Source organism: Pedobacter cryotolerans, from assembly GCF_005116475.1.
GTDB classification, from domain to species: Bacteria; Bacteroidota; Bacteroidia; order Sphingobacteriales; family Sphingobacteriaceae; genus Pedobacter; species Pedobacter cryotolerans.
In genome coordinates, this window is sequence record NZ_SWBO01000007.1 from 1 (window position 1) to 57,671 (window position 57,671).

General features: G+C 34.6%; 59 protein-coding genes and 1 pseudogene. 28 read left to right on the forward strand and 32 right to left on the reverse strand.

Annotated features, from left to right (window positions below):
• Nucleotides 1-174: ATP-binding protein (locus tag FA045_RS12405; RefSeq protein ID WP_169305030.1), on the forward strand; the 174-nt coding region annotated here is incomplete at its 5' end.
• Between the two features lie 502 nt (nucleotides 175-676).
• Here the strand turns inward: FA045_RS12405 and FA045_RS12410 are convergent.
• From FA045_RS12410 to FA045_RS12455, 11 genes are all read right to left on the reverse strand, one after another.
• Complete coding sequence (locus FA045_RS12410; RefSeq protein ID WP_169305059.1) at nucleotides 677-2,032, reverse strand: TolC family protein; 1,356 nt, start codon at nucleotides 2,030-2,032, stop codon at nucleotides 677-679.
• Between the two features lie 31 nt (nucleotides 2,033-2,063).
• Nucleotides 2,064-3,311 (reverse strand): HlyD family secretion protein, encoded by a 1,248-nt coding sequence (locus FA045_RS12415; RefSeq protein ID WP_205943149.1) that lies wholly within the window; start codon nucleotides 3,309-3,311, stop codon nucleotides 2,064-2,066.
• A 72-nt stretch (nucleotides 3,312-3,383) separates the two neighbouring features.
• The gene (locus FA045_RS12420) at nucleotides 3,384-4,802 is read right to left on the reverse strand and encodes an ATP-binding cassette domain-containing protein (RefSeq protein ID WP_205943150.1); all 1,419 of its coding nucleotides are present in this window, start codon (nucleotides 4,800-4,802) and stop codon (nucleotides 3,384-3,386) included.
• A 23-nt stretch (nucleotides 4,803-4,825) separates the two neighbouring features.
• Nucleotides 4,826-5,050 (reverse strand): hypothetical protein, encoded by a 225-nt coding sequence (locus FA045_RS18970; protein ID WP_205943151.1) that lies wholly within the window; start codon nucleotides 5,048-5,050, stop codon nucleotides 4,826-4,828.
• 949 nt (nucleotides 5,051-5,999) lie between these two features.
• The gene (locus FA045_RS12425) at nucleotides 6,000-6,962 is read right to left on the reverse strand and encodes a sodium-dependent bicarbonate transport family permease (RefSeq protein ID WP_136877409.1); all 963 of its coding nucleotides are present in this window, start codon (nucleotides 6,960-6,962) and stop codon (nucleotides 6,000-6,002) included.
• Nucleotides 6,963-6,991: 29 nt separating this feature from the next.
• A complete protein-coding gene (locus FA045_RS12430; protein WP_136877410.1) occupies nucleotides 6,992-7,453 on the reverse strand; it encodes a hypothetical protein in 462 nt (153 codons plus the stop codon).
• A 22-nt stretch (nucleotides 7,454-7,475) separates the two neighbouring features.
• Nucleotides 7,476-8,450: an L-threonylcarbamoyladenylate synthase gene (locus FA045_RS12435; RefSeq protein ID WP_136877411.1), complete on the reverse strand. Its 975-nt coding sequence runs from the start codon at nucleotides 8,448-8,450 to the stop codon at nucleotides 7,476-7,478.
• Between the two features lie 2 nt (nucleotides 8,451-8,452).
• Nucleotides 8,453-9,289, reverse strand: a complete 837-nt coding sequence (locus FA045_RS12440; protein WP_136877412.1) for a DUF6671 family protein — start codon at nucleotides 9,287-9,289, stop codon at nucleotides 8,453-8,455.
• A gap of 3 nt (nucleotides 9,290-9,292) precedes the next feature.
• A complete protein-coding gene (locus FA045_RS12445) occupies nucleotides 9,293-9,568 on the reverse strand; it encodes a hypothetical protein (protein WP_136877413.1) in 276 nt (91 codons plus the stop codon).
• Between the two features lie 191 nt (nucleotides 9,569-9,759).
• Nucleotides 9,760-10,071: a hypothetical protein gene (locus tag FA045_RS12450; protein WP_136877414.1), complete on the reverse strand. Its 312-nt coding sequence runs from the start codon at nucleotides 10,069-10,071 to the stop codon at nucleotides 9,760-9,762.
• A gap of 15 nt (nucleotides 10,072-10,086) precedes the next feature.
• Nucleotides 10,087-11,523, reverse strand: coding sequence for an NADP-dependent isocitrate dehydrogenase (locus FA045_RS12455; protein ID WP_136877415.1), 1,437 nt, complete (start codon nucleotides 11,521-11,523; stop codon nucleotides 10,087-10,089).
• 91 nt (nucleotides 11,524-11,614) lie between these two features.
• Between FA045_RS12455 and FA045_RS12460 the strand changes: the two genes are divergently transcribed.
• Complete coding sequence (locus FA045_RS12460) at nucleotides 11,615-12,538, forward strand: LysR family transcriptional regulator (protein WP_136877416.1); 924 nt, start codon at nucleotides 11,615-11,617, stop codon at nucleotides 12,536-12,538.
• Nucleotides 12,539-12,565: 27 nt separating this feature from the next.
• A complete protein-coding gene (locus FA045_RS18890; protein ID WP_169305060.1) occupies nucleotides 12,566-12,724 on the forward strand; it encodes a hypothetical protein in 159 nt (52 codons plus the stop codon).
• A gap of 706 nt (nucleotides 12,725-13,430) precedes the next feature.
• Here the strand turns inward: FA045_RS18890 and FA045_RS12465 are convergent.
• Nucleotides 13,431-14,180 carry a carbonic anhydrase family protein gene (locus FA045_RS12465; protein ID WP_136877417.1) on the reverse strand — a complete coding sequence of 250 codons (750 nt, stop codon included), beginning with the start codon at nucleotides 14,178-14,180 and terminating at the stop codon, nucleotides 13,431-13,433.
• Between the two features lie 574 nt (nucleotides 14,181-14,754).
• Between FA045_RS12465 and FA045_RS12470 the strand changes: the two genes are divergently transcribed.
• From FA045_RS12470 to FA045_RS12480, 4 genes are all read left to right on the forward strand, one after another.
• Entirely contained in the window at nucleotides 14,755-15,102 is a 348-nt protein-coding gene (locus FA045_RS12470) for a GNAT family N-acetyltransferase (RefSeq protein ID WP_136877418.1), read from the forward strand.
• Between the two features lie 197 nt (nucleotides 15,103-15,299).
• Nucleotides 15,300-15,410, forward strand: coding sequence for a helix-turn-helix domain-containing protein (locus tag FA045_RS19200; protein ID WP_136877419.1), 111 nt, complete (start codon nucleotides 15,300-15,302; stop codon nucleotides 15,408-15,410).
• Nucleotides 15,394-15,636 (forward strand): hypothetical protein, encoded by a 243-nt coding sequence (locus FA045_RS18895; RefSeq protein WP_169305058.1) that lies wholly within the window; start codon nucleotides 15,394-15,396, stop codon nucleotides 15,634-15,636. The genes FA045_RS19200 and FA045_RS18895 overlap by 17 nt, the downstream gene beginning before the upstream one ends.
• A 408-nt stretch (nucleotides 15,637-16,044) precedes the next feature.
• Nucleotides 16,045-17,355, forward strand: a complete 1,311-nt coding sequence (locus FA045_RS12480; protein ID WP_136877420.1) for a sensor histidine kinase — start codon at nucleotides 16,045-16,047, stop codon at nucleotides 17,353-17,355.
• A gap of 154 nt (nucleotides 17,356-17,509) precedes the next feature.
• On the opposite strand, the gene FA045_RS12485 is transcribed toward FA045_RS12480, so the two are convergent.
• The 14 genes from FA045_RS12485 to FA045_RS12550 form a co-directional block, all read right to left on the reverse strand.
• On the reverse strand, nucleotides 17,510-17,806 hold the full coding sequence (locus tag FA045_RS12485) for a DUF3817 domain-containing protein (protein ID WP_136877421.1): 297 nt from the start codon (nucleotides 17,804-17,806) through the stop codon (nucleotides 17,510-17,512).
• A gap of 77 nt (nucleotides 17,807-17,883) precedes the next feature.
• Nucleotides 17,884-18,411: a Fe-S protein assembly co-chaperone HscB gene (gene hscB, locus FA045_RS12490; RefSeq protein ID WP_136877422.1), complete on the reverse strand. Its 528-nt coding sequence runs from the start codon at nucleotides 18,409-18,411 to the stop codon at nucleotides 17,884-17,886.
• A gap of 37 nt (nucleotides 18,412-18,448) precedes the next feature.
• The gene (gene rseP / locus FA045_RS12495) at nucleotides 18,449-19,831 is read right to left on the reverse strand and encodes an RIP metalloprotease RseP (protein WP_136877423.1); all 1,383 of its coding nucleotides are present in this window, start codon (nucleotides 19,829-19,831) and stop codon (nucleotides 18,449-18,451) included.
• 19 nt (nucleotides 19,832-19,850) lie between these two features.
• The gene (locus FA045_RS12500; RefSeq protein WP_136877424.1) at nucleotides 19,851-21,017 is read right to left on the reverse strand and encodes a 1-deoxy-D-xylulose-5-phosphate reductoisomerase; all 1,167 of its coding nucleotides are present in this window, start codon (nucleotides 21,015-21,017) and stop codon (nucleotides 19,851-19,853) included.
• 84 nt (nucleotides 21,018-21,101) lie between these two features.
• A complete protein-coding gene (locus FA045_RS12505; RefSeq protein WP_136877425.1) occupies nucleotides 21,102-22,601 on the reverse strand; it encodes a GH3 auxin-responsive promoter family protein in 1,500 nt (499 codons plus the stop codon).
• A 13-nt stretch (nucleotides 22,602-22,614) separates the two neighbouring features.
• Nucleotides 22,615-23,229, reverse strand: a complete 615-nt coding sequence (locus FA045_RS12510) for a zeta toxin family protein (protein WP_136877426.1) — start codon at nucleotides 23,227-23,229, stop codon at nucleotides 22,615-22,617.
• Entirely contained in the window at nucleotides 23,230-23,463 is a 234-nt protein-coding gene (locus FA045_RS12515; RefSeq protein WP_136877427.1) for a hypothetical protein, read from the reverse strand.
• A gap of 5 nt (nucleotides 23,464-23,468) precedes the next feature.
• Complete coding sequence (locus FA045_RS12520) at nucleotides 23,469-24,347, reverse strand: hypothetical protein (RefSeq protein ID WP_136877428.1); 879 nt, start codon at nucleotides 24,345-24,347, stop codon at nucleotides 23,469-23,471.
• Nucleotides 24,344-25,312, reverse strand: coding sequence for a glycosyltransferase (locus FA045_RS12525; protein WP_136877429.1), 969 nt, complete (start codon nucleotides 25,310-25,312; stop codon nucleotides 24,344-24,346). Before FA045_RS12525 ends, FA045_RS12520 begins: the two co-directional genes overlap by 4 nt.
• Before the next feature lie 68 nt (nucleotides 25,313-25,380).
• The gene (locus FA045_RS12530; protein WP_136877430.1) at nucleotides 25,381-26,331 is read right to left on the reverse strand and encodes a glycosyltransferase family 2 protein; all 951 of its coding nucleotides are present in this window, start codon (nucleotides 26,329-26,331) and stop codon (nucleotides 25,381-25,383) included.
• A gap of 118 nt (nucleotides 26,332-26,449) precedes the next feature.
• Nucleotides 26,450-27,037, reverse strand: a complete 588-nt coding sequence (locus FA045_RS12535; protein WP_136877431.1) for a DUF4199 domain-containing protein — start codon at nucleotides 27,035-27,037, stop codon at nucleotides 26,450-26,452.
• 19 nt (nucleotides 27,038-27,056) lie between these two features.
• The gene (locus FA045_RS12540; protein ID WP_136877432.1) at nucleotides 27,057-27,731 is read right to left on the reverse strand and encodes a hypothetical protein; all 675 of its coding nucleotides are present in this window, start codon (nucleotides 27,729-27,731) and stop codon (nucleotides 27,057-27,059) included.
• Nucleotides 27,721-28,986 carry a dihydroorotase gene (locus FA045_RS12545; protein ID WP_136877433.1) on the reverse strand — a complete coding sequence of 422 codons (1,266 nt, stop codon included), beginning with the start codon at nucleotides 28,984-28,986 and terminating at the stop codon, nucleotides 27,721-27,723. The genes FA045_RS12540 and FA045_RS12545 overlap by 11 nt, the downstream gene beginning before the upstream one ends.
• Nucleotides 28,983-31,025, reverse strand: a complete 2,043-nt coding sequence (locus FA045_RS12550; RefSeq protein ID WP_136877434.1) for a BatA domain-containing protein — start codon at nucleotides 31,023-31,025, stop codon at nucleotides 28,983-28,985. The genes FA045_RS12545 and FA045_RS12550 overlap by 4 nt, the downstream gene beginning before the upstream one ends.
• A 300-nt stretch (nucleotides 31,026-31,325) precedes the next feature.
• Here FA045_RS12550 and FA045_RS12555 point away from each other — a divergent pair, with 300 nt between their 5' ends.
• Nucleotides 31,326-32,093 (forward strand): murein L,D-transpeptidase catalytic domain family protein, encoded by a 768-nt coding sequence (locus tag FA045_RS12555; RefSeq protein ID WP_136877435.1) that lies wholly within the window; start codon nucleotides 31,326-31,328, stop codon nucleotides 32,091-32,093.
• 74 nt (nucleotides 32,094-32,167) lie between these two features.
• Here FA045_RS12555 and FA045_RS12560 read toward each other — a convergent pair whose 3' ends face one another.
• From FA045_RS12560 to FA045_RS12570, 3 genes are all read right to left on the reverse strand, one after another.
• Complete coding sequence (locus tag FA045_RS12560) at nucleotides 32,168-33,703, reverse strand: L,D-transpeptidase scaffold domain-containing protein (RefSeq protein ID WP_136877436.1); 1,536 nt, start codon at nucleotides 33,701-33,703, stop codon at nucleotides 32,168-32,170.
• Between the two features lie 134 nt (nucleotides 33,704-33,837).
• Nucleotides 33,838-34,680 (reverse strand): hypothetical protein, encoded by an 843-nt coding sequence (locus tag FA045_RS12565; RefSeq protein ID WP_136877437.1) that lies wholly within the window; start codon nucleotides 34,678-34,680, stop codon nucleotides 33,838-33,840.
• Nucleotides 34,681-34,692: 12 nt separating this feature from the next.
• A complete protein-coding gene (locus tag FA045_RS12570) occupies nucleotides 34,693-36,273 on the reverse strand; it encodes a L,D-transpeptidase family protein (protein ID WP_136877438.1) in 1,581 nt (526 codons plus the stop codon).
• 270 nt (nucleotides 36,274-36,543) lie between these two features.
• Here FA045_RS12570 and hisG point away from each other — a divergent pair, with 270 nt between their 5' ends.
• The 11 genes and pseudogenes from hisG to FA045_RS12620 all read left to right on the forward strand — a co-directional run bounded on the left by hisG (nucleotide 36,544) and on the right by FA045_RS12620 (nucleotide 46,616).
• The gene (gene hisG / locus FA045_RS12575) at nucleotides 36,544-37,395 is read left to right on the forward strand and encodes an ATP phosphoribosyltransferase (RefSeq protein ID WP_136877439.1); all 852 of its coding nucleotides are present in this window, start codon (nucleotides 36,544-36,546) and stop codon (nucleotides 37,393-37,395) included.
• A gap of 69 nt (nucleotides 37,396-37,464) precedes the next feature.
• A complete protein-coding gene (gene hisD, locus FA045_RS12580) occupies nucleotides 37,465-38,748 on the forward strand; it encodes a histidinol dehydrogenase (protein ID WP_205943152.1) in 1,284 nt (427 codons plus the stop codon).
• 81 nt (nucleotides 38,749-38,829) lie between these two features.
• Nucleotides 38,830-39,900 carry a histidinol-phosphate transaminase gene (gene hisC / locus FA045_RS12585; RefSeq protein ID WP_136877441.1) on the forward strand — a complete coding sequence of 357 codons (1,071 nt, stop codon included), beginning with the start codon at nucleotides 38,830-38,832 and terminating at the stop codon, nucleotides 39,898-39,900.
• Between the two features lie 4 nt (nucleotides 39,901-39,904).
• The gene (gene hisB, locus FA045_RS12590; RefSeq protein ID WP_136877442.1) at nucleotides 39,905-41,089 is read left to right on the forward strand and encodes a bifunctional histidinol-phosphatase/imidazoleglycerol-phosphate dehydratase HisB; all 1,185 of its coding nucleotides are present in this window, start codon (nucleotides 39,905-39,907) and stop codon (nucleotides 41,087-41,089) included.
• Nucleotides 41,090-41,279: 190 nt separating this feature from the next.
• The gene (gene hisH / locus FA045_RS12595; RefSeq protein WP_136877443.1) at nucleotides 41,280-41,918 is read left to right on the forward strand and encodes an imidazole glycerol phosphate synthase subunit HisH; all 639 of its coding nucleotides are present in this window, start codon (nucleotides 41,280-41,282) and stop codon (nucleotides 41,916-41,918) included.
• A 1-nt stretch (nucleotide 41,919) separates the two neighbouring features.
• Nucleotides 41,920-42,669 (forward strand): 1-(5-phosphoribosyl)-5-[(5-phosphoribosylamino)methylideneamino]imidazole-4-carboxamide isomerase, encoded by a 750-nt coding sequence (hisA, locus tag FA045_RS12600; protein ID WP_136877444.1) that lies wholly within the window; start codon nucleotides 41,920-41,922, stop codon nucleotides 42,667-42,669.
• A 111-nt stretch (nucleotides 42,670-42,780) separates the two neighbouring features.
• Nucleotides 42,781-43,113: pseudogene (locus tag FA045_RS19085) on the forward strand (endonuclease domain-containing protein); the annotation flags it as partial.
• 21 nt (nucleotides 43,114-43,134) lie between these two features.
• Complete coding sequence (hisF, locus tag FA045_RS12605) at nucleotides 43,135-43,923, forward strand: imidazole glycerol phosphate synthase subunit HisF (protein ID WP_225871342.1); 789 nt, start codon at nucleotides 43,135-43,137, stop codon at nucleotides 43,921-43,923.
• A gap of 61 nt (nucleotides 43,924-43,984) precedes the next feature.
• Nucleotides 43,985-44,608: a bifunctional phosphoribosyl-AMP cyclohydrolase/phosphoribosyl-ATP diphosphatase HisIE gene (gene hisIE / locus FA045_RS12610; protein WP_225871336.1), complete on the forward strand. Its 624-nt coding sequence runs from the start codon at nucleotides 43,985-43,987 to the stop codon at nucleotides 44,606-44,608.
• A 468-nt stretch (nucleotides 44,609-45,076) separates the two neighbouring features.
• Entirely contained in the window at nucleotides 45,077-45,976 is a 900-nt protein-coding gene (locus tag FA045_RS12615) for a WD40 repeat domain-containing protein (RefSeq protein ID WP_136877445.1), read from the forward strand.
• 37 nt (nucleotides 45,977-46,013) lie between these two features.
• Nucleotides 46,014-46,616, forward strand: a complete 603-nt coding sequence (locus FA045_RS12620) for a YceH family protein (RefSeq protein WP_136877446.1) — start codon at nucleotides 46,014-46,016, stop codon at nucleotides 46,614-46,616.
• Between the two features lie 96 nt (nucleotides 46,617-46,712).
• Here the strand turns inward: FA045_RS12620 and FA045_RS12625 are convergent, their stop codons facing one another.
• Both FA045_RS12625 and FA045_RS12630 read right to left on the reverse strand, forming a co-directional pair.
• Nucleotides 46,713-47,117 carry a GxxExxY protein gene (locus FA045_RS12625; protein WP_136877447.1) on the reverse strand — a complete coding sequence of 135 codons (405 nt, stop codon included), beginning with the start codon at nucleotides 47,115-47,117 and terminating at the stop codon, nucleotides 46,713-46,715.
• Between the two features lie 187 nt (nucleotides 47,118-47,304).
• A complete protein-coding gene (locus tag FA045_RS12630) occupies nucleotides 47,305-48,084 on the reverse strand; it encodes a C40 family peptidase (protein WP_136877448.1) in 780 nt (259 codons plus the stop codon).
• Between the two features lie 96 nt (nucleotides 48,085-48,180).
• Here FA045_RS12630 and FA045_RS12635 point away from each other — a divergent pair, with 96 nt between their 5' ends.
• Nucleotides 48,181-48,624 (forward strand): universal stress protein, encoded by a 444-nt coding sequence (locus tag FA045_RS12635; RefSeq protein WP_136877449.1) that lies wholly within the window; start codon nucleotides 48,181-48,183, stop codon nucleotides 48,622-48,624.
• 119 nt (nucleotides 48,625-48,743) lie between these two features.
• On the opposite strand, the gene FA045_RS12640 is transcribed toward FA045_RS12635, so the two are convergent.
• Nucleotides 48,744-49,094, reverse strand: a complete 351-nt coding sequence (locus tag FA045_RS12640; RefSeq protein WP_136877450.1) for a 4Fe-4S dicluster domain-containing protein — start codon at nucleotides 49,092-49,094, stop codon at nucleotides 48,744-48,746.
• A 140-nt stretch (nucleotides 49,095-49,234) separates the two neighbouring features.
• Between FA045_RS12640 and FA045_RS12645 the strand changes: the two genes are divergently transcribed.
• The 8 genes from FA045_RS12645 (at nucleotide 49,235) to FA045_RS12680 (ending at nucleotide 57,605) form a co-directional block, all read left to right on the forward strand.
• Complete coding sequence (locus tag FA045_RS12645; protein WP_225871337.1) at nucleotides 49,235-50,197, forward strand: acyl-CoA reductase; 963 nt, start codon at nucleotides 49,235-49,237, stop codon at nucleotides 50,195-50,197.
• 81 nt (nucleotides 50,198-50,278) lie between these two features.
• Nucleotides 50,279-52,198, forward strand: a complete 1,920-nt coding sequence (locus tag FA045_RS12650; protein ID WP_136877452.1) for a gliding motility-associated C-terminal domain-containing protein — start codon at nucleotides 50,279-50,281, stop codon at nucleotides 52,196-52,198.
• A gap of 49 nt (nucleotides 52,199-52,247) precedes the next feature.
• Nucleotides 52,248-52,451 carry a fructose-6-phosphate aldolase gene (locus tag FA045_RS12655; RefSeq protein ID WP_136877453.1) on the forward strand — a complete coding sequence of 68 codons (204 nt, stop codon included), beginning with the start codon at nucleotides 52,248-52,250 and terminating at the stop codon, nucleotides 52,449-52,451.
• 1 nt (nucleotide 52,452) lies between these two features.
• Nucleotides 52,453-53,136, forward strand: coding sequence for a cell division ATP-binding protein FtsE (locus FA045_RS12660; RefSeq protein WP_136877454.1), 684 nt, complete (start codon nucleotides 52,453-52,455; stop codon nucleotides 53,134-53,136).
• 128 nt (nucleotides 53,137-53,264) lie between these two features.
• Entirely contained in the window at nucleotides 53,265-53,849 is a 585-nt protein-coding gene (locus tag FA045_RS12665) for a nucleotide exchange factor GrpE (protein ID WP_136877455.1), read from the forward strand.
• Between the two features lie 90 nt (nucleotides 53,850-53,939).
• Entirely contained in the window at nucleotides 53,940-55,103 is a 1,164-nt protein-coding gene (gene dnaJ / locus FA045_RS12670) for a molecular chaperone DnaJ (RefSeq protein ID WP_136877456.1), read from the forward strand.
• A 263-nt stretch (nucleotides 55,104-55,366) separates the two neighbouring features.
• On the forward strand, nucleotides 55,367-56,278 hold the full coding sequence (locus FA045_RS12675) for an ABC transporter ATP-binding protein (protein WP_136877457.1): 912 nt from the start codon (nucleotides 55,367-55,369) through the stop codon (nucleotides 56,276-56,278).
• Complete coding sequence (locus FA045_RS12680; protein WP_136877458.1) at nucleotides 56,271-57,605, forward strand: ABC transporter permease; 1,335 nt, start codon at nucleotides 56,271-56,273, stop codon at nucleotides 57,603-57,605. Before FA045_RS12675 ends, FA045_RS12680 begins: the two co-directional genes overlap by 8 nt.
• Nucleotides 57,606-57,671 lie beyond the last annotated feature (66 nt).

Here is a 57,671-nt window from a genome sequence, read left to right on the forward strand (position 1 = left end):
TCACTTATCATTACCTCACAGCTGCCAGTAAGCAAATGGCATGAAGTGATTGGTGAAAAAACCATTGCCGACGCAATATTGGATAGGATTGTTCATGATGCCAACCGTATTGAACTCAAGGGAGAATCAATGCGGAAGAAAAGGGTGCCTGTGCAAGAAAATAGCTTCCAATAAAAAACAACTTTAAATAACTACTTTTGTTAACGCTTCTATAGCATTTGCAACGTTCGTTCGCCAGCAAATTAGGTGGTCAGTTTGCCACGGAATCACATGGTCAGTTTCTCCGAAATATACAAGCTAGGGAAATATCCGCCAAAATCTTTTAAACTCCCTTTTCCCATTTTAGGCATAAGATCCAAATATATCATCAATACCGTCAACGGTCTTTTGTTTACGCCTTCTTGTTTCATATAATTGAATTTCACTATAACCTTTTTGGTTAATTCATAAATATTTACAATTCTTTTAAAACTTACCCCTATCGGATATCTTTTTTAGATCGGAGGGAATGTTCGTAAATATTTCTTTCTCTCTAAGACACTTTTTACTTAGTATTTTTAAAGTATTGTACTGTGCTTCATTTATCATTTACATTTATTTTACACAAATTGATAGGATTAATGATTGGTGCACATTAGCACTATTCATTTGTTTGTCAAGCCCTTTCATAATCTTGTTAATTAAAGTTTTCTTTCGTCCATTTAAGGTGGTTATAACCTTGGAGAAATTTTAATCTCAGTTCCAGAATCTTTTCTTGCATTTCGATCAGTTTATTCTCGCGGCTGTTGATCAGAAAAAGAGAACTTTCTCCATTATCGTATCTAACCTGTTCTGCTTGGAGCAAACGTTGGTAATTTTTAGCAGTTTGAAATGCGATACCAATTTGCTGGTTATAATTAATTACTGCGTTTTTGTAAGTCGTAATTTTCATGCTAATTTCTTGCCTCTTAAAATCGATATCAAGCTGATTTTGTTGAAGTTTGATTTTAGAGATACGATAATCTGCCCTAGCTTGTCTAAAAAAGATTGGGATTTCTAGCTTTAAGCTGTATTGATAGTTGTTTTGAAACAGTGGAAATAAATTGTCCTGAAAATTTTCCTTATTGAGTAAATTGTACGTCAGATCCACCTTGGGTAATAGGCTTTGAAATTTTAGTCTACGCTCCCTCTCCATTAGGTTTTGCTTGCTGAAATAAAACAAAAGTGAGGAATGATTAGCTAGCGAAGCATTGTCGACTTCTGTGATAAGTGTTAAGTAATTTTGATAGGCCAAATTTTCTTCTAGCGAGGTTGATGGGAGGATCAATTGAGAAGTGTTATAAGGTTGTTGATTTTCTTGCCATAAGAACAATGACAATTGTTGAGTTGCTTTCACAAACGCCAAATAAGCATTTGTTTGATTAAGCTCAAAATTTTGCAACTGCGTGAGCGCTTCCGTCGTGTCAATTGCCGCCCTTTCTCCATACTGGAAAGTTTTTCTGATTAGCTGCAATCTATCTTGATTAATTTTTACGGCTTTAGTCTGCAACAGCAATGCCTCATGAGCTTTTACCCATTCCCAATAAGAATTATCCGCCTCTAACATTAGATCGTTGGTTAGCAGAGTTTGGTCTGTTTCTGTCATTTGAAGGGAAAACTTTGCTTGTTCTAACAACGCCCTACGCTTGTCATAGAGTAAGTTCTTGGCCAAAGGTATGGTTAAGGCAAATTGATTTAACTCACCTTTAGTTTCGCCATTATCCAATTTTTGTCCATCTATGTAGTTATAGCTGCCATTTAACTGTATTCCGTACCACGTTGGAATACCGAACTCAATATTTGTTTCTTTATAGTATTTAGTCCCATCGATGGTTTTCGAGCCTTGCTTGGCTGCCAATGTTGGATCGAAATTGCCCCTTGCACTCTGAATTTCTGCTTGGGCTATTTGATTTTGCAGGCGATAGCGAAAAGCTAGGGGATGATAGTTTTTTACCACCGCTAAAAACTCTTGATGAGATAGTTTTAAGGTATATTGAGCATGGGAAAAATGCATACAACTAATCAAAAATATAAACAATCCTAGCTTATTTCGCCTTTTCATTATCGCTATTAGTTTTAACTGTATAATAATCCGGAGGGAAGCCATTTATATTTCGCCATAATTCGTACCAAATGGGCAGATCATTTAAAATTGCGATGCCTTGTACACCTGCTCCCATCTTTATTTGTGGTGGCCAAGGCTTCTGTGTTGGATCTTCAATAACCAATGCTTTAAAGTCACCATTTAAACTTATATAACTCTCTATTGCTATAACTCTGCCAGTAAATGTTCCATAGCTCGAATTTGGCCATCCAGAGAATACGATTGCAGGGAAGCCATCGAAAGTACACATAACTTTCTGCCCTTGTTCGAGCAATGGGAGATCAACAGGTTTTACATAAATTTCAACAGCGTAATCCACTTTTTTAGGCACGATGACCCCAATGTTTTCGGCCTCCTTAAGTATTTCTCCAATACCCGCTTTATTCAGTGATACCACCTGACCATCTTGAGATGCGAGTAAATAATAAAGTCCTCTTCTTGCTTTATAATTAGCTACTTGATTTTCTAACTTGGCAATATCGCCAGCGCTACCAGCTATTTGTCCCATGGCTTGAAATCGCTCCCCTTCTGTCTTACTTACCCTCTCTGTGTAATCTTGTATGGCGGAGTTTTGCTCTATGCCTATAGTCGTGATCTCTTGGATGGTTTGAGCTAACTTATTTTCTATGGATGTCTTTTTAGCCAATTCGTTTTGGAATGAAACGTTTCTTTGCTGAAACTGTGTAAGGGATACCAAACCGTCCTCATACATTTTTTTTTGACGATTATACTGGTCTTCACTTAATCTGAACTCATTATTTGCAGCAACGAGCTCTGCTTGTTCTCCTACAATTTTGTTTTTTAACTGGCTAATTTTAACATTAAGCTGACTTAACTTTAACTCACGTGAAGCATTGAGAGCGGAGAGCTGACTATTGGTTGTTCCTACTTTGGCCCGATAATAATCTCTAACGCCAATTTTTGCTTTCACCTGTTGTTGGGCTCGCTCCACTAATAAAGGATCCATATAATCTTCTTTAACTTCTGCTAGTTGTATTAGCGTATCACCCTTTTGAACATGATCGCCGATTTTTACGTACCATTTAAAATTCTGCCAGGTATGGGTGAATTGAGCTGTTGAGGACGCTGATCTTGATATAGCGTGCTTACATTGCCTATAAGCTAAATATTTTGAGTCCATGGCAGAATTAATACGGCGAGACAAATCGCTAAAAAGATGAAAAACCATCGTTTTACCCTAGAGTCTCTATGGATCTGATAAATATGATCTAGTGATTTTATTTTCATCTTAAGCATTGGATTACATTTTATAAAGTGTGCCGTTTTGTAGGTGTAAACTCTGATCTGCAATCGAAACTAATGATGGATCATCTGAAATAATTACAATGGTCATTCTCTCTTTCGCTTCTTGAAGATAATTGACCATTCTCTTACAGAACTCTGCATTCATTCCAGTTAATGGATGCTCCAATAATAGCAAGCGCTTATCTCCCAGCAGGGCTCTTAGGATTAAGATCTTCTTTCTAGAGCTGAACGAAATCTCTGTATCGGTCTTGCTTAAATGGGTATTAAAGCCTTTTGTGAAAGTACCGGATAAATTATCTAAACCTATAGCTTCAGAAACCTCAAGTAGACCATCCGTACCAATATTCTGTCTACCCAATAGGATATTGTCCTCCAATGTACCTTTAATAATTTGCATATCATCCATATACATGCCGATGTGATCTCTTAGTGAAACCTTATCCATATTTTTTAAAGGAATTTTATCAAACAAAACGCTTCCGTTTGAGGGGTCATAAAAACCAGCCATCATATTCATCAGTAGCGATTTTCCAGAACCGAGGCTGCCGGTTATCAATGTTATGGTATTTGGTTGAATATTAAAATTGATATTAGATAGAATAGGTTTTTGGTCGGTAAATGAAAACTCAACCTCTGTGAAAGTAACTTCCATTCCAGCTATCTTTGATTCTAGAACAATATTCTCGTTATGCTCTTCAGTTAGTCCGGTCACCTTGCCAAGCTTATCTAAAGAGGCGACAACATCATAGTAACTTTCCAGACTTATAATCAGCTTTTCAACTGCCGCCATGATGCTTAACACCACGATTTCAGTTGCAATAAAAGCACCAATATTTAATTTTTGGTCGACTAGTAGATAAGTACCGATGGCAAGCATTACCAAAGTGATCACCACCTTGAAGCCTATAATTGCCTCATATTGAAAAATCAACACCCTGAAATGCTGGGTTCGGCATTCCAGATATTCTACAACACGTTCATCAGTACCTGAAAGATGCATCTGTGTTTTAGAGTAAATTTTAAATGTTTTTATTGCCCCGGCAACATCTTCCAGCCAACATGCAACTTTGTACTTCTTAGCGCTCTCATCAATGCTCGATCGTATACCATCGTCCATTGTAAAACTGAAGATGATGATCACAATTACCACTACGAATGCTCCAAAAACTAAAAACCAGGTATGATAAAAAGATAGTAACAGAATACCAAATAGGATCTGTATCAGTGCAGACGGAATTTCTAGCAGGATCTTGGAAATACCCTTTTGGAGATTTTGCGTGTCAAAAAAACGGTTCACCAACTCCGGTAGATAATACTTTTTATTTTTCGACACGTCGATCTTAGGAAGCTTTTCTGCAAATGCAATAGCATATTCAACAAAAATCTTCTGCTGAATCTTCTCAATTATCTGCATTACTTGTAACCGGAAGTAGCCAGTTAAAAAGTGCCAATTACTACAAATCCTATAAGCATATACAACGAGGTGACCATCGTAGCGCCCATGGCAAAACTTACAATCGCTTGAATGCCTAAAGGTATACTTAGTTGAACCAGACCACTCAATATGGCATACATATAAATAGCAGTTACATCCTTTTTTTCTTTAGTAATATACTTGAATAGTGCGATACTGCTTTTTGTAAAATCGTTAACTTCTGCCATTTTTTTAATATTAATCCATGGAAACGCTAATAAAAATTAACTATACATATTTCTTGTACTGAACATTCGACATCCAATCGATTAGTTTAGTGAGATGTTTGCCAAAAACTTATAATTTGAGACTGTCTAGGAAAGCTGCTTGACAATTGTATGGATACCTAAATGTCATATTGCTCTCGTGATCATGCACAATTGATATCCACATTTCAGGATTTATTAAATAGCTCCAAATCTGTCTCTCTAATTAAAGAAACCCAACTATGTTCAGAATTTTTTCCATTACCCAGTAATTTTATAGGATTATAGCCTAAAAATTGAGAATTGATGAAATAACAGGGAGTTTTATCTGATATTATCTTTGCTACAAGATCAATCAAACTGTTTAAACTAATTTTTTCAACAATTTCAATGTATAACCTACTTAAAATGTTTATTAAAATGCTAAATTTAACTACAACGTGTTGATAGATTGCGGTCACTGTTGAACTTAAACTTACAACAGGTTTTTTTTAATTCAAAGCACTTTTGTTCGATTTCATCGCCAAATTCTCTCACTTTTTGAATGATCATTTTTCCAATCTTCCTTTTTTCGGGATCGAGAGGATACAACCTTTCATTAATTTTATATTTCAATAAGACAAGCATAATCTATTTTCTAACAAAAATATCATTAGTTATGGATAAAAACGCAAAACAATCATTTGTAATAGCCATTGTATTGAAATTAGTTGTATTACTAATATTTTATACAGTAATACTATCTTTTCTTTTTATTTAGAGGTTTTGCCTTACTTTGACTCCATCTCTTCTTCGTGAATAATAACCCTAATCCAACAGAGCAATGGTCACTTCTCCATATCTTGAAATATGATTCATCGCTAATTTTTGTTTTCTTGAGAGAAATGTCATGTATGCAAATTATTAAAGGCCCACAGTTATATTGAGTACATCAGCAGTTCTGCACAATCATAAAATAGATTGGCATACCAATGGTAATATTCACTGGGAAGGTTATTGCCAGCGCCATTGGTAGATAGAGCCCAGGGTTCGCTTTGGGTACTGAGATTTTCATGGCTGCCGGCACAGCAATGTAAGAGGCACTTGCCGCAAGTACAGCAAAAACAAATCTATTTACTTCATCTTCAATAAGATAAGTACTTAAAAACGCAATCAAGCTGCCATTAAACAAGGGAATAAAGAATGCAAATAATGCAGGGAACCAACCAAAAGAGAAAAAGGCTTTTAGCTTCTTTCCGCTAGTAAGGCCCATATCCAGTAAAAAAATGGCTAAAAAACCTTTAAACAGGTCATTGGTAAAAGGTTTAATGCCTTCAGCTTGTTTGGCACTGGCCAGATAACCAATGACAAGACTGCCCAAAATTAGCAGCACACTCCCATTGGTAAAAGAATGTTTAAGCACCTTCATTTTATTGATCTCATGGCTAGCGTTTTTATTGAAAAATGAGATCAGTAGCAAACCCATAATGATAGCTGGCGATTCCATCAATGCCATAATAGCAACCATGTGCCCATGCAAAATCAGCTGCTGACTTTCCAGATAAGAGACTGCAGTAACAAAAGTTACTGCACTTACCGATCCGTAGGCCGCAGCAATTGCGCCAGCATCATATACATTTAATCGCCTCTTGAGGATAAAAAAAGTATATAGCGGAATAGACAATGAAATCAGTATACCGAAAATCATTGTCCATACAATCTCTGTTGTAAAAGTTTCATGGGAAAGTTCCTGCCCACCTTTAAACCCTATGGCAAAGAGCAGATAAAGCGAAATAAACTTAGAAGAGTTTGGAGGTATCTCCAGATCGCTTTTGAGGTAAACAGCTATTATACCTAGCACAAAGAACAAAAGTGCAGGGTTGGTTAAATTATCTAACAGTAAATTATAATCCATAAGTATGATTTGATTTATATATAACAATACTATTCTAAAAAATTGCCAGAAGAACTCACCAAACCTTTGACGATGATCGAATACTGTGCAATACATTCTCCAGTAAGAGGCACTTTAGTAAGCTGTTCGATCTGCTGCTGCATAATAAGTCTAGCCAATTGATATCGCTGGTGGGCTATCGACTTATCCTTGAAACAGTTAAAATAGTTCTTTATGTAAAGCGACATGATCGTTTGTTCGGCGGGCACTCCAAATGGTTCGCTTCTGTTGATGACGGCATCGATAAACCTGCAGGAAGTATCCGTTACCAAACAAATTTCGTTAACCTTTTGCTGAACAATTAAATCTCTTATCACAATCAAGTGATCTATCTGGTTCCATCCAAAAACTGCAGCAGGAGCGGTTAGGAAGAAATGCTCTTTCCCAAACTTCCGCTTTAGCGGTTGCTCTAGGTAAGAAAAAGGACAGACTAAAAATAAGATGTGATGCATATAATTTTCTCCTGATAAATACTTAAATCAGCGCCAGTGAACTGCCAAGTGCAGCTCTACTCAGCTTATCGTTAATTACCAAACCCAAGCCCTCCTCTGGGAAATATTCGGCAATAATATAATCTAACTGCATTTTGTCTAGTTGGTGCATGGCTTCATATAGGTTAGCTGCAGCTTCAGCTAAGTAACCATCAAAGGAAAGCACTTTTTGTACAAATGAAGCTGGCAAACCAATTAATTTTTCATTAAAAAGTAACAGTCCAACTTTTTTATCCTTCATTCTACTGGTTTCAAATTTGATATTCTTTGTGAAAATCAGTGGCGTAGCCGGAGCATAATGTTTAGCAAGCATGCCTGGTGCTACAGGAGATTTACCAGCTTTATTGATCAACTTTACCTTACCAACAACTGCTCCAATTTCTGCCACAGAGAGCGAGCCCAACCTATAAACAATGGTTTGGTTTCCTTCAAAACCAACAATGGTAGATTCGATCCCTTTTTTACAGCGACCACCCTGCAGTACCATGCCAATACGGTCTTTAAAATATTCCTCAACATGCTCGGCTCTGGAAGGACTAATACTCCCAAATGGATTGGCGCTGGGTGCTGCTAATGGAAAATCGATTTCATTCAGCAAAGCTAAAGCTACCGGATGATCTGGTACTCTAACCGCCACCGTAGAATTGCCAGCAGTTATCAGATCAGACACTTTCTCATTTTTTTTAAGCAGCAAAGTTAATGGACCTGGCCAGTACTGTTCTGCCAGCTTTAGCGCCATTGGAGGCACATCTGCTGTTATTTTTGCCAAATACTCGATGCTGTTAACATGCACAATTAAAGGATTATGCAACGGACGCTGTTTAGTTTCGTATATCGCCTTTACCGCGTTTTCGTTGTAAATATTAGCTGCCAAGCCATATACAGTTTCGGTAGGTATGGCAACCAAGCCACCTTGCTTTAAAATAGCTGCAGCTAAAGCTATATCATCACTTATCATAATTAAGGGTTACATAAATCACAAAACTTTGGATCTTCGTTTTCTTTCCCATGGGGATATTTTTTTTCTAAGGAAAAATGGCAGTGTGCACATCGATAGATATGGGCTAGTGTAGATCGTGTCGGAAATCTACACAACTCACAAGGCAAACCTTGTTTTGCTTCTACCGCTGCAAAACCAGGCATTTGACAGCTTGGACATAAGGATTTAATTTTGTCTGCTAGCTTTTGAGCGGCAGTTTCAATAACCCTCATTCTCGTGGGATTAAACATGGCTCTCATATCGGTCTCCACGTAGGCACTCCAATTATCGAGTTTAACCATATGGTAGCTTGATATCAGCAAATCCGAATCAGTAATCCCTTTAACCATACATCCTAGATCCTCTTTTTGCTTTCTGATGATTAGTCCATGCGATGAAAAGCCTGCATCCGCTGCAAAAGCTCGCAATTCATCTTCACAAGCAATCATCGCCGCATTGAAGTTAGTACTCAAACTCAGCTCACTTACTGTTATCTCTAAGCCATTTTTCTGATCGATAAAAATTAAGATTTCTTCATCTGCATGAGCAAAAAAAAGCGTTGGATGCGCACCAAAAGAGCCTTCACTAGCTATTGCCAAATCGCAGTTAGCCAAAGCCATTGCCTGTAGGCATTTATTTTTAACAGTTGTTAGGGCATCATCGGTTCTTTCTACCTCACCTGTAAAAGTCCCTAGTAAATCGCTATCAAATTCTGTCCAAACAAAGCAGTTAACGCCAAGCTCCCTTTGCATAATTGGAGCAATGACGCTTTCTTTTTGATGTTTAGTTGCAATGAGTAAACGCCTCCCCTTAAACATTTTTTAAAGTATTGTAACTTGTATTTCTGATTTAATCTCGAGCTGTTTGCCCTGTTTTCGAGCTTCCTCCAGAAAACTTACTACATTTTCGATACTTTCTTTAAGTTCTACGATACGGTGTAAAGAATGTTCATCATCTTTGCCATTTCGCTCTTGCGAACTGAAGTTTTTAATCTGATGAAACTGTATCTTACTGGTAAAAACATTCTTTAAAATTTCACGGCTTTCTAAAGCAGAAAAATTGCCGTCAATAAACTTGAATTTTTGTACGTTGTTCATGATTGTTGTTGTTTTAATAGTTGTGCTGAGCAAAATGCTCCTGAAATGATACTTAATGAAGATAATAGCTCGCAAATGAATAAATCGGTGGTGACTAACGCCGTAGTGAGAGATAGGAGCATTATTGTTGTAAGCAGAGCGATGATATTGTTTTGTTTCATTTTAATACTGATTGAAAAAAGAATAATTGATTAAACCGGAATGGTATTTTGTTTCACCATCTCATCAAAACTGCTGTTAGAGCCAACAATTGGAGTTGAGATAATCAAAACTTCTTCGCCCAATTTTGCTTCTACGGCATTAACGATCTGGTTAATTAACAGCGATTTAGATTTGGCCGTAATCACATTAAAAACCTGTTTGGTAAAATTTCCGTCTTTTATGGTGTAGGAAATATTGTCTACATCTATCACTGCCGATGCGATGAATTTGGCTCCAAGCAGGTGTTTAACCAATTCTTCGGCGTTGTTTTTCTTGTCTAAGTAAATGATAACGTTGACCATAAATTTTACCCTTTTTTATTGACCCTGACCTAATGAAAATGCAGCCTTGCCATTAAACTCATATAGATTCTCTGTTTTAACGACATCAATATTTAACTCATCGGCCTGTTTTAGCAGTTGAACGATGTCTTCTTTACTAATGGTAATATCCACATCTGATATAAACCTGCATCTCCAATGATCGGTACAGAATGTTTCCTCAAAACCATTAGGCCATACTTTTACCCCTCTGTTGGTAATCATGGCAAGCACCACGTCGCCGCTGTCCATTGCCTTAATTTGCGTTGCCAGCTTGTTAGCGTTACTACCAGACCAGTGCACAAAAAGATCTACACCTACCAATTTTTTCACTGCTGCTGGTTTTCTTATGTATTTGGGTAGTTTTAAAGCTGTATTCGTAAACTGAGTGCTGACTTTTAAAAACGATGGCTGCTCTCCCAAATTTGAAATAAGGTGTGCCGTAAATTCTGATGTGCTTACCTCCTTTTTGCTAAATCCGCTTTTGAAGATATCTTTGGTGTGTATGCCCTCTTCAATGGTTTTCAACCAGGCATTCTGGATGTTTTGTGCAACCCCTGTTTGTCCGATGTGTGTAAGCAACATAACAGCGGCTTGGATAAGCCCAGAAGGATTACCCATATTTTTGCCTGCAATATCTGGAGCCGAACCATGTATGGCCTCAAACATGGCACATTCTTCGCCAATATTTGCTGAACCACCTAAACCAACCGAGCCTGCAATTTCTGCAGCAATGTCAGAAATGATATCTCCATAAAGGTTCAGGGTTACGATTACGTCAAAATCTTCAGGCGACTGCGCCAATTTAGCGGCTCCGATATCAATGATCCAGTGATCGGTTCTGATTTCTGGGTATTCCAAAGCAATCTCATCAAACACCTTATGGAACAGCCCGTCGGTTTGCTTCATGATATTATCTTTGGTGAGGCATGTCACCTTTTTTCTGCCCTGCTGTTTGGTATACTCAAAAGCATAGCGGATAATCTTTTCACATCCGGGCCTGCTGATGAGCTTCAGACACTGGATTACCTCATCTGTCTGCTGATGCTCGATCCCCGCATACAAATCTTCCTCGTTTTCCCTGATGATTACCAGATCCATTACCGGATGTTTTGTAGCAATGAATGGATGAAAGCTCATGCATGGGCGAACATTTGCATACAGACCCATCGCTTTCCTCATGGTTACGTTCAAGCTTTTATAGCCCCCACCTTGTGGTGTGGTAATGGGAGCCTTTAAGAAAATTTTGTTTCTACGGATTGTATCCCAAGATTCTGCAGCAATGCCCGAAGTATTTCCAGCTAGATAAACTTTCTCTCCTACTTCAATTTCGTCAATTTCCAATTGTGCTCCAGCCACCTTTAAGATCCTTAAGGTGGCATCCATAATTTCTGGACCTATTCCGTCTCCTTTTGCAACTGTAATTCTCGTCATATTGATGATGTGTTTTTGATTGGCACAATATTCCGGGAAAGTTTTTATATATTTTTATTTATGTTTGTAATGATATACATAAAAATTATTTATGCATTATACCCTACATCAGCTTCAAGTTTTTTTGAAGGTTACCCAAACTAAAAGCATTACCAAAGCAGCAGAAGAGTTACATTTAACCCAACCTGCAGTTTCCATCCAACTGAAAAACTTGCAGGACCAATTCGAAATTCCACTTACCGAAGTAGTTGGACGTCAGCTCTATGTAACGGATTTCGGGAGAGAAATTGCCCATGCTGCAGAGAATATTTTGAATGAGGTTTACGCCATCAATTACAAAACCTCTACCTTCAAGGGACAGTTAACAGGGCGGCTAAAAATTTCCGTAGTTTCCACAGGCAAGTATGTGATGCCTTTTTTTTTATCAGATTTTATGAAAGAGCATCAGGGCGTAGAACTGCTAATGGATGTGACCAATAAGAATAAGGTACTAGAAAGTTTGGAGAACAACGAAGTTGATTTCGCACTGGTTTCTATTTTACCGACCACATTACATGTGGAGAAACTTGATCTACTGCAGAATAAACTTTATCTGGTAGGTGATTCATCTCCGGTTTTAAATAAAAAAGCGAAGGTAAAGGAGATATTTGAAGAGCTGCCGATTATTTTTAGGGAAAAGGGCTCTGGAACCAGACAAACAATGGAAGCTTTTTTCAACAGAAATGAAATTGCAGTGCTGAAGAAGATGGAACTTTCCTCTAACGAGGCGGTAAAACAAGCTTTACTGGCCGGACTTGGCTATTCTATTATGCCGTTGATTGGGATCAGGAACGAATTGCAAAACAAGGAACTGCAGATTATACCAGTAAAAGGTCTTCCGATTACCACAACCTGGCGGATTGTTTGGCTAAAAGGCAAAAAACTCTCTCCAGTTTCTGCAGCTTATTTAACCTACCTAAAGCAAAATATCTCAACCATCGTGCAGAACAGATTCACATGGTATGAGCAGTATTGATATTAGCTATATAAATCACTGATGGCAATGGCACAAAGCGACGAAATTGAAAAAATCAACAAGTTGTTGAATGCCGACAACAGCAATTTGAAAAATCAGCTTAGGAGTGAAATAGACGCGAGAATGAACCTAGAGCCATTAGGAATGAATTTAAAAAAATCTGCCATGATGAGCCTACCTGCCTAAAGCACTTAGCCCTGCTAAATTAGGCTAATCGTCATAGATGCAAGAAATGTAGGCAGGATAAATATTGCAAAGGAAAATCCGAATATTTAAGGCGCTTCTCTAAGTGTGGCTACAATGAGACTGCAATTTCAAATACAGTTTTTCATAGGGTTAAATTTCCGTTTTTAGAGGCCTTATATATGTTTTTTTTTACTAAGGTCATACACAAGCAGAACAGCAAGGGAGCTTTCAATGTGCACCGCTTTGAAGAAAAATACTTGCTGGCTATTCAAGCAAAAGATCAATGCGATGTTAAATAAGAGTAATAGCGTGCAAAAGAACTGGCAAGTCCTAATTTTGCTAGCTAATAAGTAGAAGAAAATATGAAAATGCAGCCAAGATCGAAACTTAATGTTTCTTGGTTCAAAAGTTATTAAATGATTAATGACTATTTAAGCAAATATTGAACTGAATCATGCTACCTGATATATAGTCACGCTAGTTCAACCATATTTAATCTGTGCAAAACAAGTGCTCCCCAGAATACAAAAAAAGATCAGGTAAAACCAACTAACAGAGATGAACTCCGGCAAAGGCTAAATCAGATAACTAATGAAACGCTTTTCTTTGATCCCATACATTAAATAATCGGTCGAAAAATATAAAAATCATTAAAAGAAGAGGCTGTATCATAAAAATGATACAGCCTCATAAAATGAGAGTAAAACTATTCCACAAATTCAAGCTTACCCGTTCTCAAGGTATAAAAAACTCCTACTATTTTTATTTCACCCTTGTTTTCCATATCCTTTAGTATTTCACTTTTGGCCCTTATCTGAGATATTGCATATCTAATATTATTCTGTGCGACCACTTTTACGAAAGCTTCATTTTTAGAGGATTTTTCTCCCTCAAACCCCTGGCTCATTGCAACCGCAGGTTGTATGTTCGATAGCATAGCCGTAATATTACCTAAATCCACTCCATCTATTGCTCCCTTAACTGCACCACAGTGTTGATGTCCCATCACAACAATAAGTTTTGCCCCAGCCACCTTACAAGCAAATTCCATGCTCCCTAATAAATCTGTATTTACAAAGTTACCAGCAACCCTTCCAACAAATACATCTCCCATACCTTGGTCGAAAACATCTTCAACCGGCACTCTACTATCCAAACAACTTAAAACCATAGCCTTTGGATACTGTCCATCTGTTACAGTTTTCCTGATTTCTTCGGTGTGCTCGCGTTGGGTTACAGTCCCTGTATTAAAGCGTTGGTTACCCTCCTTAAACTCCTGTAAAACTTTCTCTGGAGACAATGAATTCTGTTCAGCTTTTGTCATGAGGTGTCTACGTCTGTATTCTGCCCTTGAAGGTTCTACAATTCCATTAACATTTTTAGTTGAGGAATTGCATGAAATAAGTAATTGGAGAATAATGATTACATTAAATATGTTCAATAATTTTTTTGTCATGGCATTTTACTTTTTCGGTCATACAATTTTGCAGAATTCAACCCATATATTTTCATTTATAATTTTAATCGAAATCATAAAATAAGTTTATGTTTTCAAGATATACTAACGTAAAAAAATCACCACTAATAATAAAATTACTTCACTATATCAACAACTCATCCTCATTGTCCAACCGTTCATGTCTTCTCGGCTGTTTTATCTTATAGGGTGAATTTTAAGTCTGCACCTTTTGTTATGTGATTATCTTTAAAATGAGGTTACGTGAGATTTGAACGGATTCAAATGATTATGATTGTTGCTCTTCAAATAAAAAATAGCCACTTAAAATGCGTTGATAGCTAAGATTTGGGTTATGGCAAAATTTTGACAGAATTATAGCATCTAATTTGCAGACCGAAGCTATCAGTTTGTTTCATGGTCATGCAATAACAAAAATATTCGGTTTTAATAACGGACAGATACTGTTTTGTTTTCGTTGATAAGCCAAAAGAATTTATAACTATTGCGACGACCCTTTTGAAGAATATCGAAAGCTCATAATCATATATATGTAAATGAAAATTAAAGTAAAATGATTTTATATCGACAGGCAATAAACGAAGACTTCGACTTCACATTTATACTAAAAAGAAGTACAAGTAAAAAACTTGTAGAAAAAATTTGGGGTTGGGATGAAGATGTACAACTCAAATATCATAAAAATCAATTTAACCCCAATGAAATTAAAATCATAATTTATGGTGAAAATGAGGTGGGCGATATATCAACTTTTATTACAGAAAATATTTTGCTTATAGAAAATATCCTGATAGATCCAGATTCTCAGGGAAGAAATATTGGAACTAGAGTGCTTCTTGATACCATTGAAACGGCATCTGAATATAATAGAATTATTGAGTTACAAGTTTTGAAAAATTAATATCCGGGCTATAAAACTCTATTAATTTTTAAATTTTCAAACCTTTGAAGAGACAGAACTACATTATAAAATGAGATATCAAAAAAATTGAGTCCTTCATCAATTTTGTTAAAATTAGTTCCGACGAAGTATCTGCAAGTAAAACCGAAATTCTTAAAGCTGCAAAACGTTAGGCAACATTTATAAAAACAAATCGAATGTCAAAACTGAAAAAAAACAGAGAAAAACTTAACTTGACGCAGGAAGAGCTTTCTCATCAATCAAAGATTTCTATAAGGACCATTCAACGTATTGAATCGGGAAAATGAACCAAAAGGACAAACACTTAAATTATTAGCGAAGACTTTAGGAATCAAAGAAAATGAATTGCTTGAAGAAGTGGAAACCAATAGTGAAAATAACTTCGCCATAATAAAGATTATCAACCTCTCTTCATTGCCTTTTACCATATGCCCACTTGCAAATATTATTGTTCCTCTTGTCATAATTTTTGCCAAAAAGCAATTCAACCTGCACCTGATTTCAAAATTATAAAGCCACACATACACGATCGTGGCTGAAATATCTTTAGGAAATATTCCACCATTTAGGATTTCTGAATTGAAAGTCTTTGTTTGACACCTCACGGATGGTCATTTAGATCCAAAACCAAATTATTGACATATGCCAACAATTTGGTTCAATTTTAATCCGCCCAAGGTGAAAGAAAAGAATTTAGAGATTAAAATTTGATCAGTAATCAATAATTCTTTTGTTCTTTAGATCATCAACAATGGGCGCTAATATGCTTAGAAATGATATAAGGTGTTCAAAGTAGTCCCCCTGCTGCGTACTGCAAAAAGCCTCAGAGAAATCTGAGGCTTTTTTGTTAGGTAAAATTTTAAAAAGAATAGCAAATTATTTATTAAGTATTGCTACCTTCAAACGTCTCTATTTATAAACATGTCTAAAAGTCTCCCTAATAAATTAACTGATTTAAAATTAACATCTTGGGCCGATTTAGTAGGTAGCAAAGAAAATTTTTCATTAGAAAGCCGAATTTTTCATTCCATTTCTATCGGATTATTAATTTTAAATCTACTCTATATTCCTTACAACTTTTTTATCGGACTTCACATCGGAGCCTTATCGGGTTTCATCTTTTTCCTGGTTTTCTTTTACCAGTATTACAATTCTAGAATTAACCATAAACCGCATAGCAACCTATTATTTGGCAGTTTAGGAATTGTAATTTTAGGTGCAAATTATTTTACCAACTCTGGCATTGTTGGTTCTACAGATATTATTTGGCCTGCTTACCTATTATTGGTTTTTGCCATATCCCCTTATAAACAGCATATTATTTGGCTTATTGTTTACCTTATTTGCTTTGCTGCTATACATGTGGTAGAATATTTACATCCAGAATTCATTAGCTATCCAATTACACCTGGTAAAAGTCAATTTATTGATCGCGTTACTGCTTTTCCCATACCAATTATTGCGATTTTTTTAGTGATTAAATTTATGAGGCGAAGCTATGATAAAGAAAAAAATGACACCTTAGCAAAAACAATTGCTGTTGAAAAAAGTAATATCGAAAAAGATAAATTGATGTCTATCATTTCGCATGATTTAAAATCGCCTTTGGTAAGCATACAGAATTATTTAACCTTACTTAATGAGAATGAAATAGCTGCCAGCGATAGACCTGCCATAGAAAAGGATTTGCTTAAATCTACCAGTAATGCCATGGAAATGCTTTCTAACTTATTATTGTGGTCTAAATCTCAAATGGACGGCCCGAAAGTTCAACTTATAGAAATAGACTTGATTAAGGTCTTAAAAAATACTTTAGAAATGGAAAAAATTCTTGCTTCTAAAAAGAACATTACCTTAAACTATCAAATTCCATCGCCAATTATTGTTATTGCAGACATAGATATGCTACAGTTAGTGGTACGAAACCTAGTAAGTAACGCCATTAAGTTTACTCATTTTAATGGGTTAATTAACATTACAGCAAAAGCTGAAGGAAAATATTGCAAGTTAACCGTAGAAGATAATGGTGCTGGGATAAAAGAAGAAGAGCAAGATCAAATATTTTCTGTTAGTACAAAACCTGCTTATGGTACAGACAACGAAAAAGGTGTTGGTTTAGGATTGGTATTGTGTAAAGAATTTATTGAAAGACAAGATGGAAGTATTTACTTTACCAGCACTGTAAATGAAGGTTCTAGTTTTATGGTTTTAATACCTACAAAGGTGGATTAGCAGAAGTTAGTCCAACAATGCTTTTGCTACAAAGCACAAGTTTTTATTAAATAAACCTACTTGCAGCGGCATCCTTTTACTTGCGTAGCTTGTAAAAGATATAGCTAAAAGGAGGACTGTCTTTAATTTTTGCAATGTAACTGCTTTACAATTATTAAGCTTTTATAGGGCGTTCGTCTTTTAACCTTTTATCTACAATAAATGGGGCGAAGGGCAGTAAAGAAGCTACAAAAATTAAAACTACTTTACCAAATTTCCACTTTTGTTCTTGCCAAGCCATTAATAAACATGCGCCATACATTACGAAAAGTAATCCATGTGCCCAGCCAGTATATTTTACAGCCAAGGGCATATCTGCCCAATATTTTAAGGGCATAGCTATAAAAAGCAATAAAATATAAGAAATTCCTTCGGCTACGGCTACTTTTCTGAAAATATTTAATGATGACATGGCATTTTACTTTATGCAAAAGTAACTAAGCAAGCTCGATTTAATATGGCTGGTTTGCTTTTTTACATTATGCTGTATTAAGCATTGATACGAGCTAAACTTTGTTTGATGCGATACAAATATTTATTGCGGTAATAAACATCCTTAATTGCTTTTAAAAGAGTAATTTGAGCATCTTGATTTGCCGTATCGAAAGCTACGGTAAGTTCAGTTAATTCTTTATTTAGAGATTGCTCAAATAGCTCTACCTGTACCCTAACGCCTTCTAGTTTGATTGCATTAGGCTCAAATTCTAAATCCATCAAGGTTTCATTCACATCCATCATTTCCATTAAAAAATCTTGCGGTAGAGCGTAATTTTCGCCTTCTACCAATTGATTTTCTAACTCTAAAACGTAGTGTAATCGTTTTTGTGGATCTTTTAAAACTTGAAAAGCTTTGTTGTTAAGCGTAGAAAGTTCTAAAACCTCTTGCTGCTTTTCTTCACTTTCGTTGATATAAAAATCTGGATGAAACTTTTTACTTAGCGCATAAAATTGCTGCTTCACAACTGCTTGATCGGGATTAAAACTAATTGGCAAATTGTAAAGCTCGAAGTAATTCATTTAAGATTAAATAAGTCCCTTTAGGGGATTAAGGGGTTTATTTCCCAAACAATTTTAAAATATCATTACCAAAGGCGAAAACCATTAAACTCAATAAAATTACGAAACCTACAATTTGAGCACGTTCCATAAATTTATCACCAAGTGGCTTACCTTTTATCATTTCGATAATTAAAAACACCACATGACCGCCATCTAAAGCCGGAATTGGTAGCAAATTCATAAATGCTAAAGCCATAGAAATTAAAGCGGTTAAACGCCAGAAATTTTCCCACTCGAACTCAGAACCATAAATTTGTGCAATACCGATTGGACTGCTAATGTTACGAGCGCTTACCTTACCCGTAATCATTTTCCAAATTCCTTTTCCGTTATCTATAAAAGTGGTTATTGCTTTATTATTACCGACAGAAAAAGATTCTAAGAAACCATAATCTACGTGTTTTTGTGGTAACTCTTTCATTCCAAATAGAACTCCTATTGTTCCATTGGCAGAAACTTTTGGTTTTAAATCGATAATTTTTCCATCTCGCCAAACCGTTAAGGTTATCACTTTCCCTTTTGAATTTTCTGCGATATTGTTAATTTCATCTCTAAAACGAATTTTGTTTCCATTAACAGCCAATACACTATCGCCAACTTTAACCCCAGCATCAAAAGCCGGAGCAATAGTTTTTGCTGGTTTAGCACCAAAAAGTTTTTTAATGAGTGATACCTTTTCTGGTGTATGATCTACAACAGCTACAATTTTTTTAACTTCATACCTTGGCGCAACAAATTCTCTAATTCCATATTCGCTAATGCTATCTAAAACTGTTTCTGGCACTCTTAAATCAACTGCTTGTCCGTTTCTAGAAACTGTTAATTTTGGGTTGCCCAGCAAAACCTTAGAGCTAATCAGCTCTTCGAAGCGAATAACTTTACTGCCGTTTAAAGCTAAAATCTTATCACCTGTTTTAATGCCAATTTGTTTTCCAATGATACCAGGGTCAACGCCATTTACCAACTGATCATTTGGTGTAAAATCTTCGCCATATTTAAAGGTAATCATCCAAAAAATGAAAATACCAACTATAATATTTACGATAATACCACCCAACATTACAATTAAACGTTGCCAAGCTGGTTTAGAGCGAAATTCCCAAGGTTGTGCTGGTAAAGCTAATTGTTCGGTATCCATAGATTCGTCTATCATTCCCGAAATTTTAACATAGCCACCTAAAGGTAACCATCCAACTCCATATTCAGTATCGCCAATTTTGAAGCTGAAAAGTTTAAATCCCCAAGCATCAAAAAAAAGATAAAATTTTTCAACTTTTATTCCGAAGGCACGTGCCGCTAAAAAATGTCCTAATTCGTGTAGTATTACTAATATCGATAATCCCAGCAAAAGCTGGCCCGCCATAATCAGTCCGTCCATATATTTTTTTAGTATTGTTTTATTTTAGATTTGTTAAACTTTGTTTTGTTACGAGTTCGCCGGCAAATATACGTGTCTGTTTGTCGGTTTCTAAATAATTTTGAAGTGTTGGTTGCGCTATAAAATTAATTTCTAGCATACAAGCCTCAATTACATCACTCATTTCTAAAAAACCAATTTGATCTTTTAAGAATGCATCGACAACAATTTCATTGGCTGCATTAATGATACAAGGCATATTTCCTCCCTTTTTCATCGCGGTAAAAGCAATTTCTAGGTTGCGGAAACTTTTGGTATCAGCTTGCGAAAAAGTAAATTCTGGATAGTTTAAAAAATTAAAACGCTCAAAATTACTTTGCACCCTTTGCGGATAGGCTAAAGCGTAGTGTATGGGTAATTTCATATCGGGCAAACCCAATTGGGCCTTTATAGAGCCATCAGTAAATTGCACCATAGAATGGATAATAGACTGAGGATGAACCACTACTTCAATTTGATCTGCTTGCAAATCGAATAACCATTTTGCTTCAATCGCTTCTAAACCTTTGTTCATCAGCGAAGCTGAATCTATAGTTATTTTTGCACCCATTACCCAATTTGGATGTTTTAAAGCTTGTGATTTGGTAACCAGTGATAAGAAATCGAGATTTTTACCTCTAAACGGACCACCAGATGCGGTTAAAAATATTTTTTCTATCGGATTTTGCTCCTCGCCTACCAAACATTGAAAAATTGCTGAATGCTCTGAATCAACAGGAATAATTTTTACGCCATGTTGTTTTGCCAATTGCATTACCAGCTCACCTGCAACAACTAAGGTTTCTTTATTGGCAAGGCCGATGTCTTTTTTTGCTTCTATAGCTGCAATTGTGGGCTTTAAACCTACTGAACCCATTATTGCGGTTAAAACAAATTGAGTTTGCGGCAATTGTACCGCAGCAATTAAGGCATCTTCGCCACAAAGTACGTTAACATTTGGCAAGGCTTTTTTAACTGTGGAGTAATGATCTTGGCAGGTAATTACTACCATTTCTGGTTTAAATTCTAGTGCCTGCTCAATTAGTAAATCAGCATTATTTTGCGCAGTAAGTACATTTACTTTGTATAAATTTGGGTTGGCCCGAATTACTTCTAATGCCTGTGTACCTATTGAGCCTGTGCTACCTAATATGGATATGTTTTTCAAACTTGTTTATTTTTTTGAGATTTGTCATGCTGAGCGTAGTCGAAGTATCTCAATGTGAGATTCCTCGTTCCTCGGAATGACAAATTATCTAGTATATTTCTCCAAAACCTCTGCTAACTTTCTATCATTGCTTAACCTTGGCACTTTATTTTGTCCGCCGAGTTTTCCTTCTGCTCTCATGTAATTTACAAATGCATCCTTTTTTAATGACCTAATCATTAACTTTTGTAAAATTTTTCCTTCAATGAGGTCAAAATAGTAAATGTTTTTCTTTTGTAAAGCTAAATCTACTTTTTCGCTAAAGGTTTTTAAGTCTTTTGGTTCGTTTGCAAACTCTACAAACCACTCGTGGTAAGGTAATTCGCCATCTGGCGGATTAACTTGCGGTGCTACAGTAAATTCAGTAATTTCTATGCCTTCGGTATTAGCAACCGATAAAATAGCCTGTTCAACTTCCTCTCCTATTACATGTTCGCCAAAGGCGGATATAAAATGTTTGATCCTTCCTGTAACCAAAATCTTATAAGGATTTTTTGACACAAATTTAACCGTATCGCCTATGCTATAACCCCATAAACCTGCACTAGTATTTAAAATTAATGCATAATTTTTATCCAGCTCAACCTCAGCTAAACTTAAACGTGTTGGTATTTCATTATAGTATTCATCTGCTGGAATAAACTCGTAAAAAATTCCGGCTTTTGCCAATAACAATAAACTTTTATCGCTCTGCGAATCTTGATAAGCAATAAAACCTTCGGATGCTGGATAAGTTTCTATGGCATCAATTTTTTTTCCAATGCTTGCCTCAATTTTAGCACGATAAGGTTCGTAATTTACTCCACCATAAACAAAAAGACTAAAGTTTTTAAATATATCTTTGATCTTTTTGCCGTTAGCTTTTTCACTTAACCTATCGAAATACATTTGCACCCATGGTGGTATACCCGAGATTAATGTCATGTCTTCATTTAAAGTTTCGCCAACAATGGCTTCAACTTTTTCTTCCCAATCTTCAATACAATTGGTTTGATAAGATGGCAATCTGTTTTTTTGCAAATACGCAGGCACCAAATGAGCTACAATACCAGATAAGCGGCCAACGTTTATTCCGTTCTTTTTAGTTAAAATCGGGCTACCCTGTAAAAAAATCATCTTGCCATTTACAAAATCGGCTTTGCCCGTTTCATGGATATAAGTTAATAATGCGTTACGAGCAGCTTTAATATGCTCCGGCATCGATTCTTTAGAAATTGGAATGTATTTTACGCCTGAGGTAGTACCTGATGTTTTGGCAAAATATGCGGGTTTTCCTTTCCATAACACATCGCTTTCGCCAGCTACAACACGATCTATGTAAGGTCTTAAATCTTCATAATCTCTAACGGGTACATTAGCTTTAAAATCCTGATAAGATTGAATGGACTGAAACTGATGATCTTTACCGAATGCTGTTTGTGAAGCAGTTTTAACAAGATATTGTAGCGTTTCTTCTTGTGCTTTTAATGCATTTTTTTTCCATTTATTGATACCTTTAACTACAAAGGCAGCAAATGGTTTACTTAGTGCTGCTTTTAATCCCATAAACCCCAAAACCCTAAAGAGGCTTCTCCTTTCTAAAATCTATATTGTTTACAATTACGTCAAATGCTTCTTTAGAAATTTTATCTCTGCTAAAGGCATATTGTGCAAAATACTGTAAAAAGCTATAATCATTCTTTTTATAAGAAATTACTTCTAAACCATACAAAGTCAATACATTTTCATTTTGATTTTTGTTACCAGTATAAATAAAATCTACTCTATCGAAATGGTAATGATAGGAGGAAATATTTTTAAAATTTTCTGTAAAATTCAGTTCTACATTACCTTTGGAAATTTCTAATCCACTTTGTTCCAAATATCTTAATGCAACTCTATTTAATGATTGCTGAGGACTATTTAAAAATAAAAAAATTAAATTTAGTTTATAATTTGCTTTTTTTGCTTCATCGATTAATGCCGTAAAAGAAGAATTATTAAATACGGTTTCAAATACGATATTCCTTCTTAATTTAATTGCATTTGAATATACTTCCCTTGTTCTTTCTTTGTAAACATCAGTCATGATAATTTCAAAGTCAGAAAAATCGTTCAATCTACTTCTTATAAAACTAGATTTACCTGCTGCATTTGGCCCAGTTACTACAAATAATTCTGGTTGAATAATCATTTAATCAATTAGTTTCTCAAAAATATCAACAATCCTAACTGGACGATTCTCTTCATCATATTCCACTTCAAATATTACTAAATAAACTTCACCATTTGGCAACTCTTTTCTCCAATATTTTTCATCACCTTTTTCTTGGTAATAAAAAGGATTACCTAATTCGAATGCTTTTTGTCTTCCTAAATCAGCAAAATTATTCAAATTACTTAATAACTTCTCAATTGAAACTGCCATAGGGTTTAAACCAAATTATGTATAATATCAGGATGTTCATCTCCTTTGTATTCGCTCATTATTTTTCTATAAGCCACAGCAAAAAAAGCCGTAGTAAATGGTACAATTACAAACGAACTAAACACAACAACAATTAAAGATACATATTGATTGATATCATAATCGAAAAAGTAATTTACCAAACGAAAACCTGTTAAAACAACAATGTAGAAAAACCCAAAAACAATTGCTTGTACCAAAACCAAACCCGCCAAAATAAATAATAGTTTAATAAAATTTCCTTTAGTAGTTGCTAAGCTTAGCTTAATAGATTCGAATGGCGTACTATGTTTATCAATGATAAAAAATGGAAAAAATACAATCCTGATGAAGGTAAAAAAGATACTTAGCATAGCTATTGCTACTGCGATGTTAACAATAATTTGCCCTGCGAACGTAAAATTATCAATCAAACCCTGATTTACTGCAAATTTTAAAATCAAATCTAAAATATATAATATAGGCATCAGCAAAATCACCACAAAAAATATACTGATACCGAAATATACGGTTCCAACTAAAAATCTCCCTATTTCAATTCGTGTTGGCAAAGTATCAATAATCTTAATATCATTTTCATTTTCGTGATCTAGTAGCCTGAATATATATTTGATCATACATAATTCTACCACACAATAACTCATTACAAAAATTAAAAGCATAATTATCCTGATTCCTACATTTAAATCGCCCATAAAAAAGGCCATAAAAGTAGAGGTTGATGCCGTTATGAAAATCAAAAAGCATAGGGTTGCAATAGAGAAATAATTATCTCGAGTTACCCTCCATGCTTGCATAATAACATCTTTAACTGCGAAAGTACTTTCTTTTAAATAATCGATCATGATTGATTAAATATAACTCTTTTGAAAAAATCTTGTATAAAACCTAAACCGTAGGCGAAAAGTTGTATAAATGATGCAATAACGCTCAAAATTGCAATTTTTATTGATTTATTGACTTGCCAAGCGTGAAAAAATATCAACACAAAAAATAGCAAGAAAAAGAAATTACAAACGTATCCCAATGGGAGATAAAATACATTAGATAACAATAATATCCCTAAACCAACCACAAATACTGCCGGAAAAAAATGCACTGCTTTTAGTTCTTTTGGAAAGTGTTTGTAAATATTAATTCTAGCCCTGCCAAAAAAGTGCAACTGTTTGTAAAATTGAGCAAAACTTGTTCGTCTTTTATGGTAAACTTTAGCCTCAGGAATTAGTCCAATTTTAAATCCATTTTCATGAATACGGATACTGTACTCAATATCTTCTCCTAGTCTGGTAAGGATAAAACCACCAACTTTCTCATAAACCTCTCTAGAAACACCCATATTAAAACTACGTGGATGAAATTGTCCGATGTGTTTTTTATTTCCTCTAATACCACCTGTTGTAAATGGAGATGTCATGGCGTAACTAATTGCTTTTTGCACTGAAGTAAAGGTAGTATGTGCAGCATCTGGTCCGCCAAAGGCATCTAATTGATGCTCAAAGAGATAATTCTTTACAATTTCGAGGTAATCTTCCGGAATGAGGCAATCAGAATCGAAAATTATAAAGTAATCGCCTTTTGCTCTTTCGAAACCAAAATTTCGGGCAAAACCCTGACCAGCATTGGGTTTTACAAAATATTTAACATCCAGCTCATCTGCATAATTAGCTACAATATTCTTTGCATCATTTACAGAACCATCTTCAATTACCAAAACCTCAAACTGCATGTAAGTTTGCTTAGTTAAGGATAGTAAAAGCTCATCAATTTCTTGAGGGCGATTGTAAAGTGGTATGATGATGGAGAAAAACATGTCTTGAGGCTGAAAGCCGAAAGACTAAAGACCAAAGCGCTTTATGCTTTTAGCTTTAGTCTTTTAGCTTAAATAATTTCTTTTTCTATTAAATACTGATTTCTTTCTGGTGCATTGCGACCAACCAATTCGGCTATAAAACCTGCTAAAAACATTTGTGAACCTACAATTATGGCAACTAATGCTAAGTAAAACAAGGGTTGGTCTGTGGCGTTTCGGTAAGAATGGTTATTGTAGATTAAAATTTGCTTTTCTACCATAATGTAAATTGCCATAATGATCCCCAAAACAAAACTTAACACGCCTAATGAACCAAAAAAATGCATTGGGCGTTTGCCAAATTTACCAACAAAAAAGATAGATAGTAAATCTAAAAAACCATTGATGAATCTACTCATCCCAAATTTTGTAGTCCCGTATTTTCTAGCTCTATGTTCTACAACTTGCTCGCCAATTTTGCTAAAACCAGCCCATTTTGCAATTACCGGAATGTAGCGGTGCATTTCGCCATAAACTTCTATGGTTTTTACTACGTCACCTCGGTAAGCTTTTAAACCACAGTTAAAATCATTTAATTCGATGCCACTCATTTTGCGTGTTGCCGCATTAAACAATTTGGTAGGGATAGTTTTTGTAATCGGATCGTAACGTTTCTTTTTCCAGCCAGAAATGATATCGTATCCTTCCTCTTTAATTCTGCGGTATAATTCTGGTATTTCATCCGGACTATCCTGTAAATCGGCATCCATGGTAATTACAACATCGCCCTGCGTTACTTCGAAAGCAACGTTTAATGCGGCAGATTTGCCATAATTTCTTCTGAACTTTACTGCTTTTATAGTAGCATAAGTTTCCTTTAGCTGTGTAATTACTTGCCAAGATTTATCTGTACTGCCATCGTCTACCAATACAATTTCGTACGAAAAATTATTTTCGACCATTACTTTATCAACCCAAGCAACTAACTCAGGCAACGATTCATCTTCATTATATAGTGGTACTACAACTGATATATCCATTTTTTCGGTTTAAACCTCGTAGGTTTTAAAAACCTACGAGGTTTGTATAAAACAAAACGTGCAAATTTCATCAAATATTTTGATAAAACTTGCACGTTATGAATTTATGTTTCTTTATTTATTGCACTTCTACTTGTTCATCATTAAGTGGTGTAAATGGATTTGAATTCGATTTTTTAAAAATCAAAGCAAATATTAAGGCACCAACAAAGTACATTATTGCTGCTACTCCAAAACCTGTAACAGCTTGACTAAAAGTAGGTGAAAACTGTTTATCTAAACTTTCCTCAACAATCTCCATAGCTTTAGCACTCGTTTCTTCGTCCATACCCATATTTCTGTAAGTTTCTTCCGTTTTGGCTAATGAAAGTTCTTTCATCTTTACTGGATAACTTGGATCTATAAACTTGCCAAACAAAACAGTAAATACAAACACAATAGCCATTGAGGTTAAAAACATAGCAAAAATTGGCCATAATGCCTCTCCAAAACTCCAGTACCCACCTGCTTTTTTTCTTAAATCGATGCAGAAAAAAACCGCTAAAGTAATTCCGATTACAATAGTTATACCTGCATAAATGTATGAACTCATTAAGCTTGGCATAATATACCAGGTAACTAAAAAGATTACAATATTAATTGCACCCCAAATTGCACCGTTTTTTAAAGCTTCTGCTTTAAGGTTAAAGTTTGTAGTAGTTTCCATTTCTATTTAGTTTTTAGGTTTATCTATTTTTATTAAAAGTAGTAATTAAAGTATATACTGAAACATCAAAGCTTTTGTTATTACTAAAATTAATTAAATCTTGTTGTACAGCTTCACTGGTATTAGGTTGCAAAAAGAAAGTCATAAATGGCACAAAAAGCTCTTCCATTTCTTCGCTAAGCTCTAACAAATCGGCATTGCTACAAATATCTTCTACGCTACTTTCGGCTAACTGTTGGTTGCTAATTAAATCTTCATAAATATGAAATTCATCTTGAAACTCATCTTCTTCTACCAATAAAAACTCTTTCAAGAAATCTTCTAAACCTGGCTTAATTTCTTCATCGTGGCATTCGTTAATATACAATAACAAATTCAACAATTCTGTTCCACGATCTATGGTATCTTCCTCAATCTGTTCCCATTCTCTCGATTCCAAGTAATCTTCCTCTAATTTATTAACATCACTTGTAAAAAAGTTAATCATCAATAAATCAAAGAAAACTTCTCTCAATTCATCAAATTTTGGATGCTCGTCAAAAACCTCGTCAAACTCGGCTACCTTTTCTAAAAAGTTCATGTCTTTACTAAAAACATCAACTAATCGTTCTTCAATTGCTAAAGATTCTATTTGGTTAGCGGCCGCAAATTGATCTAAAGATGCGATTAAAGCCTGTTCTACACTACTGTTCATATTTTTGATATTGATTGTTGTTGTAAACTAAATTAACTTTTCCTTTTAGCTTTTTACCTAATAAAGGTGAATTGGCTGATTTAGAAAAGTTATTCGTTGAATTGTATTCCCATTCTTGTGAGGCATTATAAATTATAAAATTTGCCTTCTCCCCAACATTTATCGATGGGATTGATAAGTTTAATATCTTTCTAGGATTAATTGACAATTTTTCAGCAATTAAAGTAGCATCTAGTCCAGCTTTTATTAATATTGGTAAAACTGTTTGCAACGCGATAATTCCATAAGCAGCAATCTCAAATTCTACATCTTTAAACTCAATTTCGTGCGGACGATGTTGTGATGAGATCGCATCAATGGTTCCATCTTTTAAACCATTAATCAGCGCTTTTTGATCGGCTTTGCCACGCAACGGCGGTTTTACTTTATAATTGCTATCGAAACCATTTAATAATTCTTCTGTAAATATCAATTGATGAGCAGCAACATCGCAAGTGATTTGAACGCCGTCCTTTTTTGCTTTTTTAATTAAAGCCACTGCACCAGCTGTAGAAACATTACTGATGTGAATGGGTGCATTGTGATAGGTAGCCAAAAAAATATCTCTTGAAATTTGCATTTCTTCGGCCAATGCCGGCACACCTTTCATCCCTAATAAAACGCTATTTGCGCTTTCATTAACTTGTGCTTTACCAGCAATAGATTTATTTTCGGGACAAAGCATTAACAAACCACCAAAACCTAAGCAATATTGCAAGGCTCTACTCACAAAACCATCATCTGCAATGGCTTTACTACCTTCAGAAAAAGCAACGGCGCCAGCATTTTTCATGTCAAAAAGCTCGGCCAATTCTTTGCCTTCTAAGTTATTGCTAATTGCTCCTATCGGATAAACATCAACCAAATTTCCTTTAGCTCGGTTAAGGATATACTCCACCTCTCCCTTAGATTGTACAACTGGCTTAGTGGTTGGTAATACAGCCAATCCTGTAAAGCCACCCGCTTTTGCTACGGCTGTTGCTGTTTGTATATCTTCTTTTGTCTCTAAACCCGGATCGCCAACCATGCAATTTAAATCGAAAAATCCAGGCGAAAGAACTGCACCATCTGCTTCAAAAACAGCTTCGTTTTTTAGGGGTGATAAAGATTTTGATATGGCTGCAATTTTTCCATTTTCAATTCTTACATCAGTTATTTGTTGATTAAATTGGCTGTTAGGATCTGCAATTGTAATTCCCTTTACTAAGAGGTTCATGAATTTTTATAAGTTTGAGTATGATAAAATCGGATTAATAATATTTCAATTGCTATAAAAACTAATGACAAAATTAGACAAAGTTTCCATAACTCGGTTCCATTATTTTTTGTTGTAATTGAGGTAGATAAATTATCACTTTTAGGATCTAAAAATGTAACTTGTTTTTGCGCAAAAAGTTTTTCTAATTGCTTTTGATCATCAAAATGCATATCAGATTCTGCTCTATTATTGTTAAATGCCATCACTGATAAAGTTGAATCACTTTTTTTTACATCATAAAAACCAGCTCTTTTAACTTGATCTGCAGTATACAAGAGTGTTTTACCATTAGTTTGGCGAATTTCGGGAATAATCTCAAAATCATCAGCAACCAATTTTATAGATTGATTTGCTCCGATAGTTGTTTTCTCTAATTCTACATCCTGATCTTGTGTGGTAAGGTAATAAATGGGCTGCGCTCTAACACTAGCAAAAGCGATTTTGTAAAGCAACGGCACAAATATAGCGTGTTTAGCAAAATTGCTATCTTCTGCTGCCAAACCAGTTGCCGATAAAAAAATCTCACCTTTCTCATTTGTAAATTTCGAAAAGAAAAGCTTGTTGGCAGGTAAGACCAATAAGTTTTCTTTGTTGCTTCTACTACGTTCAGCGTAGCTGAAATAACGATTAACTTGAGGTAAATCTAAATTTTGCGGCAAAGTTTCAAACACATCCTTAAATAATGGGTTTTTAAGTTCAATAGCATTAACTTTTAAGGGTGTATTATTTAATTCAGCAACTGCTGGAAGATTTAAAGCTGTTAAAAATGAGCTATAAAGCTGTAGATTAGCATTTAAATCTGGAAAGATAATCAGTGACCCGCCATTTGCAACATAGGTTTTGAGTTCTTGTGCCAATCCGCTAGATGGGCTATTTAACTCATTTAACACCACTAAACTATAATCTTGTAAAGCAGAATAATTAATATTTGCTTCGGGCATCTCTGTTAAATTAAAGTAGGGATCAGCCCCGAATAAAGCCCTAATATATTTTCCGCTTTGCGAACCATTAATTGCTAATACTTTTTGTTCTTTACTAACTTTAAAGCTAAAATTTAATTGATCATCGAAAGTTAAAGGAAAATCTTTAATACCGATTACTCCTTTTTGCCAGCCTAAAGCTAACCCGCTATACGAAAGTGTATCTAATGCTTTTTGGCCAGCAGCTATATTAAAACTACTAACTGCTTTTTGCTGATTATTAATATCAAGTTTAACGGAGATATTTTTTGCATCCTCGTTTCCATAATTTTTAAGTTGTACTACCAATTTTTCTGTTGTATTAGCTTGGTGTACAGGCGAAAGCAACCAAACACTATCTACAGCCACATTTGGCAAATCATTACCTGCCAATTTAACCAACGAAATATTTGTATTGGGGTCTGTTTTAATCAAATCCTGCCCTGCAAAACCTTTTTGATAATCTGATATCACATAAACAAAGCGATTAGCTGTTCCTTTAAAAATAGCTTGTTGCCTATCCAATACTTGATTCAGTTTTCTACTAGCGGATGAAATTTTAACTTCATCAACTGCCAAAATAAATTCATCTGCATTTAGCAAGCGCTGATGTTTTCCTTCAAAATCGTTAGTTAATATTTGAAACCTGTCATTAATCTCAAATACCTTTGCTATTTCTTTTGCCTTTCTTTTGGCTTCATCTAACAAACTTCCTTCTTTATTTACAGCGTCCATACTGTAAGAATTATCGATATAGATACTTACAACATTTCCTTTACTTGTATCAATTTTCTGCTGATTTGGGATGTAGGGTTTTGCAAAAGCCAACACTAAAAATAGGATTGCTAAAATTCTGCTCAGTAGAATAAGTAAATTTTTGAGTCGCTCTTGTGATGATGTTTGCTCTTTAATCTCCTTTAAAAAAGCAACATTGCTGAAATAAACCTTCTTAAATTTCCGGAAATTGAATAAATGGATGATTATCGGTATGGCAACCGTAAAAAGTGCAAAAAGAAAGCCCGGATACAGGAAATTCATTAAAAACCAAAGATAGAAAAATTATACAGTTTATCGAATTGGTAAACGAAAACTTACGACTTGTAACCTTATTGAGCGGAAAAAAATAATTAATAACGAAAAAAATCATCAATATATTAAAACACTAAAATAATTTAAAACACTAATTTACAGCGTTTTATATAAGTCACTATAAAGTAATTAAAAATTAAACATTTAATTAAAAGTTAATATTTGCTTATATTTGGATATACAAATAAAAATAGAGCCTATAAAACAAACTCATACTAAAGATTATTGTGAACGAGATACCGAAAAACTATGAGAAAATACATTTTAGGAATAACTGGATTATTATCCATCGCTTTCTGTTTAACCATTACCAGTTTCAAATCAACAGAAAAAACACCAGCTGCACCCCCTATCGTTAGTACCGACAGTTTATATACAAATTACATTAGTAGTTTATATAGTGCTGCGCATTTGCAAGAGGCTGGTTTAAACTTTTCTGTTTTCGAAAAAGCGGTTACAGGGTTTTATAACTTAAAAAAAGCTGGTCAACTTTCTGATAAGTCTATTTTATCTATTGCAGATTTTGATCAATCTAGCAAGAAAAAAAGATTGTACATTATAGATTTAGCAAAGCGAGAAATGCTTTTGAACACCTGGGTTGCCCATGGTCAGAACAGTGGATTTGATGACGCGATAAAGTTTTCTAACAAAAACGATTCGTTTACTAGTAGCTTAGGTTTTTACGTAACTGGCGAGGTTTACAGAGGTATACATGGCCGTTCGCTTAAGCTTGATGGAATGGATCAAGGTTTTAATGACAATGCCAGAAGCCGTTCAATTGTAGTGCATGGAGCTTCTTATGTTAGCGAAGGAACCATTAACGCTTTAGGTAGATTAGGCAGAAGCCAAGGTTGCCCAGCTGTAGCACCTGAAGTTGCAGATCAAGTAATAAACACCATTGGTGATAAAACCGTACTATTTATCAATAAAAGCGTAAATGAATATTCATCAAAGTATTTAGACCATGCTTTTGCAGCTAATTTTGCCGCAGATCCTACCACTCATTTGATGGATTAGTACAACGATATTATAAATTACAAATAGGCACATAGAAAATTCTCTATGTGCCTATTTAGTTAAGAAGGATTTAATTATGCTAATCTTTGTAAGTGGGTATATAGCACAATATCCAATCCGTAAATATCTTTTCTGTATTGAAGGTTTCCGCTAGCATCTGCCCAACAGGTAAAATAAGCTAAATAAACAGGAATTTGTTTAGGCAAACCAATATCAGTTGCTACCGGATCTGTACTTACCATACCCGTTTTAATTTTATCATATTTAGCTCCTTTGCCAAATAAGGCTTCAGCAAGTTCAAGCGGTTTTTCTACTCGCACGCAACCGTGACTAACAGCTCTCATTTCTTTGTTAAAAGCAGCCTTAGCAGGAGTATCGTGCAAATAAACACTGCTTTCATTCTGAAAAAGAAATTTTATTTTACCCAATGAATTATCATCTCCCGGACGTTGCTTAAACGCATATTTTTTGCCTGCATCTGCTGCCGACCAATCTATTGTTTCTGGATCTTCAATTAGCTGTCCGTTTTCAAAAACATCGATGTTATGATTTGCTAAATAATAAGGATCTTTTGCCGCGTCTTTAGTAATTTCGTTAGTAGCAATACTTTCTGGTATATTCCACACCGGATTAACCTGAACACTGTGAATAAGACTTTTTAATTGTGGTGTTTCTCTATTAAATGGCCTATCTTTTTTTAGATCATTTTCATCGTATTCTACTAAGTTATCTTTACTGCCCAACTCTCTACCTTCGCCTACACAAACTTTCATATTTAATACAGATTTCCCTCCATCCATTACATCTAATTTAAAATCTGGAATATTAACCCAAACATATTTATCTTCTGTTGGCAGGTTTTTCCATCTTAAACGTTCTAAATTAACTTTTAAAACTCTTTCGGTTTCTTCTAAATTACTTCCCGGCAGGATAGCTTTATTTGCTAAAGCTTTTTGCAAAGCGATGTACTGATTTTCTTTAGGTTGAATGCTATCTAAAAACTCAACAACATCATTAGTTTGAAAAACTTGCAAAAAGCTATTACTATCGGGCCTTTTAGTTGCAGTATAGTATTGCGCATAAATTTTCCTCGGACTAATTATACCGAATTGCAAGGCATTGCTATAATTAGTTAAAGAGTTTGCCGCAGAAAGCTCTAAATCAATTAAAACTTGATAAGCTTCATCGAGTGTTTTGATTTCTTTTTTATTGTAGGTTTTTTCAATAAGTTCATTTAGCTCATTGGTTTTAAATATAACTGGATCTAAACCGTGATTTGATGCACTATTCAATACAGCAACTGCATCTTTTAATTTATCTTTTTGCAAATTTTTCATCAGCAAAACTGGTTCAAAATCATTTGCCTCGTAAAAAGCTTTTAAAAACTTAGGGTTGCGGTATTTACTTTGCTGTTTGGCAAAGGTTTCTTTAAACTTCGAGATAAAAGTTTCTGTTTCTATGTCTTTAAAGATCTTATTTCTTGTTTCTTTAAAAACAACTGCACCAATATCTGAGTGGCTTTTTTTGCAAGATTGGAAAATGATTAAAAATGCCGCTACAAGAAAAAGAAACTTGAAAGCTTTAAATTTAGAGTTGGATGTGAATTTCATATAGACTAAAATAAAATTTAAGTCTATTTTGTTTGAAAAATTAAGATTATTTCTGCTAATTTATTTCTTTGTTTTTGAAAGGTTTAACATTTTCTAAAAATTACATCATTTTAACAGCGACTTCTACCACTATCCTAATAAGAAAAACCTGGAAAAACTAGGTGTATAATTTGCCAATAACCATACTCTAAGGCAAAATAAAGCTTAAAAGGCCCACTTATCACTTCTGTTTCGCCATTGGCTAAAACAACTCTATAACCTAAAGCTCCTTCTGCATAACCCATTCCCCTATCATTATCCATTAATTGAAAGCTGGTATCTATAATATCATACCTCCCATTTATAAATCTGCTAGATAAGCTAAAAATATTGTGAATCTGATCAACAACTTGTTGCTTGCTTAAAGTCTTTCTTTCTGGCAAAACAAATTCATCGCTCAATTCCCAATTATCTGTAGTTATTGTTTGGTTAAACCATGCATTTATAAAAACTTCTGCTTGTTTTTTAATATCAGCTTCGTGATTTGGATGAAATTCTTCATAAATGAAATGGTTTTTCATTCCTTCTATGGTTACATCATCAATTTCAACATCAAATAATTCTTCCGTTAAAAACACATACTTTTTACGGTTATCATATTCGTACAAATAAGAAACCTCAATGTTATTATTTTCCAAAAGCAAGTTTAAAGCAGCCAATTCTTCGGTTATTTGCTCATCAGTTAAATCTACTGCCTTTTTTATTTTAGGATTTGATATTTTATCGAAAATTTTAATCGTTTTTTGATTCTCTGCTGATTGATGAAATGCCAAAATATTTTTTAAAAACATATTTTCCATTGCTGGTGGCAAATCATTTTCTGAATGAAAAAGCGCACCCAATTCTGCTTGCATTTTAAGTTTTAACAACTCGTTTTCGATATGCAAATTTTCTTCAGGGCTATCACCTAATGAATCTTCAGTATGATTATCTTCCATAATTTCTTACTATTATCGAACGTATTTTTTAATTGCATCCCACAATATCCCATCATATTCATACACATCTGGTCTAAATTGTACTTTGCCGTTTTCCGCCCATGCGGTATAATAACCAATTACAACAGCTACATTTTTTCGGGTAGCAAACCACGATGGCTTTAATCGAAAAACTTTTGTACTATCATTTTTCTTCGCCAATATTTTCTGAAATTGCTTATTTCTATTGGTATCAATAGGCGGCAAATTTACTTCCATCCTTAGCTGATCATATTGGTACTTATCCTTTACCATCAACTCTGCAAATTTTAATGGGTTTTCTACCCGCACACAACCATGGCTAATTGCTCTATTTTTAAGCTTAAAACCATATTTATTATTGGTATCGTGTAAATAAATACTTGAGCTATTGTCGAAAACAAATTTAAATTTCCCTAATGCATTCCCTTCACCAGAACCTTGCTTAAATGTAAAAGGTAATTTTTCTCTAGCGTATCTATTCCATTGTATGGTATCTGGTTCATAAATCTGTTTACCTTTATAATAAACCCTAATATTGCTATTAGATAGGTAATAGGGATCTTTTCTGGCCATCCAATAAATTTCACTTTGTGCAATACTTACCGGAATATTCCAAACTGGATTAACCTGCACGGCGTTAAATACACTTACCAATTGTGGTGTTTCATGATTTTTTGGTTTATCATCTAAACTACCAGTTCTTAAAAAAGTTTTCATCCGTTCTGTGTAGGTTGCCTCTCTTTTACCGCCAACACATACATTCATGTGCGCTAAAGTATCATCTTTTTTAAACCATGTTAAAGAGAAATCTGGTATGTTTACCATTACAACTTCTTCAGTCTTTATGGGGATTTGCCACCGTAAACGCTCTAAATTTAATTTTATCTTTTGAATCGATAAATCATTTTCATCGCCCAAACTATCTCGGTAATGAGCCAGTAATTTTTTTAATTCTAAATAGCTTTTAGCAGTTGGTTGAGCATTTTTAAGTACTGCAAACATATTTTTCGTTTTTAAAACAGAATCCAACATTAAACTATCTGGGCGTTTAACCTTAATATAATACCTATTAAAAATATTTCGAGGATTTATTACACCATAATTCATAAATGTTGTATATCTCAATAGCGCATCGGCAGTTTTAATTTCTAATTCTGCAATTATTGGATAAACTTCGTCTATGCTCTTAAAATTATTGGCTTTTAACTTTTTTACTAGTGTTTCTAACTCATTAAACTTAAAAGATGCTGGATTTATTCCATCAGCTTTGCTAAATTGTAAGTAATTTAATAACGAATCAATTTCTCCATTTGCAAAAAAGCGAGTAATAAGAATTGGATTGTTTTTGTTAGATAGGTAAAAAGCTTTTGTAGTTTTAGGGTTGGACAAAGAACTGCTCAAATCGTCCAATTTTTTACTGAATATTGGATAATACGACAATGTATCAAATTTGTTATAGAGCTTGTAGTCGAAATGTTCAGCAAGTACAGTAGCAATCTCTGGTTTAGTGTTAAACCAACCACAAGAACTTAAAACTAAACATAAGCATAAAAAAAGTAGCGTTTTCTTCAATTTCGTTGATATATTAATTAATTATTTTATTCTTTTTTTAATTAAACTGTTCAATTTAAATGCCACATATTTTTTATTTTAATTTAACAAAGCTATATTTGCGTCATCTTCTCAATAAAATTACGGAAAGATAAGCAATATAATGATCCAAGTTTTAAACCATCACGTACATTTACATCATCGCCATTGTGGCGATAGATAGATATATGTTTTGTACGCAAAACGGTTTTTAAAACAGATTTAATATTCTTATTCCTAATTTTATATAAAGTGAAAACACTTAAAATCGCTATCCAAAAATCGGGTAGGTTAAACGAAAAATCAGTAGAAATTCTTAAAAATTGTGGTCTTTCTTTCGAAAACTACAAAAGTTCTCTAATTGCAACTGTTGCAAATTTTCCTCTAGAAATTCTCTTTTTAAGAGACGATGATATTCCAGAATATGTACAAGATGGCATTGCCGATTTAGGTATTGTGGGCGAAAATGTAATCATAGAAGCGGGTGCAGATGTTGCTTATTTACAGCCTTTAGGTTTCGGTAAATGTACCCTAAAAATTGCCGTTCAAAGCACTAGTGATATCACCGAATTGTCGCAATTAAATGGCAAGGCAATTGCCACTTCTTACCCTGTAATTTTACAAAAATATCTTACAGAAAATAACGTTGATGCGCAGATTAGAAACATCTCTGGCTCGGTAGAAATTGGTCCAGGTTTGGGCCTAAGCGACGCCATTTTCGACATCGTTTCTACAGGCGGAACTTTAAAGAGTAACGGACTAAAAGCCTTCAAAAATGTTATGAGTTCTGAAGCAGTTTTAATTGCTAGCAAAGGGATGGAATTAAATCCTGAAGTGTTAGAATTGTTGCAAAGAATTCAATCTGTACTAAGAGCAAAAGCAACAAAATATGTGGTACTTAATGTGGCAAAAGAAAACTTGCAAGCCGTGGTAGATTTGTTGCCAGGCGTAAAAAGTCCTACCGTTGTTCCATTGTTCGAAGAAGGTTGGGTAGCTGTACATTCGGTAATTGCTGAAGAAGATTTCTGGGAAAAAATTAATGGTTTAAAATTAGCAGGTGCTGAAGGAATTGTGGTAATGCCAATTGAGAAAATCATTACCTAAAAACAAAAAAAAATAGATTTAAACACGATAGTTAATATTAACTAATAGTTAAATTCAACACATAACATATTGAAACTCTATAATTATAAAGATTTAACTCAACAAAAAATTAAAGAACTATGTTCTAGAAAAGTTGAGGATGATAATTTGATATTTTCAAGGGTGCAAAGCATCATTTCTACAGTAAAAACCGATGGTGATGCAGCGCTACTCTCCTATGCCGAACAGTTTGATAAGGTTAAATTAACCTCGTTATTTATTGGCAAAGAAGAGCTTGCTAGCATCGCCAAACAAATTCCTTTAACAGTAAAAAACGCCATTGATGTCGCCTACCAAAACATCTATAAATTTCACCAAGCGCAGTTAAAAACTGAATCTAAAGTTGAAACAATGGAAGGTGTTGTTTGCTGGAGAGAAGCCAGAGCAATTGAAAAAGTTGGGCTCTATATTCCGGGCGGAACAGCGGTTTTACCAAGCACTTTTTTGATGCTTGGCATCCCTGCAAAAATTGCTGGTAGCAAAGAAATTGTAGTCTGTTCTCCTCCCCAAAGTGATGGCAAAATTAACTGCTACATTGCTTATGTTGCTACCTTGCTAAACATAGAAAAAGTTTACTTAGTTGGTGGTGCTCAGGCTGTCGGCGCAATGGCTTTTGGAACGGAAACAATTCCTAAAATTGACAAGATTTTTGGACCCGGAAATAGGTATGTAACCGAGGCAAAAAAGCTGGTGCAAAACACGGTTGCAATTGATATGCCTGCAGGCCCATCAGAGGTTTTAGTAGTAGCCGATGAAACTGCAAATCCTGCTTTTGTGGCAGCCGATTTATTAGCCCAAGCCGAACACGGAATTGATAGTCAGGCGGTGTTGGTTGCCACTTCAAAGAAATTAATTGAAGAGGTTATTTTGGAAGTTGAAAAACAATTAGCTGATTTACCTAGAAAAGACATCGCTGCAAAAGCAATTGAAAATTCTTATATCATTTTCGCCGAAAACTTAAACGATGCAATGGATTTCAGCAATGCTTACGCACCGGAACATTTAATTTTAGCGACAGACAATTTTGAACCATTAATCCCATTAATTATTAATGCAGGTTCTGTGTTTTTAGGCAACCTAACGCCAGAAAGCGCAGGCGATTATGCTTCGGGCACAAACCACACTTTACCTACAAGTGGTTTTGCAAGTGCTTTTTCGGGAGTTTCGGTAGATACTTTCTTAAAAAAGATCACTTTTCAGCACTTAAGCGCTAAAGGTTTACAAAACATTGGCAACACAGTTGAAGTTTTAGCAGAAGCCGAAGGTTTACAGGCACATAAAAATGCGATAAGTATTAGATTAAAGGAGATGTGAGAAGTTAGATATGAGATGTGAGAAATCAGAACGCTTCACAGTCTCAAATCTCACTACTCAAATCTCAAATCTCAAAAAAAAATGGACATTAAAGATTTACAAAGAGAAAATATAAAAACCCTTAAGCCCTACTCTACCGCTAGAGATGAGTTTAAAGGACAAGCAAGTGTCTTTTTAGATGCAAACGAGAATAGTTTTGGCTCTCCTTTGCCAGCTAACTACAATCGTTACCCAGACCCATTGCAATTAGATTTAAAAGATGCAATTAGCAAAATTAAAGGTGTGCCGATTGAAAACACATTTTTAGGCAATGGTAGCGATGAAGCAATTGATTTATTATACCGTGCTTTTTGCAATCCGGGAAAAGACAATGTCATCATCTTACCTCCTACCTACGGAATGTACGAGGTTTCGGCTAACATTAACGATGTGGAGATTAGAAAAGTTGATTTATTGCCAAATTTTCAACTCGACTTAGAAAAAATTGCTGAAGCTATTGATGCAAATACCAAAATGATTTTCATTTGTTCGCCAAATAATCCTACTGGAAATTCTATTAACCGAACAGATATTGAAACTATTTTAGCCAACTTTAAAGGTTTGGTGGTAATTGATGAAGCTTATATCAACTTCGCTAAACAGAAAACTTTTATTCAAGAATTAACGGAATATGCCAATTTGGTTATTCTACAAACGTTTTCTAAAGCTTGGGGATTAGCAGCTTTACGTTTAGGAATGGCTTTTTCATCAAGACCAGTTATTGACATTTTAAACAAGGTAAAACCGCCTTATAATATCAATCAGGCAACACAAGATTTGGCTTTGGCAGCTTTAGAAAACATCCAGCAGGTAAATGATTGGATAAAAATTACAGTTTCTGAAAGAGACAGATTGAGTAATTTACTCGCTAAACTTCCAATGGTTAAAAAAGTTTACCCATCTGATGCTAATTTTATTTTGGCACAGGTAGATGATGCTTTAGGAACTTACAATTTATTAGTAGATAAGGGCATCATTGTTCGCGACCGTTCAAAAGTATCGCTTTGCGAAGGTTGTTTAAGAATTACGGTAGGAACAGTTGAAGAAAATGATGAGCTTATTAGAGTATTAACCCCCCAACCCCCTAAAGGGGGAGCGGAAAACCCAGCGTAAATATATGGAGCAGAATAAAATAGACGAAGTACAAAAGTCCCCTTCAGGGGATTTAGGGGTTAGAGTATTGTTTATAGACCGTGATGGCACATTAAACATCGAACCAGATGATGAACAAGTAGATAGTTTTGCAAAGCTGAAATTTTATCCGAGATCGTTGTATTATCTTTCTAAAATTGCAACAGAACTAGATTTTGAGTTGGTAATGGTGACTAATCAAGATGGTTTGGGAACGCCAGCTAACCCTGAGGAAAATTTTTGGCCGATACACAACTTTATGCTCGATACATTTGCAGGCGAAGGCGTTGTTTTTAGTGAAATTGTAATTGATAGAACTTTTGCGAAAGACAATGCACCTACCCGCAAACCGCAAACAGGATTGCTAACTCATTATTTTAGTGAAGCTTACGATTTAAAGAACTCGTTCGTAATTGGCGATCGTTTAAATGATGTGATTTTAGCCAAAAACTTAGGCTCAAAAGCGATTTTTTTACGTCAGAATGATGCTTTAGGAAGTGCAGAAGCTTTAGATAAATACGAAACACTTTCTGATGTAATTGCATTAGAAACTCAAAAATGGGAAGATATTTATACTTTTTTAAGAGCTGGAGCAAGAAAAGTTAATCACGTTCGTAAAACAAATGAAACAGATATTACAATTGGTTTAGATTTAGACGGAACAGGAAAAGCAACCATTAAAACGGGTTTAAATTTCTTCGACCATATGTTAGATCAAATTGCTAGACACGGCAGTATGAATTTAGATGTGATTGCCGATGGCGATTTACATATTGACGAGCACCATACCATTGAAGATACAGGAATTGCCTTAGGAGAAGCTTTTGCACAGGCTTTAGGCAATAAATTAGGCATAGAGCGTTATGGTTTTTGCTTACCAATGGATGATTGCCTAGCACAAGTGGCTATAGATTTTGGTGGCAGAAACTGGATTGTTTGGGATGCAGAATTTAAACGTGAAAAAGTTGGCGATGTACCTACTGAAATGTTTTTCCACTTTTTTAAATCTTTTAGCGATGCCGCAAAATGCAATTTGAACATTAAAGCAGAAGGCGAAAACGAACATCACAAAATAGAAGCTATCTTTAAAGCTTTTGCAAAAGCAATTAAAATGGCGGTAAAACGTGATGCAGAAAAAATGGTTTTACCGAGTACCAAAGGATTGTTGTAAAACGGAAGATGTAAGATGGAAAAGGGATTTAGCAGGTTTGAAAAACTGACTTTGTAAAATAAACCTGATAGCAGTGAAAATGTTTTTATGTCAGTCTGAGCATAGTCGAAGACCAATAAAAACATTGTAACGGATAGCAGGACTACAGTACCAATGAAAAACTGACATTCATTTTCCAATAATTAATAAAATGGAAGAAAATAAAATTAACGAAAAGTCCCCTTCGGATGCCAAGGGGATAGGCATCATAAACTACGGCGCAGGAAATATTTTCTCCTTAACCGCAGCTTTAGAAAGGCAAAATATAACTTACGGAATGGTTAATACAGAAGCTGATTTAGAGAAATACAGTCACATTATTATTCCTGGTGTTGGTCATGCTGGTGCTGCGATGAAAAAACTGGAACAAACCGGATTGGTGGGTGCAATTAAAGCTTTAACAAAACCAGTTTTAGGTATTTGTGTGGGTATGCAGTTAATTACACAACATTCTGAAGAGGGAGATGCTAATCTTTTGGATATCATCCCGTTAAAAACAAAATTATTTGATAAGAATTTAGGGATAAAAATTCCGCACATGGGGTGGAATAATGTTGATTTTAAAAACAACTTACTCTTTGAAGGTGTTAATTCTGATACACAATTTTACTTCGTACATTCTTATTTTATTGAATATAACCCTACTTTTGATATCGCGGCTGTAAATTATGGCAACAAGTTTTCGGCGGCAATACAAAAAGATAATTTTTACGGCGTTCAGTTTCATCCAGAAAAATCTGGCGAAGCAGGCGAACGCTTATTGAAAAACTTCTCAAACCTTAGTTTATAAAATGTATATAATTCCAGCAATTGATATTTTAGACGGAAAAGTTGTCCGCTTACGTGAAGGCGACTATAACCAGAAAACTGAATACGATGTTTCTATCGAAGAAATGATTGAGCGTTACCGTTCTAACGGGACAGATTTTATTCATATTATTGATTTAAATGGCGCTAAAGGCGATTTCAGCAACCAGAAAACTTTGTTTGACATCATTAAAAAAACAGAGATGCGGGTGCAGTATGGTGGCGGAATTAGAACCATTGAACAAGTAAATAATTTATTGGATGCAGGTATCCATCGTGTTATTGTTGGTACGCAAGCCATTAGCAATCCAGATTTTTTACCTGATTTGAGTAAGGCTTTTGCTAAAAAAGACGATTATGCCAACAGAATTGTAATTGCAATTGATGTTTTGGATGAGGTAATTAAATACTCGGGTTGGATGGAAAGTTCTCCAATCAAATTAATGGATTACGTGGATAAATGCTTGGCTTTAGGGTTTTTCCGCTTTTTATGCACTGATATTAGTAAAGATGGGAAATTAGGTGGCGCAGCGGTAGATTTGTATAAAAAACTGCTTGACCATTCGCCAATGATTAAATTAATCGCATCTGGCGGAGTAAGCTCAATGGAAGATATTTACGAATTGGCAAAATACGATATTAGAAGTGTGGTGGTTGGTAAAGCCATTTATGAAAACCGAATTTCTATTGAAGAGATTAAGGATTGGAATTTGAAGATGTTGTCAAGTATATAACCCCCCAGCCCCCTAAAGGGGGAGCTGAAAACCCATAGTAAATATATGAAGCAAAACATTAATGATGGAAAGGAAAAGTCCCCTTTAGGGGATTTAGGGGTTAGATCAAGTATGTTTTATGGTGCTTCAAACTTAATTTTTGAAAATGCAAAAGCTTTAAGAAATAGGGTTACTGAAAGTGAAAGTTTGCTTTGGGGTTATTTAAGCAATAAACAATTAGGGGTAAAATTTAGAAGACAACATCCAATATCATTATATATCGCTGATTTTTATTGCCATGAGATTAAATTAATTATTGAAATTGATGGCAGTATTCATAACAACCCTGAGATACTAATAAATGATATTGAAAGACAAAAAAATCTTGAAGCACTTGGAATAACTGTTATAAGATTCACCAATAACCAATTACATAACAATTTAAATTCTGTTTTGGACAAAATAAAGCAAACCATACAAGAACGTATTGCAGTTCCCCCTTTAGGGGGCGGAGGGGGTTTATCAAAAAGAATAATCCCTTGTCTTGATGTAAAAGACGGCCGAACGGTAAAAGGCATCAACTTTGTTGATTTGCGTGATGCTGGCGACCCAGTAGAATTGGCTGCGCAATATGCCCAACAAGGTGCAGATGAATTGGTATTTTTAGATATTACCGCTACTCACGAACGCCGTAAAACGATGATTGAGATGGTAAAATCGGTAGCTAGGCAATTAAATATTCCTTTTACAATTGGCGGTGGTATTACAGAATTGGCAGATGCAGAGGCATTGTTAAATGCTGGTGCAGATAAGATTAGCATTAATTCTGCCGCACTTAAAAAACCCCAATTAATAGAAGATTTGGCTAAAAATTTTGGCGTTCAATTTGTGGTTTTAGCAGTTGATACGAAACATATTAATGGCAAAAACATAGTCCACTTAAATGGAGGAAGATTAATAACCGAATTAGAAACGGAAGATTGGATTAAAAGAGCGGAAGATTTAGGTGCAGGAGAAATTTTGTTAACCTCAATGGACCACGATGGGACAAAACAAGGTTTTGACTGTGATTTATTAGCTAAAATCAATAAATCAATTAATATTCCCATCATCGCCTCTGGCGGAGCAGGAAAAACGGAACATTTTACAGAAGTTTTTCAAAAAGCTGGAGTTGATGCCGCATTGGCAGCATCGGTATTTCATTATGGAGAAATATTAATTCCAGATTTGAAACAAGAATTGAGAAGGAATGGAATACAAGTTAGAACCCCCTAACCCCCTAAAGGGGGAATTACCCCTCATTTAGGAATAGCAAAAACATAAATAAAAGCAAAAAATGGTTAACGAAAATATAGCATCAAGCCAGATAGACTTTGGCAAAACTCCCCCTTCAGGGGGTTGGGGGGTTCCCGTAGTAATACAAAACGAGCAAACTTTAGAGGTTTTAATGTTAGGCTATATGAATGCCGAAGCATTTGAGAAAACACAAGCTGAAGGGAAAGTAACTTTCTTTTCTCGCTCTAAAAACCGTTTATGGACTAAAGGCGAAGAAAGCGGAAATTTTCTTTTCGTAAAATCTATTCATATTGATTGCGATAATGATACCATCTTAATTAAAGCTAATCCGGTTGGACCAACTTGCCATACAGGCAGTAGAAGTTGTTTTAAAACTGATTATAACCAAAACTTTATTTTTGAGTTAGAAAATATTATTAATGATCGATATGAAAATCCTGTAGAAGGCTCGTACATCAATAAAATGAGAGCTAAAGGCTTAAATAAAATAGCACAAAAAGTCGGCGAAGAAGGTGTAGAAACAGTAATTGCAGCTTTAGCAGAAACTGAAGAAGATTTAATTGGGGAAGCAGCAGATTTACTTTTTCACTTGACTTTTTTATTGAAGGAAAAAGGGTTATCAATTAAAGATATTGCTAAGAAATTAGAAAGCAGACATAAGTAGATGTGAGATTTGAGATGTTAGAAGTGAGACCACTCCAATTGCAACTCGTACTCCTTATTATGCAATACGAATAAAATGCTCAAATACTTATCATATCTTAACTTAGTTTTCGCAATAGCTTTCGCTGTAGTTTTAAGGAGCAACAAAAATTATATTGATTTAGCTTTTCTAATTCCGTCAATTCTTTTTAACTGGCTGTCCTTATATCAATTAATTAAAAATAAATTAAGGTTTGATAAATGGCATTTGTATGTTGGCTATTTAAGTGTTTTCATAAGTATTATTTCCACAATCGTAACAATAAAAATTATTTTTGGAGTATTCTCAAATACAAGCATTTACCTTGGACCTTCAATTTATTTATTTCTAGCAAGGCAACTATTTGATATTTCTATAATATTCCAATTTATTACAGCTTTAAAAGAAAATAAAAAAATATTAAGCCGTTCTAATTAAGTTAAATTTAAGATGCTAAAACATTTAAAAACACTTTCTGGCCACCAAAACCCTGTTTATGCTTTAGCAAATGCTGATGAGAATGATATTTTCTTTAGTGCAGGTAATGACAAGGGTGTTGTAGAATGGTCGTTAGCTGAATTGGCTTTCGTAAAAGTGAAAACTCCTGTACAAAGTTCGGTTTACAGTTTACTTTGTTATAATAATTTACTATTTATTGGCGAAAGAAGTGGTGCCTTTAGCGTTTATGATTTAACTAAACAGGAAATCATCACCAGAATTAATGCGCATCCAAAACCAATTTTCGATATTAAAGTAACCAAAAGCAAAAACGAATTGTTAACCACAGGCGAAGATGGTTCAGTTGCAGTTTGGTCGCTATTAGATTATTCAGAAATTTATCGTTTTCAGGTGGCTTATGATACGGTGAGGTGTATCGGCATTTCGCCAGATGAAACTGAAATCGCCTTTGGCTGTAAAGATCATTTGATTAAAATTTACAACTTGGCTGATTATAGCTTAAAACAGACTTTAAAAGGTCATTCTTTACCAGTTACTTCCTTAGCTTATCATCCCTCTGGTAAATATTTAATTTCTGGAAGCAGAGATGCACAGTTAAAAATATGGAATTTACCCAACTACGAACTAGTTCAAACCATTCCAGCGCATTTATTTACCATTTACAATATTGCTTTTCACCCAAGCCTACCCTATTTTGCAACAAGCAGCCAAGATAAAAGCATTAAACTTTGGGATGCTGAAAACTTTAAACTTTATAAAATTTTAAGTTTAGAAAAAGGCGAATTTGGGCATACACATTCTATTAATAAAATTATTTGGAGTAAAGACGGAAAACATCTAATTTCTACAGGAGATGATAGAAAAGTAATGATTTGGGAAATAGAGGATTAATTTTTAAATTTAAAATCATTAGATATATCTTAGCCTTATGGACACAAAGACTTTACCAGTTTTAGATGCAGCTCAGATTAGAGTTTTAGGTGCTTTAATGGAAAAAAGCAAAACTACACCAGATTATTATCCAATGACTTTGAACGGATTAGCTGCTGCTTGTAACCAGAAAACATCTCGTAAACCCGTGGTGCAATATGATGAGAGTACCATATCAACTGCGCTAAATTCTTTAAAAATTGCAGGATTAATCTCTACTGCAACTGGTGGTTCTATACGTAATATTAAATATAAACACAATTTCGCTATTGTATTTCCTGTTTTACCGAGCGAAGTTGCTATAATGTGTCTGTTATTTTTACGTGGCCCACAAACCCCTGGCGAAATTAATACCAACTCTGGCAGATTATACGAGTTTGAAACTTTAGAGGAAGTTAATGAAGTTTTAGAAAAACTAGCCAGCGAAGGCTACATTAAACAGTTGCCAAAACGCCCCGGACAAAAAGAGCAACGTTACATGCATTTATTTGCAGGCGATATAGAATTTATCGAAGAAGATTATGCTTCAGATGAAAGTCCTGCGAAATCAAATAGTCAATTAGAGGAAAGAGTTATTAAATTAGAAACCGAGCTAGCATAACTTAAAGAAAACTTAGCTAAATTAATGGCCGAACTTGGTGTTGAATAGTAAGAGTAAAACCATATAAGAAATATAAGTTTCATATAAGATAAATTGTTAATATAGTTCTTCGTATAATTCATTTACATAGGTTTTCTGACCTTCCTTAAAAATATGCGAACAATTAAAATTTATCATTAATCCTATTGGTAATTTCAATAACTTCATATATGTCATTAGCTGTGCGATATGAATCGGCAGAACCGTATCAACTGATTTAAACTCAACAATTAGAGCGTTTTCTACTAAAAGATCACATCTTAAATCGACAACTAGATTTAATCCTTTATAATTTACAGGAATTAATAATTCTGTATTAAAATTAATCTTTCTTAAAATAAGCTCATGAACCATACATTTATGGTATACACTTTCTAATAAACCCGGCCCTAAAGTTTTATGAACTTCAATTGCGGTACCATTAACTTTATAAATTAAATCTGTTAGGTATGATTTTGTCATCTCTTTATAGTTTTATAAAACAATATAATGAGACAAAATAACCATTAAAAATTATCCAATAATTAATTATATATATTTAACATTCAGTTAATTAAATTAATTATGACATAGAATTTTTTACTTCATTAAGCACAAGAAATGAATGAAAAAACTTATATTTTCTTATATGCCTTATATGGTTCAAAACCTACACAAACCTCTTGATAATCCTTAACTTATGCGTATATTTCGCTAGCTCTACATTATAAATCCCTTGATCGTCTATCGGGTCAATCCGTACCATACCAGCCGAATGGACGATTTCTGAATTGCTTAACATCATTCCAACGTGGGTAATTTTTCCTTCTTCATTATCAAAAAAAGCTAAATCACCCAATTGTGCTGCTGCTAAAAAATCAACGGTATCACCATCTTGAGCTTGTTGTGATGCATCTCGTTTAAGCGAAACTCCATTTAATTTATAAACAGCTTGCACAAATCCAGAGCAATCAATTCCAAAAAAGGTTCTTCCTCCCCATGAATATGGAGTATTTAAAAAAAACTTAGCCGTTTCTTCAACATTTAATGTAAAATCAACTTTGTTTGGGATAAAAGGTTTTGAGGTTACCATAAATTCATTTTCACCAATAAAGCAGTTACCATTGTTAAAATACGGTAATGTACTTCCTGGACTTAAATAAAATTTAGTACCATTAGATGCTATAACCGTATTATCTAATTGGGCTGGCGTTAAATATTGGTAAGCTTGCTCATCATTAAATTGCAGATCTGTAATTTTTTGGAGTTGTTTGTAATCCATCCAACCTTCATAATTATCATGTTTAGTTACAATTAAACACCATTTTTCTGTTTTTTCTAAAACTGTAACCCGATCTCCGAATAAAATCTGAGAAACAATTTCACTTCGATCCGAAGGTTCTTTTCTTATTGGTGCAACCGCAATTCTACAAACGTGATAATTATCCATAATAAATTTAAATATCCAAAAATAATGATAAACATCACAACCTAAACATTTAACTTTTTTATTTGTTAATTTTATACAACTCTAAAAGCTAAACACATGGATTTCAAAAAGATATTAATTGCAGTTGACAATAGTACCTGCTCAGAAAAAGCCGCTAAAACTGGCTACGAAATGGCAGTCAAATTTGGGTCGGATGTAGCACTTCTGAATATTATTGAGCCTGCACCTGCTACCGTAAATCCTGATTATACGTTAGCTCCAGTTTTTATGGAAATGTATGACAATAGCGAAGATAACAGTCAGAAATTATTAACTGAAATTTCTAATAAGTATGGAAATGGAGTTGCAACCACCTATTTAACAAGTTTAGATACGGCCACACATGGCATTATACAACAAGCAGAGGAATGGGGTGCAGATTTAATTGTAATTGGCACCCACGGCAGAACTGGCTTATATCATTTTTTAATGGGTAGCGTAGCAGAACATGTAGCAAGAAAAGCGGCTTGTCCTGTTTTAATTGTACCTAATAAAGATTAATCAGTTTTCAGTTGACAGTTTTCAGTTGACAAAGAAATCTGCTAGCATAAAAAAAGAGACTTTAAATTAAATCTCTTTTTTGTATTATTAATTGAAAATTGTCAACTGAAAACTGTTAACTATCCTTCTTGGTGTAACCAAGCTTTTTTAGCCAATAGTTCTTCTTCAGTTTCTCTAACATCTTCATCATCTACGCAACAATCTACTGGGCAAACTGCCGCACATTGAGGTTCATCATGAAAACCTTTACATTCTGTACATTTATCAGAAACGATGTAGTAAACCTCATCTGAAACTGCATCTTGAGATGCACCAGCATCCATTTGCGATCCACCAAAATCAATTATACCATCTAAATTGGTACCATCAGAAAATCGCCAAGCTGTACCTGCATCATAAATTGCATTATTTGGGCATTCTGGCTCGCATGCTCCACAATTAATGCACTCGTCTGTTATTTTAATTGCCATGTCTTCGTGTATATCTTTTGCTAAGTTTAACTTTGCACTGCAAATATAACAATAATCGATTTAAAATAGTTCTAAATATGTCATCGTTGTCACTAACAAAAGAAAAAATTATCATTTCCTTAATTAAACTCAGCGGGTTTATGAGTAATCCGAGTGAAGATTTTGTAGCGATGATGCATGCTGCTAAAAATAGCAATGGATGGTTTACCATAGATGAAGTTGAAAGAGCAATCTCATCATTAGCTAAAATGTTGAACAAAAAAGACTTGGAACAATGGTTTGAAAACATTTCCATCAGTCAAAATCCTAAAAAAGTGGGTTTAATATTGGCAGGAAACATTCCTTTGGTTGGTTTCCATGATGTTTTATGTGTTTTAGCAACAGGAAATATAGCTGTGATCAAAATGTCATCATCTGATGATAAGCTATTGCCAGCATTATTAAAAGAGTTAATTTCTATTGAGCCTGCTTACGCAAGTCAAATTGAATATGCAGAGCGATTAAAAGATTTTGATGCGATAATTGCAACAGGTAGTAATAATACTTCTCGTTATTTCGATTATTATTTTAGCAAAGTTCCAAATATCATCCGTAAAAATAGAAATAGTGTTGCCGTTTTAAGGGGTGATGAAACATCTGAAGAATTAGAAAATTTAGGCCACGATATTTTTGACTATTTTGGTTTAGGCTGCAGAAACGTTTCAAAAATTCATATCCCAACTGGTTATGATTTAAAATATTTTTTTGAGCCAATAGAAAAACATCAGGCTATTATTAACCATTTCAAATACAACAATAATTACGATTATAACAAATCAATTTATTTGGTAAATGGAGTAAAACATTTTGACAATGGTTTTTTGTTAGTTAAGGAAGATGAAAATTTTGTTTCGCCTTTGGCTGTTCTTTTCTACGAAGAATATAAAAACATCAACTTTGTTGAAGAAAAATTAATAACTCAGGAAGAACAAATTCAATGCGTTGTTACTAACTTAGATTTAAAAATTAATAAAGAAAAGATTGGTTTTGGAGATAGCCAAAATCCTAAACTATGGGATTATGCGGACAATGTTAATACAGTAGACTTTCTGCTTAAACTCTAATTCTAAAACATTTAATTACACAACAATACCACAACAGCATTTATTTTCAATTAAAAAGAAGTATAATTTTATCTACATTGTATGAAATTTTTGTTTCAATTGAAAAAATCATCCTTAAAATACTTTATAATTCTAATTTTATTAAATGCTACAACAATAGTTAAAGCACAAGTTTGTTCAGGTACATTAGGCGATCCTGTTATTAATATTGATTTTGGCAGAGGAACTACAACATTTGGCCCTCAAATTAGTGAAACAAACTATAGATATGTTGCGGGAACTCCAGACGATGGTTGGTATACCATTGTTAAAACGAGTGCTGGACTAAATTCTGGTTGGCATCAAAATGTAATTAATAGAACACCAAATGACCCGAACGGTTATTTTATGCTCGTAAATGCGAACAATGACCCAGGTGTTTTCTATCAAACTACAGTAAGTAATCTTTGTCCAAACACAACTTATGAGTTTGCAGCATGGGTTATAAATATTTTAAGAAATAGTGGCGTGAAGCCTAAAATTAGATTTACAATCACAAATAACGGCCTTCCAATTGCAGGTGGTGATGTTTCTACTGGAGAAATTCTAGAAGGTTCTGCTACCAATTGGATTAAGTACGGTACAACATTTAAAACACCTGTAAATGTTGGTACAATAGCCTTAACCATGACAAATGAAAATCCTGGAGGTGTAGGTAATGATTTAGGTATAGATGACATTACATTTAGACCATGTGGACCAAACATAAGTTCTACAGTTAACAACTCTGGCATTAATGCAAATCTTTGTGCTGGCGAAAGCGGCAGTTTCAACCTTTCATCAACAGTTTCTTCTGGCTACAATGATCCCGTTTACCAATGGCAAGAGTTTATTGGTAATAACTGGGTAAATATTGCCGGAGAAACCACAACTCAAACCACAAGAGTTTTCACCAATGCACAGGTTGGGTTATACCAATATCGTTTAGCTGTTGCAGAAAACGGAAATATAAATTCTGCGAATTGTAGAGTTTCATCAGCAACCTTAACGATAAATGTAAATGCCAAACCAACTCCCATAGCAACAAACAGTGGGGTCGCCTGCGAAGGAAGCACTGTTCAACTTAACGTAGATCAAGGTGTTTCCTTTGTTTGGACAGGTCCTAATAGTTTTTCTTCAACATTGCAGAACCCCCAAATTCCAAACGTTACTACGGCAAGTATAGGCACCTATCAAGTTACCGTAACCAGTGCTGCTGGTTGTGTTGCTACTACCTCTACACCAGTAAACGTTTTGCCAGTTGTAAATGCAAACATTAACATCACTAACACCACAATTTGCGAAAATCAATCGGTTAATTTAGTGGCTAGCGGTGGTACAACTTATACTTGGTTACCTACAGAAGGTTTATCTAATTCTGCTATTGCAAATCCAATAGCTTCTCCACAACAAACTACTAAATACACAGTCAACATTTCTAATGGAGCTTGCTCTGAAACTAGAGAAGTTACAATTACAGTCTTAAAAAATGCTAATGCTAATGCAGGTGATGATAAAAAAATGTTAGTTGGCCAATCTGTTGTGTTAGAAGGAGCAGTTTCAGGTGATAACATTACCTATTTATGGTCGCCAATAGATTATTTAGATGACCCAACAAAGTTAAATCCGATTGCAAACCCTCCTACTGATATCACTTATACATTAACCGTACAATCAAGTTGTAATGTTAGTACAGATGATGTTTTTGTAAAAGTTTATCCCAAAATAGAAATTCCAAATACTTTTACACCAAACGGCGATGGTGTGAACGATACTTGGAATATTCCTTCAATATCTGCGTTCGAAAAGCCAAAGTTACAAGTGATCAATAGAAATGGACAATTAGTTTACGAAACTAGAAATACCGAACCTTGGGATGGAAAATCTCGAGGTAAAAATGTGCCTGTTGGCGTATATTATTACAATCTTTACCTTAATGAAGATTTTAAATTATATTCTGGATGGGTTATGCTTACCAGATAAAATCTATTTTTAAGTTCTATTATCAGCTAGAAATGCTATTTTTGGACAAATGTATATCATAAAAGTAAAGGGCATTGCCAAAATACCAGATTATGTGCAGCTTAGAGATGAGAAATTTACACTCTTGGCTTACTTTAGGGTAGATAGACCTGATAAATCGTTAGATAAATTAGGTTTAGGCGACAAGCAAGATCAGATTATGCATATTATTAATAACTTACCTTTTGGGCAAGTAACGAAATTGGAGATTTAAAATGGCAGAAAATATAGTTATCAACCTACAAAAAGTAGATGTTTTTCAGCAAAAGCATTTAGTGTTATCAAACGTAAATTTAGACATAGCCAAAGGCGAGTTTGTGTTTTTAATTGGGCAAACTGGCTCAGGAAAAAGTAGTTTGCTTAAAATTATTTATGGCGATTTACATATTGGAAACGGAAATGGTGCTGTTGCAGGTTTTGATTTAAAGAATTTAGCAGAAAAAGATGTACCGTATTTACGCAGAAAATTAGGGATTGTTTTTCAAGATTTTCAGTTGTTAAGTGATAGAACAATTGAGCAAAATTTAGAATTTGTATTAAAAGCTACAGGCTGGGACGATAAAAACCTAATTAACGAACGCATTAAGGACGTTTTGGAGAAAGTTGGTTTGCGTTCTAAAATTAAAAAAATGCCACATGAAATTTCTGGTGGCGAGCAACAACGCGTTGTAATTGCTAGAGCATTATTAAACAACCCAGAAATTATTTTGGCTGATGAACCTACCGGAAATTTAGATCCAGAAACATCTGAAGAAATTGTATTACTATTGAAGCAAATTAGTCAAAGCGGTACTGCAGTTTTAATGGCCACACACGATTACCACATCATTCGTACTTTCCCATCACGTATTATTAAATGCGAAGGTGGTGTAGTTCATGAGGATGCACAAATTACATAGTCAATTCTGACAAAATTTTACAATTCAGCCATTCTGTTCAGTTATTTTACACTTAAACTGACAGCATGGCTGATTTTAGTTATTGGCAAAACTTTTGAGTTTGAACAAAAAACACGCACATAAAAAACATGTTTAATAAGAAGAAAAAGGAAGAAGAACCAATTGTAGAGAACAATCAGGTTGAGCAAGAAATAGCTGATGTGCAGACTGAAGCGATAGAAGAAAACTCGACAGAAACCGTTGAAGAACCTATTATAGAACTTTCATTAGAAGAAAAACTACAACAAGAAAACAGCAATTTAAACGATAAATATCTTCGTTTGTTTGCCGAGTTCGATAATTATAAACGTAGAACACAAAAAGAACGCGTTGAGTTATTGCAAACTGCTGGTAAAGATGTAGTTATTTCTTTATTACCTGTTCTTGATGATTTTGAGCGTGCTTTAAAAGCTACCGAAAATGCAACTGAAGTTAATGCAATTCGCGAAGGTGTAATGCTAGTACAAACTAAACTTAAAAGCATTTTAGGCCAAAAAGGTTTAAAAGAAATGGAAAGTTTAAACACTGTTTTTGATACAGATATACATGAGGCAATTACTAAAATACCAGCACCAAATGATGATTTGAAAGGTAAAGTAGTTGATGAATTAGAAAAAGGCTATACCCTTAACGATAAAGTAATTCGCTTTGCGAAAGTGGTAGTTGGAGCATAAATATAATTATAGAATGAGAGAAGGATTGAATTATAGAATGGGCTTTTCATTCAATCATTCAAAATTCAGTCATTCAATTATTAAATAGAAATGAGCAAAAGAGATTTTTACGATATACTTGGGGTTACCAAAAGCGCATCTGCGGAAGAAATTAAAAAAGCCTACCGTAAGTTAGCTATTAAATATCACCCAGATAAAAACCCTGATGATAAATCTGCTGAAGATAAATTTAAAGAAGCAGCCGAAGCTTATGAGGTTTTAAGTAACCCTGAAAAAAAACAACGTTATGATCAATATGGTCATTCAGGTGTTGGCGGTGCAGGCGGAGGTGGTGGCTATGGTGGCGGTGGCATGAATATGGAAGATATCTTCAGTCAGTTTGGAGATATTTTTGGTAGTGGTGGTGGTAGCCCATTCGATAGCTTTTTCGGAGGTCAACAATCTCGAGGCGGAAGAAGAGTTTCAAAAGGAAGTAATTTACGTATCAAGGTAAAATTAACCCTCGAAGAAATTGCCAACGGTGCCGAGAAAAAGATAAAGGTAAACAAACAAATTGCTTGTAAAACTTGTGATGGTTCTGGGGCAAAAGATAAAGGCTCAGTAAGTACTTGTAAAACTTGTGGTGGTAGCGGTGCAGTACGCAGAGTTACCAATACCATTTTGGGCCAAATGCAAACTACAGCAACCTGCCCTACTTGCCAAGGTAGCGGGCAACAAATAACTGCCAAATGTGGTGCTTGCCATGGCGAAGGAACTGTACGCGGTGAAGAAACCATTACCATTAATATTCCAGCTGGTGTAAGCGAAGGTATGCAGTTGAGCATGGCTGGCAAAGGTAATGCTGCTCCAAACAGTGGCGTACCAGGCGATTTAATTATTTTAATTGAAGAGTTGCCACACGATACTTTAAAACGTGAAGGAAACAACATCGTTTACGATTTACATGTAAGCATTGTTGATGCTGCCTTAGGTTACAGTGCCGAAGTACCAACCATTGATGGTAAAGCAAAAATTAAAATTGAAGCGGGTACACAAAGTGGAAAATTATTGAGACTAAAAGGAAAAGGTATTCCTGAGGTAAACTCTTACCACCGTGGCGATCAAATTATACATGTAAACATTTGGACACCAAAAGTGCTAAACGCAGAAGAAAGAATAATTTTAGAAAAGTTGAAAGAGTCTCCGAACTTTAAACCACAACCTGGTAAAAATGATAAGAGTTTCTTCGATAAAATGAAAGAATATTTTGAGTAAGAATTTATTCAAATAATTGAATAGCCTTAATGTCTTTAGATGTTAAGGCTATTTTTTTTGCACTTTGCAACACTCCAAAAGAACTACTTCCATTAAAATCTAAACCCGGTTGCAGTGGAAATCTCCCGATTCTTCATCGGGAATTGCAACGAAAGACGGGACTGAAATAAGCAATGAAAATTCTTACCTTGCTTTTCTAAATATTTCAGTAACTATTTACTTGTTTCTACATCTAACTATTACTAAACTAAAACAAATTACACATGTTAAGCGTAAAAAATATTGTAAAGCAATATGCCACGCACCGAGCCTTAGATAATGTTAGCTTAGAGCTAGAAAAAGGCAAAATATTTGGACTTTTAGGTCCGAATGGTGCGGGCAAAACCTCGTTGATTAGAATTATTACCCAAATTACCGCTCCAGATAGTGGCGAAGTCCTTTTTAACGGAGAAAGATTAAATAGCAACCACATTTCTCAAATTGGCTACTTACCCGAAGAACGTGGTTTGTACAAAAAAATGGAAATTGGTGAGCAAGTTTTATACCTTTCTAAATTGAAGGGTTTAAGCACAGCCGAAGCTACAAAACGCATTAAATTTTGGTTCGAGAAGTTAGGTATGCAAGATTGGTGGAGCAAAAAAGTTGAGGATTTAAGTAAAGGAATGCAACAAAAAGTACAATTTGTTGCCACAGTTTTACATCAACCAGAACTCATTATTTTAGATGAACCTTTCTCTGGTTTCGACCCAGTTAATGCCGATATCATTAAAAACGAAATTTTAGAACTGAACAAACAAGGTGCAACATTTATATTTTCTACCCACCGCATGGAAAGTGTTGAAGAGTTGTGCGATCATATTGCATTGATACACAAATCGAAAAAGATTTTAGATGGCAGCGTAGATGAAATTAAAGCAACTTACCGCAACAATACTTATTGGATAGAATATGAGGGCGATTATAAAGTAGAAAGTACCGAAAACGTTTTTGAGGTTTTACAAACTGAAAACGTGAAAGGTAAAACCTTAATTAAGGTTAAACTACACGAAAACAGAACTGCAAATGAGGTTTTAGCCATGCTATTACCTAAGGTAAACATTCATCGTTTAGACGAAGTGATACCAACTATGAACGATATTTTTATTAAAACAGTTAAAGGAGAAGGTCATGAATAAAGTTTTACTCATTATTAGCAGAGAATATTTATCGAGAGTAAAAAAGAAATCATTTATTGTAATGACTTTTTTAACACCACTATTAATTGCTGGTATTTATGGCTTAATTGGCTATTTTACTTACAAAGGCATTAAAGATACGCATGATAAAGTTGCCGTTGTTAGCACAAATACCACGCTAACAGAGAAATTAGCAACCGACGAAAATATCGAATACCAATACGTAAACAAACCTTTAGATGTGATGAAAAAATCGCTTTCTAAATCTGATTACGACTATATTCTATATTTACCAGAGTTTACTTTGGCAGAGCCTAAAGGCGTTCAGCTTTTTGGCGAAAAGCAAGCTGGTATGTCTCTAAACAACAGAATTTCTGGAGATTTAGAAGAACTCATTCGCAACCAAAAGCTTAAACAATCGGGTATTTCGCAAACTGATTTAGACCAATTGAAAACCTCAGTTGATATTGATACTAAAAAAATTGCTATAGAAACTGGCAAAGAAGAAGCCAGTAGCGCTGGTGCAAGTACCATAATTGCCTTTATTGCAGGTATTTTAATGTTCATGTTCATTATGCTATACGGCATACAAGTGATGCGTGGCGTTATCGAAGAAAAAACGAGTAGAATTATCGAGGTCATGATTTCTTCGGTTAAACCGTTTCAATTAATGATGGGTAAAATCATCGGCATTGCCTTAGTTGGTTTAACCCAATTTATATTGTGGATAGTGCTAACCTTAACCATTAGTACCATTGCAGCAACCGTTTTAATAGACAAAGCTGATGTGAAAAAAATTGCGGCATCGTCGCAAAATGGAAGTACTGTTGGAGCAAGCCAAGAGCAAATTCAGGCAGCCCAAGGACCAATTGGCGATATCCAAAAAAGTTTAGCTGGATTAGATTTTGGCAAAATCGTAACTGTATTTATTTTCTTTTTTATTGGTGGATATTTGTTTTATAGCGCTTTATACGCCGCTATCGGTTCTGCCGTAGATAGCGAAACCGAAACCCAGCAGTTTATGATGCCGGTAATGATGCCACTACTTTTAGGTTATGCCTTATCGTTAAGTGTAGTAACAAATGATCCATATGGCAATGTTGCTTTTTGGCTTTCTATGATCCCATTTACCTCTCCTATTGCCATGGTTGTGCGTTTACCTTATGGCGTACCAGGCTGGGAATTGGCCTTATCGATGGCAATTTTAGTAGTCGGTTTTATTTTTACCGTATGGGTAGCTAGTAGAATTTACCGTGTGGGTATTTTAATGTATGGCAAAAAAACCACGTTTAAGGAAATGTTTAAATGGTTTACGTATAAAAATTAGTTTTTACAAATCTTATGAACCACCTAAGTAACCTAAGAAAACCTAAGTTTGTGCTTTGGTAAATTT

Excerpts from the sequence above, each read along its gene's own strand:
- FA045_RS12410 (WP_169305059.1), bottom strand. The coding sequence starts at position 2,032 with ATGCATTTTTCCCATGCTCAATATACCTTAAAACTATCTCATCAAGAG.
- FA045_RS12415 (WP_205943149.1), bottom strand. The coding sequence starts at position 3,311 with ATGGTTTTTCATCTTTTTAGCGATTTGTCTCGCCGTATTAATTCTGCC.
- FA045_RS12420 (WP_205943150.1), bottom strand. The coding sequence starts at position 4,802 with ATGCAGATAATTGAGAAGATTCAGCAGAAGATTTTTGTTGAATATGCT.
- FA045_RS18970 (WP_205943151.1), bottom strand. The coding sequence starts at position 5,050 with ATGGCAGAAGTTAACGATTTTACAAAAAGCAGTATCGCACTATTCAAG.
- FA045_RS12425 (WP_136877409.1), bottom strand. The coding sequence starts at position 6,962 with ATGGATTATAATTTACTGTTAGATAATTTAACCAACCCTGCACTTTTG.
- FA045_RS12430 (WP_136877410.1), bottom strand. The coding sequence starts at position 7,453 with ATGCATCACATCTTATTTTTAGTCTGTCCTTTTTCTTACCTAGAGCAA.
- FA045_RS12435 (WP_136877411.1), bottom strand. The coding sequence starts at position 8,450 with ATGATAAGTGATGATATAGCTTTAGCTGCAGCTATTTTAAAGCAAGGT.
- FA045_RS12440 (WP_136877412.1), bottom strand. The coding sequence starts at position 9,289 with ATGTTTAAGGGGAGGCGTTTACTCATTGCAACTAAACATCAAAAAGAA.
- FA045_RS12445 (WP_136877413.1), bottom strand. The coding sequence starts at position 9,568 with ATGAACAACGTACAAAAATTCAAGTTTATTGACGGCAATTTTTCTGCT.
- FA045_RS12450 (WP_136877414.1), bottom strand. The coding sequence starts at position 10,071 with ATGGTCAACGTTATCATTTACTTAGACAAGAAAAACAACGCCGAAGAA.
- FA045_RS12455 (WP_136877415.1), bottom strand. The coding sequence starts at position 11,523 with ATGACGAGAATTACAGTTGCAAAAGGAGACGGAATAGGTCCAGAAATT.
- FA045_RS12460 (WP_136877416.1), top strand. The coding sequence starts at position 11,615 with ATGCATTATACCCTACATCAGCTTCAAGTTTTTTTGAAGGTTACCCAA.
- FA045_RS18890 (WP_169305060.1), top strand. The coding sequence starts at position 12,566 with ATGGCACAAAGCGACGAAATTGAAAAAATCAACAAGTTGTTGAATGCC.
- FA045_RS12465 (WP_136877417.1), bottom strand. The coding sequence starts at position 14,180 with ATGACAAAAAAATTATTGAACATATTTAATGTAATCATTATTCTCCAA.
- FA045_RS12470 (WP_136877418.1), top strand. The coding sequence starts at position 14,755 with ATGATTTTATATCGACAGGCAATAAACGAAGACTTCGACTTCACATTT.
- FA045_RS19200 (WP_136877419.1), top strand. The coding sequence starts at position 15,300 with ATGTCAAAACTGAAAAAAAACAGAGAAAAACTTAACTTGACGCAGGAA.
- FA045_RS12480 (WP_136877420.1), top strand. The coding sequence starts at position 16,045 with ATGTCTAAAAGTCTCCCTAATAAATTAACTGATTTAAAATTAACATCT.
- FA045_RS12485 (WP_136877421.1), bottom strand. The coding sequence starts at position 17,806 with ATGTCATCATTAAATATTTTCAGAAAAGTAGCCGTAGCCGAAGGAATT.
- hscB (WP_136877422.1), bottom strand. The coding sequence starts at position 18,411 with ATGAATTACTTCGAGCTTTACAATTTGCCAATTAGTTTTAATCCCGAT.
- rseP (WP_136877423.1), bottom strand. The coding sequence starts at position 19,831 with ATGGACGGACTGATTATGGCGGGCCAGCTTTTGCTGGGATTATCGATA.
- FA045_RS12505 (WP_136877425.1), bottom strand. The coding sequence starts at position 22,601 with ATGGGATTAAAAGCAGCACTAAGTAAACCATTTGCTGCCTTTGTAGTT.
- FA045_RS12510 (WP_136877426.1), bottom strand. The coding sequence starts at position 23,229 with ATGATTATTCAACCAGAATTATTTGTAGTAACTGGGCCAAATGCAGCA.
- FA045_RS12515 (WP_136877427.1), bottom strand. The coding sequence starts at position 23,463 with ATGGCAGTTTCAATTGAGAAGTTATTAAGTAATTTGAATAATTTTGCT.
- FA045_RS12520 (WP_136877428.1), bottom strand. The coding sequence starts at position 24,347 with ATGATCGATTATTTAAAAGAAAGTACTTTCGCAGTTAAAGATGTTATT.
- FA045_RS12525 (WP_136877429.1), bottom strand. The coding sequence starts at position 25,312 with ATGTTTTTCTCCATCATCATACCACTTTACAATCGCCCTCAAGAAATT.
- FA045_RS12530 (WP_136877430.1), bottom strand. The coding sequence starts at position 26,331 with ATGGATATATCAGTTGTAGTACCACTATATAATGAAGATGAATCGTTG.
- FA045_RS12535 (WP_136877431.1), bottom strand. The coding sequence starts at position 27,037 with ATGGAAACTACTACAAACTTTAACCTTAAAGCAGAAGCTTTAAAAAAC.
- FA045_RS12540 (WP_136877432.1), bottom strand. The coding sequence starts at position 27,731 with ATGAACAGTAGTGTAGAACAGGCTTTAATCGCATCTTTAGATCAATTT.
- FA045_RS12545 (WP_136877433.1), bottom strand. The coding sequence starts at position 28,986 with ATGAACCTCTTAGTAAAGGGAATTACAATTGCAGATCCTAACAGCCAA.
- FA045_RS12550 (WP_136877434.1), bottom strand. The coding sequence starts at position 31,025 with ATGAATTTCCTGTATCCGGGCTTTCTTTTTGCACTTTTTACGGTTGCC.
- FA045_RS12555 (WP_136877435.1), top strand. The coding sequence starts at position 31,326 with ATGAGAAAATACATTTTAGGAATAACTGGATTATTATCCATCGCTTTC.
- FA045_RS12560 (WP_136877436.1), bottom strand. The coding sequence starts at position 33,703 with ATGAAATTCACATCCAACTCTAAATTTAAAGCTTTCAAGTTTCTTTTT.
- FA045_RS12565 (WP_136877437.1), bottom strand. The coding sequence starts at position 34,680 with ATGGAAGATAATCATACTGAAGATTCATTAGGTGATAGCCCTGAAGAA.
- hisC (WP_136877441.1), top strand. The coding sequence starts at position 38,830 with ATGGACATTAAAGATTTACAAAGAGAAAATATAAAAACCCTTAAGCCC.
- hisB (WP_136877442.1), top strand. The coding sequence starts at position 39,905 with ATGGAGCAGAATAAAATAGACGAAGTACAAAAGTCCCCTTCAGGGGAT.
- hisH (WP_136877443.1), top strand. The coding sequence starts at position 41,280 with ATGGAAGAAAATAAAATTAACGAAAAGTCCCCTTCGGATGCCAAGGGG.
- hisA (WP_136877444.1), top strand. The coding sequence starts at position 41,920 with ATGTATATAATTCCAGCAATTGATATTTTAGACGGAAAAGTTGTCCGC.
- hisIE (WP_225871336.1), top strand. The coding sequence starts at position 43,985 with ATGGTTAACGAAAATATAGCATCAAGCCAGATAGACTTTGGCAAAACT.
- FA045_RS12615 (WP_136877445.1), top strand. The coding sequence starts at position 45,077 with ATGCTAAAACATTTAAAAACACTTTCTGGCCACCAAAACCCTGTTTAT.
- FA045_RS12620 (WP_136877446.1), top strand. The coding sequence starts at position 46,014 with ATGGACACAAAGACTTTACCAGTTTTAGATGCAGCTCAGATTAGAGTT.
- FA045_RS12625 (WP_136877447.1), bottom strand. The coding sequence starts at position 47,117 with ATGACAAAATCATACCTAACAGATTTAATTTATAAAGTTAATGGTACC.
- FA045_RS12630 (WP_136877448.1), bottom strand. The coding sequence starts at position 48,084 with ATGGATAATTATCACGTTTGTAGAATTGCGGTTGCACCAATAAGAAAA.
- FA045_RS12635 (WP_136877449.1), top strand. The coding sequence starts at position 48,181 with ATGGATTTCAAAAAGATATTAATTGCAGTTGACAATAGTACCTGCTCA.
- FA045_RS12640 (WP_136877450.1), bottom strand. The coding sequence starts at position 49,094 with ATGGCAATTAAAATAACAGACGAGTGCATTAATTGTGGAGCATGCGAG.
- FA045_RS12645 (WP_225871337.1), top strand. The coding sequence starts at position 49,235 with ATGAGTAATCCGAGTGAAGATTTTGTAGCGATGATGCATGCTGCTAAA.
- FA045_RS12650 (WP_136877452.1), top strand. The coding sequence starts at position 50,279 with ATGAAATTTTTGTTTCAATTGAAAAAATCATCCTTAAAATACTTTATA.
- FA045_RS12655 (WP_136877453.1), top strand. The coding sequence starts at position 52,248 with ATGTATATCATAAAAGTAAAGGGCATTGCCAAAATACCAGATTATGTG.
- FA045_RS12660 (WP_136877454.1), top strand. The coding sequence starts at position 52,453 with ATGGCAGAAAATATAGTTATCAACCTACAAAAAGTAGATGTTTTTCAG.
- FA045_RS12665 (WP_136877455.1), top strand. The coding sequence starts at position 53,265 with ATGTTTAATAAGAAGAAAAAGGAAGAAGAACCAATTGTAGAGAACAAT.
- dnaJ (WP_136877456.1), top strand. The coding sequence starts at position 53,940 with ATGAGCAAAAGAGATTTTTACGATATACTTGGGGTTACCAAAAGCGCA.
- FA045_RS12675 (WP_136877457.1), top strand. The coding sequence starts at position 55,367 with ATGTTAAGCGTAAAAAATATTGTAAAGCAATATGCCACGCACCGAGCC.
- FA045_RS12680 (WP_136877458.1), top strand. The coding sequence starts at position 56,271 with ATGAATAAAGTTTTACTCATTATTAGCAGAGAATATTTATCGAGAGTA.